The following is a 57,671-nucleotide window of genomic DNA, read 5'->3' on the forward strand; positions in this document are numbered from 1 at the left end:
TCCATCAGGGTCAAGTGGTCTGGCTCAAAGATTTTGGCTTTGTACAATTATTTAAGACTCAGTTAAAAGAACAGCAGAGGTTTTATATTGTGCATCAAGATGAAGATGATTTATTGTCCTTTGAGGGCTTTCATGAATTACATTCAAGTCATTGGAAAATAGAGCAATATCACCGGGTGATTAAACAGGTTTGTCATATTGAAAAGTTTCAAGTAAGACGATCTAAACTGATTTTGAATCATATTTTTTCAGCCTTGATGGCCTACGTTGAGATACAAAAGAACCAGTTTGAGCGGATCTTTGAAAATGTATATCGTTGGCAGAAGAAATTATTTAGACCAGTTATCAAAAACTTCATTGATGACTTTATTCTCGATAAAAATCATCTGCTACCACAGAGAATCTATAAATAATAGTGCGTAAGTCCTAAGTCTTTTAAAATGTAGACAGTTAGTTTAAGTAGAGAAAAATCTGGTTTTTATCTCAGCAAAATTTTGATTTTTTAAGTCCTCAATATAGGTTTTTGTTCCTGAATGAGGCCGATTTTTGCAGCAAGTCGTTTAGGAATGAATTGATTTTTTGCTTTCCGTGCTTGAGCTCCAAATAGCACTAACAGAATTTATCCAAGATCCTGCTACCCAGTTGCTTGAGTTTTTTTGTACAATAGGCGCATATATTATTGAGTGAATCATATGAGCACCCAAACACCTCCCAAAAAAAAGCCTCTGGTTAATTTACCTTTCCCGATCAAACAAGCGGAGCAAAATGCTGCGGAAGAAGTTCTGGAAGATTTAAGACCAAGACCGCAGCGTTATGCTGACCGTACCTGGATGCCGCCACGCGGTACGCGTCGTTCAATGGGTAAACGTTAATTGGTCGAACTCAAAAAGCTATGATGAGTCATGGCTTTTTTTGTGTAAATTTTTAGATATTCAGCAATTAATATTTCATCTATTTCCTTATTTCTCGAGCAGATAAAACCCTGGCCAGATTTTTCTCATTTCTCATTTCTCATTTGCATGATCTTGATCGAATACATGCAGCATCTCAAAAAGCTCATCGCTAAGCAGAATAAAATAATTAGTTGATCTATTGATCTTGCATATCTTATGTCCATAAAAAAAGCCAATTCAGAAATTGGCTTTTAGAGAGATAAGTTATTAGCGAATGCTTTTACGTGCTTTATTTTCCGGTTTTGGTGGGGCAATTTCTCGCTGTTCTTGCCAGACATCAATAAAGTCTTTTTCATTAATATTATACAGCTCAAGTAGCGCTAAAATTACACCCCCAAACAGCATGGCACCTTCCGAATGACTCTGAAAATCGACCAGTTTGGTATTTAGATTATGCAGGATATCTTCAATTTCGAAGACCCGTTCCCGCCCATTGCTGTCGGTCGGATAGATCTGGGTATTTAAAATAATCCTCGCCAGACTTTTTTCATTTTCGGTCAATGGCAATTCTTCAATCAGCTCATCAGTCGCAGGATTTAAAATGACTGAATCGCGAAAAATCGTATGTAGGAAGTTTGCGCTTAATTTGGGTAGAGGCTTTTCCACAAAAGGGCGGAAAGATTGCGGGAAAATGACATTGCGTGAAATGCCTTTAAACATCGGTGCAATTTCTTCGACTTTATAACCTGCGATCCCGCATCCTAAAGACGTAATAAAATATTTATTTTTAGAATGGTTTTTGGTGTAAATCTTGAAGTCATCAATATAGTGCTGGATTTGTGACAACGGCATTTGCTGCAAATGCTCGTTCATGGTGGGAATCGCATAGCTTTGACCCGACCAGCCACGACCGACGCCCATCACTGCACCAAAATGCTCAAGCGCTGTTCTCGCTGCACCTGCACCATGCTGTCCCGCCAGATTGCTGCCAAAAACAAACACGGTATTTTCCGGAAGGGATTTAACAATACTTTCATCGTGATAGTGGTAAGTCATAATTGTCTATTCGAGGCCATCCTGATCTTCATGTTGCCTTTGATCGGGGTTGGGGTCAAGTAAAAAGCAGGGATGGCCTGAATGTTGAAAGACTGACTAAATATGAGAATTCTCAACATATTTCTCGACTGTCATCATCTGTTGGATTTCGGTATTTTGGCTATGGAATCTGCTCCGGAAAGTCTGAAATCTGCTAAAATTCCTGATCCGCATTCGAGTTGAGACATGTAGCTGTGACTGATAAGCAACCCTTTGAATTAGTAACCAGTTATCAACCCGCAGGTGATCAGCCACAGGCCATTGAAAAGCTGGTCAAGGGTATTGAACAGGGCTTTCATGATCAGCTTTTACTGGGCGTTACCGGGTCGGGTAAGACTTATACCATGGCCAATGTGATTGCACAGACCCAGCGTCCGACTATTGTCATGGCACATAACAAAACGCTGGCTGCACAGCTTTATGGCGAATTTAAAGCATTTTTCCCGAATAACGCCGTCGAGTATTTTGTCAGTTATTATGATTATTATCAGCCGGAAGCTTATGTGCCATCTTCAGATACTTTTATCGAGAAAGATGCCGCAATTAATGACCATATTGACCAGATGCGTCTTTCCGCGACCCGATCATTATTAGAACGTCGTGATGCAATTATTGTCGCATCAGTTTCTGCAATTTATGGTTTGGGTGATCCGAATGCCTACATGAGCATGTTGCTGCATGTGGTGGAAGGCGATCGCATTGGTCGTGATGACATTATTCGCCGTCTGGTCGAAATGCAGTATTCGCGCAATGAACTGGAATTCCTGCGCGGTACTTATCGTATTCGTGGCGAAATTATCGATATTTTCCCGGCAGAATCGGATCAGGATGCCATCCGGATTGAACTGTTTGATGATGAAGTTGACTCCATTCGCTGGTTTGATCCCTTGACTGGGAAAATGGTTCGCAAAGTCCCGCGGGTGACGATTTATCCCAAAAGTCACTATGTCACGCCCAAAGACAATTTATCCCGCGCGATTGAAACCATTCGGGAAGAACTCAAAGAACGACTGGTGTTCTTTCGTGAAAATGACAAATTGCTGGAAGCGCAGCGGATTGAACAGCGTACCCGTTATGATCTGGAAATGATGCAGCAGTTGGGCTATACCAATGGCATCGAAAACTACTCGCGTCATTTGTCTGGACGTCCTTCAGGTGAGGCGCCACCCACCTTGTTCGATTATATTCCCGATGATGCCTTGCTGATTATTGATGAATCGCATGTGACTGTGCCGCAGATCGGCGCGATGTACAAGGGCGACCGTTCGCGTAAGGAAAATCTGGTGAATTACGGCTTCCGTTTGCCAAGCGCGCTAGATAACCGCCCGATGAAATTTGAAGAATGGGAACGCATTGTTCCGACCACCGTTTATGTCAGCGCCACGCCAGCTCGCTATGAACTGGAAAAATCGCAGCAGATTGTCGAGCAGGTGGTACGTCCGACCGGTCTGATCGATCCTGAAATTGAAATTCGTCCGGTACTGACGCAAGTCGATGATGTACTTTCAGAAATTAATCTGCGCAAAGATATCAACGAGCGGGTATTGGTCACCACCTTGACCAAGCGCATGGCCGAAGACCTGACCTCTTATTTGAAAGAGTACGGGATTAAGGTCGCTTATTTACACTCGGATATCGATACTGTTGAGCGCGTCAAGATTATTCATGAACTGCGTACTGGTGTACACGATGTACTGGTCGGAATTAATCTGCTGCGTGAAGGTCTGGACATGCCGGAAGTGTCGCTGGTTGCGATTCTGGATGCCGATAAAGAAGGTTTCCTGCGTTCTGAGCGTTCTCTCATTCAGACTATCGGGCGTGCTGCGCGTAACCTGAAAGGGAGGGCGATTTTGTATGCAGATCGAATAACTGACTCAATGCAAAAAGCCATTGATGAGACAGATCGACGTCGCGCCAAGCAGATTCAGTTTAATGAAGAGCATGGTATTACTCCGCGTAGCGCAGTCCGTCAGGTAATCAAGGAAATTGATACCGGTGAAATATTGGATGATGATTCAATTGAATTGAAAGCTTCTGATCAGGCGCGCGCGATCAGTGCAGATGAACGACATATCATGGCAGACCCGAAAATGTTTGCGAAGCATATTAACAAGCTTGAAAAGGAAATGCTGAAAGCCTCTAAAGAGTTACAGTTTGAGCAGGCTGCACGTCTGCGTGATGAAATTTTGCGCTTAAAAGCCCAGATGTTTGATTGATTTTTTTTACATGAAGTTTTATTTCGATGACCTAAAGTCAATCATAAACCAAACATAATGTAACAAATCAAGTGCTTGGATAAGGCTATTGTAAGAACAGAAAATTTTTAAATAAATATTTTGTGAACATATAATAGGTATTTTTATGACAACTCAAAATTCTTCAGGTAATGGATTGAAGCTGGCAAAAATTGCTGTGGGTAGTGCGGTTCTTCTTGGTTTGGGCGCGGCGACGATGGCCTATGCGCAAAATGAGCCATTAGCCACTGTTGAAAAAGTAGAACTGGACCGTTATTTGGGGACTTGGTATGAAGTGGCGCGCAAGCCTTTGTCTTTTCAAAATAAATGCGATCGTGATGTCACTGCAACCTATACCTTAAATGAAAATGGCAATATTGTGGTCGATAACCGCTGTATGAAAAAAGATGGTCAGCCCACCCAATCCTTGGGTGAGGCATTTGTGCAAGATCCACCGCAAAATACCAAATTAAAAGTCAGTTTCCTGCCCGAATTTATTCGCTGGATTCCGGTCGGGCGTGGCGATTATTGGGTCTTAAAACTGGATGAGAATTATCAAACCGTTCTGGTCGGTGAGCCTAAACGTAAATACATGTGGATACTGTCACGTAATCCGCAATTAGATAAAAATGTTGTAAACGAATATTTGCAATATGCACAGTCTGTGGGTTATGACCTGAGTGATGTGATTCATACCAAACAAACGCAAAGATAGAAATATCTTCTTAATCGAAACCATGCTTAGGCATGGTTTTTTATTTTTATGAGCAAAAATATATTTCAAAGTAGGGTAGTGATTTCACTTTAAATAGATGAAGCATCAAGCTTTCTAGTGTACTAATCGTTATAATGCCGGCGAATGAAAGTAGAGTTTGACTATGTATAAAGGCATTGCGTTATCTGTATTGGCCTCGGTGGTTTTCGGGGTGCTCTATGTATTTACGCCTTTCTTGCAGCCTTTAGATAGTGAACAGACCTTTGCCTGGCGCATGCTGGCCACGATTCCGTTTTTAACTGCCTTTATGTGGTGGTCGGGTGATCTGCAACATATCAGCAGTATCTTTAAGCGGGTTTTGCAGCAACCTGCCTTGTTGATCTGGCTGCTGATCAGCTCCCTGTTATGTACCACACAATTATGGCTGTTCTTGTGGGGCCCTATCAATGGTCGTGGCCTAGAAGTCTCACTCGGCTATTTTTTGTTGCCTCTGGTGATGGTGCTGGTCGGCTGTATGCTCTATAAAGAAAAATTGTCATCATTCCAGATGGTCGCTGTCGCTTTGGCGGTATTGGGTGTGGGGCATGAGATCTGGCGAATTGGTTCAATTGCATGGGAAACGGTCTATGTGGCTTTGGCCTATCCTTTGTATTTCTTCATGCGGCGTAAATTTGCTACGGATCATCTGGGGGGCTTCTGGTGGGATCTATTTCTGATTTTGCCCGCTGCATTTTATCTGGGTTTTATTTATAGCGACTCGATGCAGCTCATGTTAAATCATTCTCATTTAATCTGGGCAGTATTGGTATTGGGTTTTTTGAGCGCACTGGGACTCGGTAGCTATATTCTCGCCAGCCGATATTTACCCTTTGTGATCTTTGGATTGTTGAGTTATCTGGAACCTGTGCTGTTGGCCTTTGCCTCGATGGCTTTGGGGGAGCGTGTGGAAGCTGGCGAGTGGCTGACTTATATTCCAATTTGGCTTGCCGTATTGGTGCTGGTGATTGAAGGAATTCTGCATCTATTTAAGCAGCGTAAACAGCAATTAGCGCTTAAAAAAAATCTGGCAAACTATCAGGATCGACTAGACTCTTAAAATTAAAAAGAGATCGAATGAATAAACAACATTTAACAAATTTCTGCTCCGTACGGGAAAACGCATGCTTTTAAAATTTTTGAATGCAAAATCATTTAGCTAATTGCAACTATTTCCCAGATTTATAGTGAATATACGTTAAAAACCACTCGTCTCGGTGAGCTTTTGATTCAAAGTTGCCTCCAATTCCATTACAATTATCGGGTTTTGAAATTTATGCCTAGATTTACAATTAATTAGAGGACGTATCTGTGAGCAAAGACACTATCGTTGCCCTACATGCAGAGCACCAAGGTCGCTGGAAAAACCGTGAAGAACTTGCGGAACGCATGATTGCCCTTGTTGGTCAGTTATATCGTGAAAAAAATATTGTAGCTACAGTTTATGGTCGCTCTTTAATTAACCGTTCTGTGATTCAGATCTTGAAAGCACACCGCCGTACTCGCGTACTCGATGTTGAACTTTCGGTTGTAAATACATTCCCAATTCTTGAAGCATTGGCGAAAGTTGAGAACATCGGTTCTGCTGAAGTTGATCTAGGTAAACTTGCTGTTGAATTTAAAGAAAAAGGCGGCGACATCGATGCATTTGTTGCAGACGCTGTTAAATCTCTAGAAGGTAATGCTGCTGCTGTAGAACATAAAGACGTAGTTCTTTATGGTTTCGGTCGTATCGGTCGTATCCTGGCACGTTTGATGATTGGTCAATCAGGTCTGGGTCGCGGTCTTAGCCTGAAAGCAATCGTGGTTCGTAAATCATCTGATGGTGATTTGGAAAAACGTGCATCTCTACTGCGTCGTGACTCGATTCATGGCCCATTTGCAGGCACGATTTCTGTAGATGAAGAAAACGAAGCAATTATTGCAAACGGTAACTTCATTAAAGTGATCTATGCGTCTAATCCTTCTGAAGTGGATTACACAGCATATGGTATTAACAATGCACTTGTAATCGACAACACTGGTAAATGGCGTGATGCTGAAGGTCTTGCTCAACACCTGAAATGCCCGGGCGCTGCTCGTGTTATTTTGACTGCACCTGGTAAAGGTGACATGAAGAATGTGGTTTACGGTGTGAACCAGGCGGACATCCTTGCTGAAGATAGCATCATCTCTGCTGCAAGCTGTACGACTAACGCAATTACTCCAACACTGAAAGTATTGCATGATAAATACACCGTGTTAAATGGTCATGTTGAAACAGTTCACTCGTTCACAAACGACCAGAACTTGATCGATAACTACCATAAAGCGGACCGTCGTGGCCGTGCTGCAACATTGAACATGGTTATTACTGAAACTGGCGCAGCGAAAGCAGTTGCTAAAGCGCTGCCAGCACTTCAAGGTAAATTGACAGGTAATTCTGTACGTGTTCCTACGCCAAACGTATCACTTGCAATTCTTAACCTGACTTTAGGTCAAGACGTTGATCGTGATGAAGTAAACGAATATATTCGTCAGATTTCAATCGGTTCGATCCTTCAAGGTCAAATCGGTTATACCAACTCGACTGAAGTGGTCTCTTCTGACTTTATTGGTTCACGCACTGCAGGTGTATTTGACGCGCAAGCAACAATCACTTCAGGCAACCGTTTAACTGCTTATGTTTGGTACGATAACGAAGTGGGTTATAGCTGCCAGGTATTACGTATTGCTGAACAAATGGGCGGCGTAAGCTATCCTAAAGTTCCTGCAGAAACAAATGCATAATTTGTTGATGTAGTTTAAAAAAGAGTCTCTATGGAGGCTCTTTTTTTATACTTATTTTTTATTGAAGTCGGGTGGATTCGATTCAATCACGAAATGTAAATCAGCTTGCTGACGAAATATTAATCTGTTAGCTTACAAAGAGTAAGTATATTAAAATCAGTAAGTAATAAAATCCCGAGATAGATTTATGACAAATTATGCAATTAGTCCGTTACTAGGGCAGGTTTTATCAACTGAATGTCCATCACGTGAAATATTGGAACATCTTGCCAATAAATGGTCGGTCTTGGTGTTGCGTTGCCTGAGTGAAGGTGTGCATCGTTTTAGTGAACTGAAACAACGGATTGAAGGGGTGAGTGAAAAGATGCTCTCCCAGACTTTAAAAGTGCTGGAACAAGATGGTTTTGTGCTCAGAACGGTTTATCCGGTTGTGCCACCAAAAGTAGAATATCAGTTGACCATTACCGGTTCACAAGCTGCAGATAAAGTGATGCAAATGATTCACTGGATTGAACGTGGTTTACCAGAAATTTTAGAAAATAAACAACGTGTTGCCAAATAGAAGCTAAATTGCTTTTGGGGTAGCAAGAGATGAAAAAGTCAGAAAATCTGTTGGCTACTTTACTGGCAGTGTATGCAATCATTTTAGTTTTATGCATTGCGATTTATGCAATCTTCAAACTTTTAGATGTTGATATTGCTTTAGCGACCAATCTCTTGCTTTGGTCAGCAACGATCTTTGCACCGCTTGCAATATTAATGACCTATACCAGTTGGCGAGAGCAGAAAGGGGTAGAAGTAATTGCTAATTATTGTAAAGGACTAGTTATTCAACTTGTTGAGCTTGAGCATCTTAGTAATCAAATATGTAATTATTTAATTTATAAACCTGATCGAAATGAAAGTATAAAAATATTGAATAAAAAATTTATATCTATATTTAATGAGCAAGAAGATGCTTTTAAATTTTTAGGTAAAGCAATATCTGATGGAGAATTAAAAGACCAAATTAGGAGATTTCAAAATCAATGTTTGCTTAACTATGTAAGATATAACGCACTGGTTGGTAGTGAAAATTTGGAACATATCGCGAATATTACACCTCAATTAGGTAGTATTCATCGAGAACAAAATTCTAATCTTAGAACAGAGTTAATGAAGTATGTACTTTACCAAAAGGAATAAACCGATCGATTTATTCCTTTGTGAATCAAGCATTTTGCATTTTCTTAAAATCCAAGCGATCAATCAGTAAAATTCCAATCGAGAAAATAAAGCCAAGGATCACGCAACCGATCCATTCAAACTGCTCCCAGGCATAGACTGCACCAAGCGAACCTAAAGCGGCACCACTAAAGTAAATCGTCATATAGACTGCATTAATACGTGAACGCGATTTAAGATCAATCCGATAAACCAGATTCTGATTCAAAACATGGAAGGCTGTCAGACCAAAGTAGGCCATCAGCACACCAATCGCATAGATTACAATATTGTGCTGGGCAAAATATAAGGGCAGTGTAGAGCCGAACATCAGGACAATGCATAGCTTGGCGACCAGATTTTCTCTACCTTGTCCTACGGTTTTGCCTGACCAGCTTGATGAATAAATCCCGATCACGCCCAGTAAGCCAAATAACCCAATTTCGAAATCGGTGAAATAATAAGGTGCATTGCCTAATACAAAAGTCATCGAGGTAAAGATCATCGATAAAATTCCAAAACCCAAGGCACCCGCACAGGCACGCCGGATTAAATGTGGATTCTGACCTGCAAGGCTAAACAAAGAGCGGTAAATGTCACCAATAGTTAAGCCTGCCTGAGCTTGAGTATCGGGTAGTTTTTTCCACATGAGTGCTGCAAAGAGCAAGGTGATCACACCGCTGGATAAATACACACCTTCCCAAGACCAGTAAGTGGAAACAAAGCCGGCAAAGGTACGTGATAGAATAATTCCCATCACCAACCCACTCATCAGCTTACCCACTGTAGCAGCGCTGGATTCAGGTGGGCTAATGGTCGATGCAAAAGGAATTAAGACCTGCGCCGAGATTGCGCCAAAGGTGGCACACAAGGTAAACAGATACAGCATTGATAAAGTTGTACTGAATGAAAGCAATATCTGCGAAATGGCTGCAAAGACCATTAAGCTAACGATCAGTTTGCGTTTATTCAGAAAGTCTCCCAAAGGAACCAAAAGCATTAAGCCGAGAACATAACCAATCTGTGCAATCACCACGGAAAAACCGGCCTGACTGGTACTAATGCCCAGACTTTTCTCGATTGAATAGATCAGAGGCTGGTTAAAATAGGCAGAGCCTGCACATAAGCCACATGCCATTGCCATCAATAATACAAATTGTGATGACAATGGACTGACAGATTTCCTTTCTGAATTGCTCATAGGCCCAACTCTTTTAACATTGCCTGCACTATAGGTAGTTGCACGACAAAGCAGAAATAATTAAAAACAATCAAGTGATCATTAAAAAGTATATTAAAACAAAAGCATAGAGCTTAGTTTTGAAACTTATCAAAAATTAATGGCTGCTCAATAACATGACAGGATTAAATAAGCGATCTTCATGGAATAGCATATAAATATAGTCGAGAAATTCTTTAAAATATGGCAGAATATGGGGTTTTAAAGTTTTTAGAGGATTGGCAATATGCGCTTTGTTGATGAAGCAGTCATTACCGTAGAGGCTGGCGACGGTGGCAATGGCGTAGCCAGTTTTCGCCGTGAAAAATTCGTGCCATTTGGTGGTCCAGATGGTGGTGATGGTGGTCGTGGTGGCAGTATTTATATACAGGCTGACGACAACACCAGTACGCTAGTTGATTATCGTTATACACGTAAATTCCGTGCAGAACGAGCAAAAAATGGCCGTGGGGCGAACTGTGCTGGTCGTGGCGGTGAAGACACCGTATTAAAAGTTCCAGTTGGAACAACAATTGTAGACGTCGAGTCTGGCGACATTATTGGTGACTTGATCGAAGATGGTCAACGCGTGAAAGTGGCAGCAGGCGGTGACGGTGGTCTAGGAAATACTCACTTTAAATCATCGACCAACCGTTCACCACGTAAGTGTACGCATGGTCAAAAAGGCGAATTCCGTGAAATCCGTCTGGAGCTTAAAGTTCTGGCAGATGTGGGCTTGCTGGGTATGCCAAATGCGGGTAAATCAACCTTCATTCGTGCAGTATCGGCGGCAAAACCAAAAGTGGCAGATTATCCATTTACCACCATGGTGCCAAACCTGGGTGTGGTCGATGCCGACAGTCACCGTTCATTCGTGATGGCCGATATTCCGGGTCTGATTGAAGGCGCATCTGAAGGTGCAGGTCTAGGGATTCGCTTCCTGAAGCATCTGGCACGTACCCGTATCTTGTTACACATCGTTGATGTACAACCGATTGATGGTTCAGATCCGGCGCATAATGCCAAAGCAATTTTGAAAGAGTTAGAAAATTTCTCCCCAACACTTTCAAAACTGCCGATCGTATTGGTGCTGAATAAAGTCGACCAATTGGCTGAAGAAACACGTGAAGAATGGTGTACTCATATTCTTGAAGAATTGCAGTGGGAAGGCCCGGTTTTTGAAACTTCTGGCTTAACCGCTGAAGGTACCAAAGACGTGGTTTACTACCTGATGGATCAGATTGAAGAGCAGCGTGAACGCGAAGCTGAAGATCAAGAATATGCAGCAGAAATGAAAGCATTCCGTGATCAGCTTGAAGCTGAAACACGTGAACAAACCATCGCTGCAAAAGAAGCGTATCGTGAGATGCGTCGTCAGCAACGTCTTGCCGGTATTCTGGGCGACGACGAAGATGATGAAGATGGCGATGATGATAGTGATGTGGAAGTGTACTACGTACGCTAATCTCTGAGAGAAGAGTCTGAGGACAAGATGATAGAAGTGGTAGATGGGCAGCGTCAGCTCAAGGGTTGTAAACGAATCGTTGTTAAAATCGGATCATCTTTACTCACAGCAAACGGACAAGGTTTAGATTTAGATGCCATCTCGCACTGGGCGGGACAAATCGCAGATCTACACAATGCAGGACACGAGATTATTCTGGTGTCTTCCGGTGCTGTGGCTGAAGGTATGGTGCGAATGAAACTTGAGAATCGACCCACCGATCTACCCAGTCTTCAGGCTTGTGCTGCCATTGGTCAGATGGGCCTGATTCATACCTGGTCAAGCGTACTGGAGAAACACCAGATTCGAACGGCGCAGGTATTGTTGACCCATGATGATCTGGCAGATCGTCGCCGCTATCTCAATTCATGTGATGCTTTGCAGAACCTGATTGACTGGCGCGTGATTCCAGTGATTAATGAAAATGATACCGTTTCTACCGATGAAATCCGCTTTGGTGATAACGACACGCTGGCTGCCATGGTGGCAGGTCAGGTGCATGCAGATCTTCTGATTATCTTAACGGATCAGGAAGGTATGTTTGACTCAGATCCACGCTCGAATCCAGATGCCAAACTATTCCATACGGTACGTGCGATGGATGAGAGCCTGTTTGATATGGCCGGTGGTGGTGGTAAATTTGGTCGCGGCGGCATGCTGACCAAAGTTCGTGCTGCACGACTGGCGGCAAAGTCCGGTTGTCCGACCTTAATTGCAAGCGGTGATAGTGATGCTGTGCTATCTCGTCTGATGTCTGGTGAATTGTTAGGAACCTTGTTTGTGACTGACAAAGATCGGATGACCGCGCATCAGCAATGGTTGGCAGCACACCTGCAAACGGCAGGTCGTTTGGTGATTGATGATGGTGCGGTAAAGGCCATTAAAGACAATCATCGTAGCTTGTTGCCTGTCGGCGTCAAAGCGGTTGAAGGACATTTTGAGCGCGGTGATGTGGTGGAATGTGTGGATACACAAGGTCACCGAATTGCAGTCGGTCGTGTTAACTTTAGTTCGCGTTCGGCAGATATTGTACGTGGTCTGGCTTCTGATAAAGTGCATCAGGTTCTAGGTGAAGCACGTTCACTCGAGATGATTCACCGCAATCATATGGCAATATATTAGCAAAAACCTACCATAACCTAACATAACGTGAAGGCTTGATTCTGTAAGGGATTGAGCCTTTTTCTTGTGTGGTGCAATAACATGCAATAAACTACGATGGGAGGTTAAACGGAGGTTAAATGGGAGGTTAAAAAAATTAATCGCCATAAATTCTAAAGCCTCTTAATTGTATGAATTATTGAGGAAATAATAATGCTGTCTAAATTGCAAATTGATGCTATCAAGCCAACCTCCAAGCTACAGAAAATCAATGATAGTGAGATGCTGTACTTATTCGTATCTCCAACAGGTCGCAAAACTTGGAAAGTGCTTTATACGCTGGACGGTAAAAAGAACACAATCACACTGGGAGAGTATCCAAAGGTACTCAATGCTAAAGATGCACGTTTAAGACGTGACGAGATAAAAAAACAAATATCCGAGGGCATCCACCCGACAGAACAAAAACGACAGGACAAGATAAAAGATTTATCAGAAATGAGTTTTGCCGACCTGATCCAGCTTTATGCTGAAAAAGTCACACCACACAAAAGGGGCGGACGTGTGGAAACCGTTATTTTGAGTAGCTATATAAAATCATTTCCCCGATTGATGAAGAAACCAGTAAACCAACTGGGGCAGCTAGACATGATTCAATTTAGGGATGAGCGATTAAAAAAGGTAAAGAGTGCGACAGTAGCTAGGGATTTAGGCTTATTGAGTGCTGTATTTAAGTATGCACGACAAGAACTAAGAATTATGACCAGCTCCCCATTGGATGATGTGGCCAAGCCGAAACAGTCAGTGAGTAGAAACAGACGTATTTCACAAGATGAGATAGAAAGAATCTTGGATGCTTTTAAATATGATGGACGTTCTCAGCCAATCACTAAGAAACAGCAGACGGCGTGGGCATTTCTTTTTGCAATTGAAACAGCAATGAGGGCAAGCGAGATAACAGGCTTAAAGTGGGCGGACGTTTACGACAAGCATGTCGAGCTGGAGCTTACAAAGAACGGCGCAGCTAGAAAAGTGCCTTTATCCAAGCGAGCTATTGAGCTTTTGAGTTATATGCGAGGGATAGACGAAACCGATGTATGCACTCTTAAAAATAAGGTGGCAGATGGTGAAGTGGGCAGAGGTGGATTGTCAGCATACTTTACCCAGGTGGTGAAAGGTAAATTAAAAATTAATGATTTAACTTTCCACGATACCCGACATGAGGCCATTTCACGCATGGTTAAAAATGCCAAGCTCCCAGTAGAGGTACTGGCAAAAATTACAGGCCATAAAACCATAAGTATTTTAATTAATACCTACTACAACCCCGACATTGAAGAACTAGCCAATCATCTACATAAGGAAGATGACCCCGATATTATTTTGTTTAAGAAGTCCGTGTGAGTACGACAAGCTAGGACGTTCAATAACTAGCAATTACTTAATTATTTGATATATTGATTCAGCTAGGTATAGGCAGGCCAGCCGACAAGCAAGTACCCAACTTGTTTACCTAGCTACCTTTGGGGTGCTGTGGGAGGCAAAATAAGAATGGCAACATTAAGAGAATTGCATGATTTAAGGGGAAACCCTGATTTTTCACACTGGAACACTGTCAAATTATTTTCGGTTGCTGAGGCCAGTCTATTAACGGCAGGGCTAGAACCTTGTGAATATAACCATTTGGTTGATTATGAGTTGCGTCAAAAACTACTTAGTGAAAAGCCTATAAATTGGCAACATGCTTTGATGCTGGTAAGGTCAATTATTGAAGCTATATGTACTCATGAAATAAAATCCCCATTTATAAAAATTGACCGCAGCGACTACAACAACCAATGGGATGAAGTTATTGAGCAGGCTAAGGTAAGCATTGATGATACAAGCTCAATTATAGCAAGTGAAACAAAAATCCATAGGGATGAGCTGCATAAATGGCTAACGAGAAATGGATATTTTTCACAACCACGCCAAGCCAATATTGAAGCAGTAGAAAAGAATCAGCCACAACAGGCAAATGAAAAAGAAATCCTATTATTACCTGAACCAACGTACACAACGCCAGCACTTGAAGCAGTAAAGGCGGTCGTTAAGCATTGGTGGAAAGATTTTGACCCTGATAGCGAACAGCCACACCCAGCACCCCAACAAAAGCATGTAAAAGCATGGATTGCAGAAAATCATCCTGAAATGGATAGTGATTATATTCAAACAGCAATAGACAAAATTTGCCGTCACCCCATTGCGAAAAATGGAGGAAACAGAAAAACCAACCTGTAAATAAAACCAAAGGCATTACCCCAATAAAATAATAAAAATCATAATCTTATTTTGGGGTGATGGCAGTTTTTTTATATTGCCATTACTCCTTTGATGCTTCCTGACCCCAATATTTATTTGTTTTTATTCACCCATCAAGCCGATGCAATGAACTGCAAAGGCTTTCTATTTCAACTTATGAATAGGATGGGTGCTTTATGTCATCACTTTACACAGAACAATATGCACGGATTAAACAGTTAGCCAGTGCGCCATCTACCCCCGAAAAAATCTACACAGTAAAGACAGGCGAAAATGCAGGCATGAAACGCAAAGTTAATGCCAAGCCTGAGCGTGTCGGATTACTCCCAGTCAGTGAAAAAACAATATGGACTTGGGTCAAGCAGGGGAAATTTCCACAGCCTTTGAAGATTAGTGGCAACGTCACTGTATGGCGTATGTCTGAGGTGCAGGCATGGATTGAAGAACAAGCCAACATTGCAACGATGGAGGCTTAATCAATGAATAACACCCAATTAAAACAAGTTTTAAGCCATCTCAAGCAAGGGCGAAGCATTACCCAAATTGATGCAATCCGCCTTTTTAACTGCTATCGCCTGAGTGCAATTATCGAAAAGTTACGCCGTCAAGGCTATGACATTGTGACTTATAACGAGCGCAATACTAACAATGCAGGCACACATGCACGTTATGAGCTTAAAGAGGTGGCAGCATGAACCCATCTATTTTTAATTTTAATGAACACGGCGTTCGGATTGTCTTAGATGAGAATAAAGAGCCGTGGTTTTGTTATGTCGATGTATATAAATCTTTGGGCATAAGCCGTACATCACGGCTATTTCGTGAATTGGATGCAAAGGGTGTGGCGGATTACCACACCCCTACCAGTGGCGGTATTCAAAAACTCAAGTTTATTAATGAGCCGAATTTATATCGAATTATCTTCCGATCCAATAAGCCTCAAGCATTGAGCTTTCAAAACTGGGTATTTCAAGAAGTGCTACCAACTATCAGAAAGACTGGCAGTTATTCGCCAACAGCAAGATTGACCGCTCATGAGGAATTTAATCGTATCTGTATGGATGAAAAACTATCCGAAGGTAGAGGCTCATTTCATAGTTATGGATTTCACCGACGTAAACGAGAGAAGCGTTTAAACGCTATCCGCATACAAACATGCATGAATAATTTACAGCTTACTTTTGAAGGGGTAGACCATGAATAAACACGCACCCCCTGAGTTTCTCAAAACCTTCGACCACTACAAAGCAATGCGCGAGCAGTACGGAGAACACCACCCCATCACTGAGCAGGCACTCATGCTAACAATGCACTACACGCCTGAGCATATCAAAGAAGAAATGCACCAAAAGGCGAAGGAATTAAACCTATTGCCACCACCAAGCGGTTATACGGATGACGGCGAACCTATGTACCAGTTAGAGGACATTGCAAAGCATTTCGGCATTAGCTTTGAAGAAGCAGAGCAGCAGTTATTACAAATGATGAGTAACCGCCAGCAGGTCGGATTATCAAATGACGGCGTTTTGATTGATTCAAATATCCATATCAACCGTGTGCAGTGAGGTGAAGGCATGAAAGACATTGTACTGGCTTCATATCGCACTAACACCGAGGCAGATATTGAGGCGGATTTAATCGTAAACAATGAGGCTTGTAGTTTTATCGAACTAATCACCGTAGGCGGTGGAGTTCAGGCCATTGATGACGGTATGAAGCAACTTATGCAAACCCCTCAAGCCACTGGCGTTGTGGTGCTGCATGGGGAGAGCTTACAGCAGCTTATTGATGCTTACTTGAAAGGAGCAGAAGCATGAAAAACAAATTATTCGATATTGCTAACATGCCCAAGTATGGTTATATTAATCGGGCTTTGGGCAAAATCTCAAAGTTAGCTTTGGTCGGCTATGAATATACAGCGCATACAGTCCGCTTAATGGACTTTTTTTGTATGTGTATTTTCTCTATGCGTTCGCATGTTATGGCGAAGTTGGAGGGGGACACTTTCGAGTGTGCCAGTTACCTGTATTACTGGTCGACCAACCCCTTTCAGCTTTGCCACCCTCACTTGGTCGTGAATGGCAAGGCTTCTGAATTAAATACAGGAGCGCATTCTCATGCCTAAATCTATCTCAAATAAAACAGCTCAAGACTTTTTAGAAAATTCCCAAGTGATTCTTGAATCACTGGAAGGTACATTGCTTCGCTTATATGTGAGCTATGACCAGCACGATATATCCGATGACAAAGCAAAGGCAATGTTTGAAGTATGCGAAACGCTGGCAAGTGCTGCCTTAGAGGATATTGAAAGCGCGAGCGCAAAAACAATACTAGACATCTCAATGATTGTTAATCTTGCTACTGGCATCTTATACACGCTTGAAGAATTGTCACGTTTAGACTTAGCCAAAGGCTATACAGCAGCAGCTATAAACGGATTAACCCTAGCTTGTAGCTCATTAAATGAATTATTAGAAGTTGCGGTAGATTACACGATGAAAGGGGGTGCAGCATGAACAAGCAGACCTCACAAATAGCATGGCACTACACCACTGGTACTAAGTTTAAGCAGATTGTAGAAAGTGGCTACCTAGACCCTAAAAAGACAGTTACACCACCGAACGAAAAACCTATTTTATGGTTTTCTAAGCACCAGTATTTTGAGCCAACAGCACAGAAAGCCAAAAGACTGCCAACAGGTCAAATCGAAAACTTAGGCATGATGGGAACGCATGAAATGGGTGGAGGTTTAATCCGTTTCGGCTATCCAGTTGCAAAGCTAACTGAATATAAAAAGCTATGCAGACAAGCAGGCATTGCCATGCTCGATGTATTGTCACTTGAACGAGTTGGATTGTCGCAAGGGGCAAAACCTACCGACTGGATGGGAACTCTAAAGAAAATTGATATTCAGGATTGCATCATAGAAGTGTTTAGCGGTGATGCTTGGGTGAATGTGAAAGGGGGTAGCCACAATGCTTGATTATGACCACCCCAAAGAACTAATAACACCCGATGACATTTTAAACGAATGCACACAGCTTGTATCGTTTAATGATGCTTATTCATCACATCCATTAATACAGCGTTTTGGCAGTCCTGAGCAGCCGATCTATGTTGATGATGGCAATGTAACTATAAACGGCGTTAGTTATGAACAGCCTTTGATTGTGCCTGTCTATGATGGGCAAATGGAGCTTGTTCAATGTGCTGTCATGCAAGATGGGCAGCGTGTGGCTGTCATGCCTGATGGATTGGCTAGAGGTTTTGCAAGGTATGGCGATTTTGACCATGCCCAGCCTGTCATTATCACGTACAGCCTAGAGGCATTCTTTAAGGTCGCACAGACTGGCTACGCCGTTGTATTGGTGCTACTGCCTACCCTATGCAGCAACCATAAAACAGAACTCAAGCCGTTTGATTTTGAACAAATACAGTTCGTTATTAATCAGCTATCACAGGCAGGTTATAAGCAGCTTTATTTACCTGTCAGAATTGAACACATGCACCTTGAGCCATTTCAAAAGCTGGAGCAGAACACGGCTGTTAGGCTGCTATGCCAGTATTTAAAAATTGGTGTAAGTCAGTTCCAGACCGAATTAGCACAGGATGAAAGTGTAAGTGATGTACTGGATTTTCTTGATTTAGCTATAGAGGCTTTACCTGAAAAGACCAATCTACCCAAAGGCCATTTAGCCAAGCCGTTCAAGATGGATGACAATTCATTTTTGCACATCATGGATAGTGGCTTATATCTGATAAAGGAAAAAAGGGACGATGACGGCGAAGTTAAACAGACACGCACGTTTATTTCTCATTCTGCAATCATACTAGGTGAAGCGCGAAGCCTAAATAATGACAACTGGAAGCGCGTTATTAGATTTCAGGATAAAGACAATACCCAACATACGATATTAGTCCCTTATGAGCATTTCATGGGTGAAGCGCAAGAAGCATTAAAGATTATTGCCAATCATGGCCTCATGCCACCGCGTCAAGCCTATAAGAAAAATGTATTTATCAATTACATTCAGGACTACCCGATTGAGCATCGTTTTAGGTGTGTAGACCGTGCAGGATGGTACGGAAATAGCTTCGTTACCACTAACCACACCTACGGCGACAGCAATGAAGAAGAACTGTTATTTCATAGCGATATGAAAGACCCATACAGCACATTGGGCAGTTTTGAAGGATGGCAAGAACTAAGCCGATTAATTGAGCCTCATTCATTGGCTGTATTGGCATTCTCATGTGCATTCTCAGGCCAGCTTGTAACGCCGTTAGCTATTGAAAGCGGTGGATTTCATATCTACGGCACATCCACAGACGGAAAAAGCACCATCACCAAAGCATCATGCAGCGTATGGGGCAAGCCTAAAGACGTATCGAAATCATGGCGGACTACGGACAACGCTTTAGAGAATGATGCCGAGTTAAGAAATGACGGTTTTTTGAATCTTGATGAATTGCGACAAGCTACCCCTAAAGCCGTGTCAGATAGCCTTTATATGATTACAGGCGAACAAGGCAAGGCGCGAAGCACCAAAGCAGGCAAGAATAGAGATTCTAAACAATTCGCACTTATGTATACCTCTACTGGAGAAATCACACTAGAAGAACATTTGCGCCGTGGCAATATCGAGCTTGATGCAGGCTTGTTACTTCGTTTTGCTCATTTGTCCAGTGATGCAGGCAAAGGATACGGCGTATTTGAATGTATCAACTACGGCAGCAATTCAAGTGACTTGGGCAACCGCATTAATGAGCTTGCCGCGAAGCATTGCGGACATGCTGGCATTAAATGGCTTGAGTACCTGACTACCGATAAAGATGCAGTGATGCAAAAAGCACAGGAGTTATTAGACAGCTTTATTGAGCAGCACACCCAAGCCAAGAACGGACAGGCTAACCGTGTTTTACGCCGTTTTGCATTGGTGGCGGTGGCTGGAGAGCTGGCAACACTGGCAGGTATTACAGGCTGGCAACAAGGACGCGCATTTGAAGCCGTAGCGCAATGTTTTAATACTTGGCTGAATAGTCTAGGCGGTGGCGAGAATATGGAGGAAACAAAGATTTTGGAGCATATCAAAGCCTTTTTTGAATCCAATGGGACGAGCCGTTTTGAAGACTTAACCGTAATCAGACAGGCAGACGGCGAAGTAATCCGCCCACGCATTCATAACCGTGTCGGCTACTACGATCCGGAAAGTAAAGTTTACCTAGTATCTACAATCATGTTTAAAAAGGAAATGTGTATAGGTATGAACGAAACTAACGCCAAAAAAGTTTTAAAGGCGAATGGGTGGCTTGAATGTGAGGATGGTCGTTATACAAAGCGCATTAGCAACAAGCTACCTGATGGAGCGCGACCAACAATGATGCACTTCAAAGTTGATGCTATACAAAACTTTAATAGCGAAAACTGAAAACTATTAATTATCACTGTGACAACTGTGACATAGAGTATTAATAGTTAATTAAATTATTGTTATATATATACTTTATTGTGTCACAGTTTTGATTATAAGCTATTTTTTGTAGTGTGACATGACTGTGACAGGTGTGACATAGATTTGGATTTAGGCAGCTTGTCACACTTTCTTGTCACAGTGTCACAATTTAAATTAGCTTTAATATTCTGTGATTGTGACATATTTTTTATCCTTAAATTAATATAAATCATAGGTTTAAATATTCATGTCACAGTTGTCACACTTGTCACAGTAAAAAATACACATATAGGATGCTGACACATGATGACCAAAAAGCAATTCATGACCCTTGTTGAACAGCGATATGGATATGACGCGAATAACTGGCAATCCATTAAAGATAAAACGCCTCCTTTATTTTCTAAAGTTTTTACGATGGGAAAAGATGAAGAAGGGCATTTCACCCATATCAATAATGAATTTCTTGATGGTGATGAAGAAATGTTAATGGATTTAGGTGTGACCCACTGGCAGCCAGCTAAGTAATTTTGAATAAGGATTTAAACCAATGCCAAATTTAAATAGAGTAACTGTAATGGGCGTTCTAGGCCGTGACCCTGAAACAAAGCAATTTCCCAACGGTGGCAGCGTTACGACATTCAGCGTTGCAACATCCGAGTTTTGGAAAGACAAGACCACTGGAGAGCGCAAAGAGGCTACAGAATGGCACAGAATCACCACTAACAACCGTTTAGCCGAGATTGCTAGTAAGTACCTCAAGAAAGGCGGAAAGGTTTATGTCGAGGGCAGCTTGCGTACACGGAAGTGGAAAGACAATAAAGGAGCGGATCGGGAAGTAACCGAGATTCGAGCCGATGAGCTGCAATTGCTTTAATCGAATAGCTCCCTAAATATGGGGAGCTTTTTTTATGCCTTAGATTCGATTAGATCGGCACAGTCTAATTAGATCAAAAGTATCTCTTTCATAGGGTTTGTTTCGCAAAATCATTTCTTTCATAGGATTGTTTCGCAAATTGAAGAAATTGATTGATTACATGCCCTATTTTTATAGAGTGCAAGTGCTGATGGGGGGAGTTCATAACTTATGGATTGACCCAAAGCGGAGACCACTCCAAACCGCACCAGCAAAAAAAATCCTGTTTGAGTTAAAAAGTTAAAATAATGTTAAAGCAGATACAATCAATATCATTATTTTAGAGCCTAAATAATTAGGGAAATTAGTGTGCTTTATGTCAAAAGGTAGCGTGGAAAATTACAGCTTTATAAGCATTAAGCAGCTTAATCTAAAAAGTTTATTCAGTGCTGACCACCTGAAAAAGTATAAAAATATCAGCATCACCGCAAGCAACGACTACGGTAGTTTTAACCTGGGCTTAACTCATTCACCTTGCAACTACGGCGGTGTAAGATTTTGGTTTTTATGCTCATGCGGTAAACGCTGTACCAAACTATATTTTAGATGCAGTACGTACGCTTGCAGACAATGCCAGCAACTCAACTACATATCACAACAATGGAATAAGTCAGATATACCTCTACTACGCGTCAGACGGCTAAGGAGTCGCTTGCAATGGTCACAAGACGTTAGAGATTGGCCTATCTATCAAAAGCCGAAGAACATGCACTGTAGAACATTTGCTGCACTCGTAAGGGAACTGGAAAAAAGAGAACAGGAACGGCTACAAATGCTTGTTGTTTATCTTAGTGGGCTTGGTATTCGGTGACTGTTCAATTCAGTATTTTGAATGTCAAGTTTTGTCAGGTTCAAAGCGTTTGAATGTCAACAACATTGCATCTTTGAATATTAGGTTTTATTAGGTTCAATATTATGACGGCGCAAAATTGCGTTGTGTTTCGGAACAAATACGCGCGCGCGCGCGAGGGATGGGCGGAAATGTGGTTTTAAGGCTCAAAATCCCAATAGAATTACAGCGTGATTATTGGAGCGGTTCACTGCTACGAATGCCTTGAAGATAGAATGTCCCCCCACCATCTAAAATCCTCAACTTCGGCAATGCACACGCGCCTGGATGCACGTATCTACAATCGAAAGTATTTTGTGATTTTTATAACTTGCTCACATTTGAAACGCGACCGAGCTACTTAATCAGCCACTTGGACGGCTAACTTAATTCGACATTTGAAATGCGGATTTAAAATCTGAAATTCTACTGACCAGCTCAAAGATGGTTAGTGAGTAACTGAGCTACTTAAAGTCACTCAGTCAATATGCTCAAAATATCGGGCTACCTGAGCCACTAAATAGAGGAGCAGCTTTAAATACTCTATTTCGCTCCACCAAAAAGAGGAAGCGAAAAAAATAATTTATTGCTCAAAAATAGGGGGTACAGAACACGATTGGAGGTTAAATGGGAGGTTAAATATTTTTACCTTGTAAAATACTATAATTAAAACAGTTAGTTATACACTTTATATATCGCAATCATATGGCGATTTACTAAGTCATTCAGATTTAAATTTCAATCATAAAAAATCCCGCTTTCGAGCGGGATTTTTTATGACATCTTAATGCGATTTATTTAATCCAGCCCATCCGGATTAATGGCGCAAACAGTGACTGATGAATAGTTAAAATAAACTGCATGAGTTTATCCTGATATTTCCACCACAATGGTAATCCAGCTAAATTTACTGTTATTGCAATCAGGAATGCACCCAGCATATCCATCGGAAAATGCACACCGACATAAACACGTGACCAAGCTACTAGCCAAGCTGTCCAGATTAGAATTCTTCCCAAATCACGTTGTGATGAAAAATAACAAGATAGGGCAATCCCACTAAAAATACTCATATGATTGCTGGGAAAAGAACCTGTAGGTGCATGTTCGATCAGGGTGCGACCAATATCTATTACAAACGGACGTGGGGTATTCAGGATCGCGGACAATACCTCGCTGATCGACAAGGTAATTGCTGTAAAAATAAATGCCTTGATAATGCCAGTTTTTACTTCATAACTGCCACGGAACCAGGCAATAGCAAAAATCAGCAGAAAGAGATAAACCAGATCATGCGCAATCAGGGAGGCATATTGGATCATCCAGATCGAGGCGTGTTCAGGTACATTTAGGATATGAAACAGGTAAAGATTCAGTTGGTCAAGAGACATGAGCAGAGAGGATTGGTACAAATGTCCGTTACTCTAAACCGGTCAAACCTCAATTCCTACCTGAGTTTGTATGAATTTGTAGCCTTGATTATTAAAGAATATTCAAATGATAGAAAACCACCCAAAAGGGTGGTTCTTAAAAATCCGAATAATATGATGAAATCTTATTTAAACTGAATCGCACCATTGGCACTCACCGTCATTTGCGATTCACCCGCAGCAACTTCCTGCTCTGGAACAGCCATATCCGCCGATGCAGCTTTCATCATGGCCATACGCGGTACAGGTTGTGGTGAATAGTTATTGGTATTCAGATTTAAGTTTACCAGTTGATAACTCGGTTTGTTCCAGGCTTGAGTCAGTGCCTGTGCGCGTTGCTGGAAGTTTTTAGAGGCTTCAATCATCAGCTCATTTTCGACTTTTTTGCGCTTTTCGTCTGAAACTTTGAAGTTAATCGACTGGGTCTGGAAGTGCTGTTGTAATTCAGCAATCAGTTGAGACGCTGCTTTAAAATCTTTCGATTCCAGACGAATCTGGGCACGTCCACGCCATTCTTTCAATTTGCGGTTATCATTGTCATAAATAGGGTAAGTGCTTTGTGCGCCCGTCTCGATTTTCACAGTTGGATATTTGCGCGCTGTGGTAATGGCCTGATTCATTAGCTGGTTAATTTGTGTAGCCAATTCAGCTGGCTGTTTGTTGGATTTTTCAATATAAAGCACGGCATGCATTTCATCATTTGAGATTTCACGACTGGCCTCTGCTGAAAGATTCACAACATTGTAATTCAGCGATTCAGCCGGAGCTGCAAATGCGCCTGTGGCCAAGGTAGATGCAAGGATAAAACTGGTAAGTGCTAAGAGACGCATGAAATTGTCCTGTTTTTCTTAAAATTGGCCATCTAAGCCGTTGTTAAAATATTAAATCTCAATTGTGATCTTTTTACGAAATATTTGTGGTAAGAGTGTTAAATTTTCTTTCATTTTACACTCTTACTTGATTTATGTTTATCGTTAATAATTAAGTGCTTAATGGTGGATTTTAAGCTTTTTTGCCTGAATGTTAGCTGTGCTACAAAAAAGCATAAAAGAACCCGCTTTTCTTTCTGCTGTCACACTGTAAGATGATCATTCAGGTTATAGGTTGGTGTGATGTTTTTTTTCGATAAAGATTAGGACAAAATGCGACTGAAAGTTGTTTATTTTCCTGAAAAATTCGGTATCATCCGCCTCCTAGTTATTTAAATACAAACTGCTAGCTAGAACCTCTTTATAAAGCGCCGAGTCAAAGGACCAAACGTCACCAGACTTATTTCTTTCACCCATATCAGAGATGGTAATTCGATATGAGCGTTACTTCTGTAAACCCTGCCACCAATTCCACAAACGAATACTACTTGACTCGCCAAAGTCAGATGGAATCGAATGTGCGTAGTTATCCACGTAAATTACCGTTAGCGATAGCGAAAGCACAAGGTTGCTGGGTTACCGATGTTGAAGGTACTGAGTACCTTGATTGTTTAGCTGGGGCAGGGACGTTGGCATTGGGCCATAATCATCCTGCAGTCATTCAAAGTATCCAGGATACAATTGCAAGCGGCTTGCCATTGCATACACTGGATTTAACTACGCCTTTAAAAGATGCTTTTACTGAAGCACTTCTTTCTTATCTTCCAGGTGGTCAAGAAGAATACTGCTTGCAGTTCTGTGGCCCATCCGGTGCAGATGCAACAGAAGCAGCCATCAAACTTGCGAAAACCTTTACCGGTCGTAGCTCGGTGATCAGCTTCTCTGGTGGCTATCACGGTATGACGCATGGTGCATTGGCCATGACCGGTAACCTGTCTGCGAAAAACGCAGTTAACGGTTTGATGCCAGGCGTTCAATTCATGCCGTATCCGCATGAATACCGTTGCCCATTGGGTCTTGGTGGTGAAGCGGGTGTTGACGCTTTAACGTATTTCTTTGAAAACTTCATTGAAGATGTAGAAAGCGGCGTGACTAAACCGGCAGCTGTGATTCTTGAAGCAATTCAAGGGGAAGGCGGTGTGGTAACTGCACCTGTGAAATGGTTGAAGAAAATCCGTGAAGTGACTGAAAAGCACAACATCGTGTTGATTCTTGATGAAGTTCAAGCGGGCTTTGCACGTTCAGGTAAAATGTTTGCCTTTGAACATGCGGGCATCGAACCTGATGTGGTGGTGATGTCTAAAGCTGTTGGTGGTAGCTTGCCGCTCGCAGTACTCGGTATTAAACGTAAGTTTGATGCTTGGCAGCCAGCAGGTCATACCGGTACGTTCCGTGGTAACCAGTTGGCAATGGGTACAGGTCTTGCAACGATCAATACCATTAAAGAACAAAACCTGGCGCAAAATGCCCAAGAACGCGGTGATTTCCTGCAAGCTGAGATTAAAAAATTAGCTGCCGAATTCCCATGTATTGGTAACGTGCGCGGTCGCGGTTTGATGATTGGTGTTGAAATTGTGGACGAGCGCCAAAAGGCAGATCACATGGGTTCTTTACCTGCTGATGGTCAATTGGCAGCAGCGATCCAGACGGCGTGTTTCAACAATAAATTATTGCTTGAGAAAGGTGGTCGTAACGGTACGGTAATTCGTTTACTTTGCCCATTGATCATCACGCATGACGAATGTGTTGAAGTGATTGCTCGCTTTAAGAAAGCAGTTGCTGAAGCTCTTGTTGCAGTTCGAGGCGCATAATTCATGGTAGATTTTGCAGAACATCGTAAAGCTTTACTTTGTAATGATGCTGCATCCATCGCTGACTACCAGTCAGCCATGGATCAAGCGACCAAAGCGGTTGCAGCATGGTTGCAAAATGACAAAATGTACACGGGTGGCAGCATTAACGAGCTGCGCAGCGCGATTACGTTTAATCCTTCTAAACAGGGGTTGGGTGTAGAGAAATCTTTAGAGCGTATGGTTGAGTTATTCCTCAACAAGAGCTTAAAAGTACATCATCCGCATTCACTTGCGCATCTTCACTGCCCAACCATGGTGACCAGTCAGATTGCGGAAGTGCTGATTAACGCAACCAACCAGTCAATGGACTCATGGGATCAAAGCCCGGCCGGTTCACTGATGGAAGTTCAGTTAATCGACTGGTTACGTCAAAAAGTAGGTTATGGTGCAGGTCAGGCAGGCGTATTCACCTCTGGTGGTACACAGTCTAACCTGATGGGCGTACTGCTGGCACGTGATGCTTGCATCGCGAAAAACTGGAAAGACGAAAACGGTAAGCCGTGGTCGGTTCAGCGTGATGGTATTCCTGCGGATGCGATGCGTAATGTCAAAGTCATCTGTTCTGAAAATGCACATTTCTCTGTGCAAAAGAACATGGCGATGATGGGCATGGGTTTCCAGTCAGTGGTGACCGTTCCTGTGGACGAAAATGCGCGCATGGACATGGACGCACTGGAAAAAACCATGGCGCACCTTCAAAACGAAGGCAAAATCGTGGCATGTGTGGTGGCAACTGCGGGTACAACCGATGCAGGTGCAATCGATCCACTGAAGAAAGTCCGTGAAATCACCAACCAATATGGCGCGTGGATGCACATCGATGCAGCTTGGGGTGGTGCTTTAATTCTGTCTAACGATCATCGCGATATGTTAGATGGTATCGAGCTGTCTGATTCGATTACGCTCGATTTCCATAAGCATTATTTCCAGACCATTTCGTGTGGCGCGTTCTTGCTGAAAGACGAAGCAAACTATCGTTTCATGCATTATGAAGCGGAGTACTTGAACTCTGCCTATGATGAAGAACATGGTGTGCCGAACCTGGTATCGAAGTCACTACAAACCACGCGTCGTTTTGATGCCTTGAAATTGTGGATGACGGTGGAAGCATTAGGTGAAGAGCTTTATGGTTCGATGATCGATCACGGTGTTGGTTTGACGCGTGATGTGGCAGATTATATTAAAGTGACTGACGGTCTGGAGCTTCTGCTTGAGCCACAATTCGCTTCTGTGCTGTTCCGTGTGGTTCCAGCGGGCTATCCGGTTGAACTTTTAGATACACTGAACCAGAACGTGGCAGATGAGCTGTTTGCACGTGGTGAAGCGAATATTGGTGTGACGAAAGTCGCTCAGGTTCAATCCTTGAAAATGACGACTTTAAGCCCGGTTGCAACGCTGGATAACGTGAAGAACTTGCTGGCACTGGTGCTTGCAGAAGCGGATCGTATCAAAGATTCAATTGCTGATGGTACTTATACGCCACCCATTGCATAAGTGATGGTGGTGTGAAAAAAGGAGATCGAAATGATCTCCTTTTTTTATTTTTGAGTCATAGAATGATCAATTCTATAGGTAGATTCATCAGAAAAATACCGAGTATATGTACTTATTTTAAGCTGTTATAAAATCGTCATCTAATTATGTAACGCTAGGGAGCAGGATTTATCCTGAGTTCAGGTTTATAAAAATTGTTACATGTCATTGGTCTAAAATTTTTTATTGAAGTGAATGACAAAAAGAACTTAATCATTGAAATCCATAAAAATTTAATCAAGAAAAAACTGCTAGATTAAAAATCACTAAATCGTAATAAAGCTGTAACTTATCTGTCATATTCTAAAATCAAAATGCAGGTATCGAAAGAAGTACAAAACTGAATAAAAAGTGGCGTACTCCAAATTGTATAAATGAGAGAGATACTAGAATGCGCTTTACAAATATAGCTTTAGCATTAGCATTAACAGGGGCAGCTGCTGTAACGACTGCACATGCAGCTCGTGACACGATTCAAATTGCAGGTTCTTCAACTGTACTTCCATATGCCAGTATCGTGGCGGAAGAATTCGGTAATACTTTTCCACAGTTTAAAACACCAGTTGTCGGTTCTGGCGGTTCGTCAGGCGGTTTGAAGCAGTTCTGTAATGGCGTGGGTGATAACACCATTGATATCGCGAATTCTTCGCGTCAAATCAAATCTACCGAGCTGGCTGAATGTAAAAAGAACGGCGTTAACCAAGTATTAGAAATCAAAATCGGTTATGACGGTATCGTATTTGCTTCAAATGCCAATAAAGCGGCTTATAAGTTGCGTCCACAGCATGTCTTTGCTGCACTTGCTGCACAACTTCCATCAAATGGCAAAATGGTCGCCAATCCGTATACACGCTGGAACCAAATTGACAAAGCACTTCCGAATGAGCCGATCACGCTGGTGATTCCTGCTTCGAATCATGGCACGCGCGAAGTGTTCCAGGAGAAAATGGTGGATGCAGGTTGTGAATCGTATGCTGCAATTAAGTCTCTAGACAAAGATGCCAAGAAAAAAGCCTGTACCACATTCCGTAAAGATGGCCGTGTAGTTGAAATTGCAGGCGACTATACCGAAACACTGGCACGTTTGAAAACTTCTCCAAGTGCAGTCGGGGTGTTTGGTCTGGGCTTCTATGACCAGAACCGTGACCGCTTACGTGTTGCAACTGTGAACAATGTAGCACCTTCTGAAAAAACGATTTTGAATGGTGCTTATCCGGTATCACGTCCATTGTTCTTCTACGTGAAAGGCGAACACTTGAAATCGATCAAAGGCTTACCACAGTTCACTGAATACTTCCTGAACAAGAAGGTATCAGGTAAGGGCTCTAAGCTGGAAAAAGCAGGTCTGATTTCAATGTCTGATAAAGAACGCGCAGCAGTCCTGGCAAATTTCAAGGCTGGTAAAGCGGTCATTGTAAAATAATCGATGATTTTGAAATCGCTGGTGGTAGGGTCAACCTACCATCGGCTTTTTGCGATAAACAAGTTTTTTCAAACCATGAAAATTGAGAAAACAGTGGAGAATACATGAATCTGCTACTTATAGGTGTGTTATTGGCCATTATGGCCATAGCCTATCAAATCGGATTAAGTAAAAGCCGTAACTTAGCAGGTAAGGGAAGCAATTCTGCAAACTTACACTCGCGTCCCGGATATTATGGTGCACTGGTGGCACTGTGGTGTGGTATCCCTGCGTTTTTAATTTTGATTGTTTGGAATATGGTTGAGCCAAGTTTTCTGGAGCAAGTGGTACTCAACCATTTGCCGCAGGATATTTCGGCCAATCTGGATCCGGCGAGTCTGGGCGTTGTTGTTGATCGTGTTCAGGCACTTGCCTCAGGTTTCGGTGTCAGTGATACACCTGCAGCCTATGAACTGGCCGCAGCAGAACAGTTAGCTAAATTTTCGACCATTGGGACTTTTGCCAAGTTGGCAGTGGTGATTTCGGCTGCACTGGCAGGTCTGGTCTGGGCCAAAAAACGTATTAGCCAGGAATTCCGCGCACGTAACCAAGTCGAGAAAATGATGAATATCGGCTTGGCATTGTGTTCGGGCGTGGCAATTCTGACCACGCTCGGGATTGTCATGTCGATGTTTGGTGAGGCGATGCGCTTCTTCAGCTTCGTCAGTCCACTGGATTTCTTCTTTGGTACCGAATGGAACCCGGGGTTTAGCACTTCTGGCAGTGCCGAGGGCAGTTACGGTTTATTGCCACTGCTGTGGGGTACGCTCATGGTCAGTGCGATCGCACTTTTGGTCGCGGTACCGGTCGGTCTGATGATTGCGATCTATCTGGCAGAATATGCATCACCGCGCTTCCGCTCTTGGGCAAAACCGACCATTGAAGTGTTGGCGGGTATTCCTACGATTGTTTATGGTGTCTTTGCCTTGATGATCATCGGTCCATTTCTTAAAGCCATGGGTGCCATGGTCGGACTCGAAATTAATGCCACCAGTGCGCTGACCGCGGGTCTGGTGATGGGCATCATGATTATTCCATTCGTATCTTCTCTATCCGATGACATTATTACCCAGGTGCCACGTGCCTTACGTGATGGTTCTCTGGGGCTAGGTGCAACCAAATCTGAAACGATCCGTCAGGTGGTTTTACCTGCAGCTTTGCCGGGTATTATTGGTGCTTTCCTGTTGGCAGCATCCCGTGCGATTGGTGAAACCATGATCGTGGTACTTGCAGCGGGGAACAGTCCGCAGCTGCATGCCAATCCACTTGAAGCCGTATCTACGGTCACCATTACCATCGTCAATCAATTAACAGGTGATACCGACTTTGCCAGTCCGCAAGCACTGGTGGCCTTTGCCCTGGGACTGACCTTATTTGTGATTACCCTAGGTTTGAACATTGTTGCACTGATCATCGTGCGTAAATATCGTGAGCAATACGACTAATGAGTACTTCAAATACAACGCCTGTGGATCAGCGTGTTGATCCATCCGTCGCTGCCGAGCTGCGTGAAAAGCGTAAGAAGACCATTCAAAGCTCTTTGGGGCGACGTCATCGTAAAGAAAAAACATTCCGTCTATTTGGTTTCTCTGCGGTATTGGCCGGTCTGTTCTTTGTGGTATTGCTCTTCGGCAGTATTTTATCCAAAGGTTTGCCTGCCTTCTGGCAAAGCAGCATGAGTTTGCCGATTCATTTCGATCCGGCCATTGTAGAGATTGGTCCAAAACCCAAGCCAGCTGCGGGAGAGTCTCCGGCGCAGTTTGAAGAGCGTATGATTGCCTGGCAAATGGATGTCGGCATGGTGGACTGGGATGCACTGATCATCAACGGCATGATCGCCAGAGACAGCAAGCTGGAAAGTCAGCGTGATGAACTGGGTTATTTATATACCAGTTCTGAGGCTTATCGCTTACGTGACATGGTCATGAATGATCCAAGTCTGGTCGGTCAAAGCACAGAGGTTAAAATTCTGGCAGATGCCAATGTCGATGTCTGGCTGGCGGGTAATATTGATCGTTCGTTACCAGCAGAACAGCAACAACTCAGTCCTGAAGTACGCCAGGTGGCGGACGAGATGAAAGCCTCAGGTGTAATCGAAAACAGTTTCAATACTAATATTTTTACCAGCCCTGACTCGCGTAGTTCACCGGCAACGTCAGGTCTGGCAGGCGCTTTCATGGGCTCACTGTTCATGATGATGATCGTGATCTTTATCTCGATTCCAATTGGGGTGGCATCTGCGATCTATCTGGAAGAGTTTGCGCCGAAAAACTGGATTACCGATATTGTCGAAGTCAACATCAACAACCTGGCAGCAGTGCCATCGATTGTGTTTGGTTTGCTGGGTGCCGCGATCTTTATTGGCTGGATGCATTTACCGCTATCGGCCCCTCTGGTCGGTGGTCTGGTGCTGAGTCTGATGACTTTGCCAACTGTCATCATCACTACACGTGCATCGCTTAAAGCGGTTCCACCTTCGATTCGTCAGGCAGCGTTGGGCTTGGGTGCTTCACGACTGCAAACGGTTTTCCATCATGTCTTGCCATTGGCTTTGCCGGGTATTTTAACCGGTGCCATTATCGGGGTCGCGCAAGCATTAGGGGAAACTGCACCATTGTTATTAATCGGGATGAGTGCTTTCGTTGCCAGCGTTCCAGCCACACCATTTGATCAGTCTACAGCGTTACCTGTGCAGATTTTCTTATGGCAGGGCAATGAGTTACGTAACTTCTTTGAAGGACGTACCGCAGCAGCAATTATTGTACTTCTGGCCATGATGATCAGCTTGAACAGTCTGGCCATCTGGTTACGTAAAAAGTTTGAAGTCCGTTGGTAATAGGGGCAGAATCATGAACACAACTGTTATTCAAAACTCCTTAAAAAAGGATCAATCCGTGAATCCACAACAGACACAATTCACTAATGATGAGGCTACACAAAAGCCAGCAACATCGTTTGTCTCCCAATTCGATACGCAAAGTAGCAGCAAAAAAGATGAAAAGTCGACAAATGTGAAACTGAGTACATCTGATGTGCATGTGTACTATGGTGAAGCGGAAGCGATTAAAGGCATTGACCTGAACATTTATGAAAATGAAGTGATTGCTTTTATTGGGCCATCAGGCTGTGGTAAGTCAACCTTTCTGCGTACCCTAAACCGCATGAATGACACCATTGACAGTTGTCGTGTGACCGGTAAAGTCATGCTGGACAATCAGGACATTTATGATCCAAACCTGGATGTGGTCTTGCTACGTGCTCAAGTCGGTATGGTATTTCAGAAGCCCAACCCATTTCCAAAGTCTATTTTTGACAACGTTTCTTACGGCCCGAAATTACATGGTCTTGCACGTGATAAATACGATCTTGAAGAAATTGTCGAAGGCAGTTTGCGTAAAGCCGGTTTGTGGGAAGAAGTAAAAGACCGTTTGAATCAGCCGGGAACAGGTTTGTCAGGTGGTCAGCAGCAACGTTTATGTATCGCGCGTACCATCGCAGTTTCGCCTGAAGTGATTCTGATGGATGAACCATGTTCTGCGCTGGATCCAATTGCAACAGCAAAAGTAGAAGAGCTGATTTCTGAGCTTTCAACTCAATATACCATTGCGATTGTAACCCACTCCATGCAACAGGCAGCGCGTGTATCTGACCGTACTGCGTATTTCCATCTGGGTGATTTAATTGAGGTGAATGCGACCGAAAAAGTCTTTACCCAACCAGATCATCAATTGACTGAAGCTTATATTACAGGGCGTTTTGGTTAATACGATTTTAAAAATAAATCTTTTAAAACAGAATCTTAGGATTCTGTTTTTTTTTGTTATGTTCTATAAGTTTTTTAAAATTTATAATGACAATGCAACAGACCCTTGAATTTAAAGAAAAAGCTAAACTGACGCAAATCGCGATGAAAGATATGTTCTATGTGCTTTTTGGAACGGCTTATATGCATCAATATTTTGATTTAGTGATGGTGCTGTTCAGTATCATATTAGCCTTGATTGTCCCTTATGAAGGCTTGTTCATTACTTCACAAAGTCAGGGAATGACCAACTATCATCGTTGGCTCTATGACGTGTTTGTGATCGTGAATACTTTCTTGGGCTTTGTGATTTTTTATATGTTAAAGCATCAAAAATATAATATTGAAGTTAAACAAAAATGGCGTGTTTATATTACAGCACATGCTCAATTTAAATTTCATCGTTATCTAAAAGTACAAGAGAAGGGCAAGAAACCATTAATGCATACGCGTTTTGGTGAATACTTCTTTGTGCTTATTACGATCATTTTTTTTATTGCGGTATATTCATTGATGACCCCTTCGGGGACAAGTCATCGAGGTTTTATTATATTAACCTGGTGGCCAATGAATGCTTTGATTATAGCTGTAATCTATACACTTTTATTTATTTGGTATTTTCGTTTGTTCGCGATCCATGAAATTATGAATCAATATAAATTATTGATCCGTCGTGGACATGCTTGGCAACAAGATCAATAAATGCTGTTGAAAAAATCAGAATTGACCTAATCTAAGGATATAAGCCGAATTAAATAGAGAATAGATTTTTTATGTTATTTCATAGTCCGAAACTGCCCGCTGAAATCCGTGTCAGTCATTTAAATGCGCGTATCAATGAACAACGAAAAAAAATAGCGCAAACGACTGGCTCTAAACTGGAGCTTTTGCAGTTGTCACAACAGCTGTCAAAAGAAGCACGTGCACGCAAGAAAACCAATCAAAAAATCTATGTCTTGGACTTTAAAGGCGATATGGCCGCTTCTGCGGTCGAAAGTTTACGTGAAGAAATTACCCTGATTTTATCCACGGCTAAAGCGGGCCGTGACCGTGTTGTGGTGCGTTTAGAAAGCCCGGGTGGTATGGTGCATGGCTATGGTCTGGCCGCTGCTCAACTGGTACGTTTACGTGATGCCGGTTTTCACTTGACCATCTGTGTCGATAAAGTAGCGGCCAGTGGCGGTTATATGATGGCGTGTATCGCAAATGAAGTTGTGTCTGCACCATTTGCGATTGTCGGTTCGATTGGGGTGGTGGCTCAAGTGCCTAACTTTAACCGTCTGCTGAAAGACAATAAAATCGACTTTGAACTCTATACCGCAGGTCAGTACAAACGTACCGTGACCATGTTTGGTGAAAACACCGAAGAAGGGAAGGCCAAGTTTGAAGAAGAGTTACAGCAAACGCATGCCTTGTTCAAACATTTTGTAGAAAAATACCGTCCGCAGCTGAATGTGGAAAAAGTGGCAACCGGTGAGCATTGGTATGGTCGTGATGCACTGGATTTAAATCTGGTAGATAAACTGCAAACTTCAGATGAATATTTACTGCACTTGCTGACGCAACATGATGTTTATTCGATCCAGACCCGCAAGAAACCAACCTTGGGTGAAAAGCTGGGTTTACAGGCAGCGCAAATTGCGGATTCATTGATTCCAACCGTAATGAATAAGGTCATGGAAGGCTTAAGCAAAGCCAATGCAAATCTGGTACAAATGCGCGATCCTAAACTCTAATTCAGTTAAAATTGAATATGTATTAAAGCTCACTCCGGTGAGCTTTTTTATGCCTTAAGTTATTGTTAGTATGCTATAAAAGATCTAATTCAATGCGTCTTTTACTGGCATGCTCACCCTTATTCTTGTTTTAGGTTTTCTGACTATTGCGATCTGTCCGATAGCATGTGCATTGTACGCTGAAGCAAAGTTACAAAATGAAGATCGAAAAAAAATTTTATTTTGGCTGGGTTTTATTCCGGGCACATGTCTCTTTATTCTATATGCTGTGTTAAAGCCAGATGATCCGCCTGTTATTCCATCGAAGGCATGTGGTGTGGTGCAGTCTTATCAGGTGCATAAAACTCGAGGTGGTAAGGAGTTTGAAGGTGTGATTATTCGCTTTGATGGTGCTCAATATAGTCGCCATTTACTCTTCGATCAGCATCTAGAGAAAATGCCGAAAGCTCAAAAGGTCTGCTTTGAATATTTAGATAAGTTCAAATATCCACATTTGTCAGAATCTAAGTTTGTTCAATGGATTGAACCGACTGAAATGCAAAACATCCCTACAGCTAATCGGATAAAATAAAGCATATTTTATTGTTAGAGCAGAAACATGGCTATAGCTGAAGCATATCTTGCAACACAAAACTGTTATTTTAATTACGAGTTTGAAGAATTGAACTTGGATGATTTCCCAGAAGAATTTTCTATTTCTCTACGTGGGATGATGTATAGACATGAAATTCAATATCCTGATGCAAGCTATTTTATTTATTACAGCGAAATGTTGACGGGTAATGAATTGCAAAAAATGAAAGATGACTGGATGCAATATTGCCCACTTTCATAAGTGAAAAATATGAATGTAATGAAATAGTTGATCACAAACCTTAATTCAATAAAATTTTGATTTTAAAAGCTCATTTCGGTGGGCTTTTTTGTAAGAGCATGAGACTACCCGTAAATATCGCGCCTAATGTGGCAAGCAAGATGTCTTTATGCGCATCCCAGCTATCACCTTGCTGTCCATTATAGTTCTCCGCTTCTTCGGGAGATAAGCCAATCGCGATCAACCATTCCAGCCATTCATAGATCATGCTACTGGCCACCACAAACTGAATCACCAGCAGGAAAATGACCACAGGTTTTTGCTGCGGCAACCAGACGTGAAACAGGCGATAGAAAATGGGGTAAAGGAGTAATCCGTAGGCCAGATGAACAAAACGGTCAAACATATTGCGTGACCAATGCATGACTTCATTCAGATGAAAGCCAAAAATCTGCTCAATCCACTGGTTATAAGGCACATAGGAATACAGATAGTGTGCAGCAATCACATGAACAAACAGGAAAAGGATATATAAATTAAAACTTAAAAAATTCAGCCCAATTTTATACAGACAGACCAGCAGCATGCTGATCATGAAAACCGTGCCGGCCTGATGCAAGAGATAAGCTTCCATTTCTAAAGGACGAATACTGGCAAGCAGAATCGCCAGAATTAAAATACCCAGGCTTACATAATGCTTGGCGGAAAGTCGCTGCTCAATCATGTCGTTATGATGAAATATCGTTTTTAGAATAAAATACATTATAAATAAAAAGGCGAAGCCTGAGCTTCGCCTTTTGGTCTTATTTTAAATTAGATTTTAGCAATCAACTCAGCCACTTGTTTGGCCTGTTCAGCAGCATTACCTGTATAAGATGCAGGTGTCATTTCAGCTAAACGTGCACGATCAGCAGCTGGAACCGCTTCTAACTCGTTACCGTTTACGAAATCAACCATCATGTCGCGAGTCATGGCCTGACCACGAGTCAGGGCTTTTAATTTTTCGTATGGTTTTTCAACGTTGTAACGACGCATTACTGTTTGAATTGGTTCAGCCAATACTTCTTGCGCATTGTCCAGGTCTTCATTGATACGTGCAGCATTGAGTTCAAGTTTGCCGATCCCTTTAGCACATGCTTCGAAAGCAATTAAACTTTGTGCAAAACCAACACCCATGTTACGCAGCACAGTAGAGTCAGTCAGGTCACGCTGCCAGCGAGAAATTGGCAGTTTTTCCCCAAGGTGTGCAAGTACAGCATTGGCAAGACCCAAGTTACCTTCAGAGTTTTCGAAGTCAATCGGGTTTACTTTATGCGGCATGGTTGAAGAACCGACTTCGCCATCTTTTAGCTTTTGCTTGAAGAAACCAAGCGAGATATAACCCCAAACATCACGGTTAAAATCGATCAGAATAGTGTTGAAACGACGCAGGGCATCAAACAGTTCAGCCATGTAGTCATGTGGCTCGATTTGCGTGGTGTACGGGTTGAAATCTAGACCCAAAGATTCTACAAATGCTTGTGAATGTGCCGGCCAGTTGATGTCTGGGTAAGCAGAATAGTGCGCATTGTAGTTACCTACTGCACCATTGATTTTGCCTAGAAGTTCAACATTTTTGAACTGTTTGATTTGACGTGCAAGGCGGTAAGCCACGTTCGCCATTTCTTTACCCAACGTCGTTGGGCTTGCAGTTTGACCATGCGTACGAGACAACATTGGCTGGTCAGCATGCTTTTCAGAAAGTGCAACAACTGAATCAATGATTTGCTGCATAGATGCAACCAGTACATCACGACCGCTTTTCAGCATCAAGGCATGTGACAGGTTGTTAATATCTTCAGAAGTACATGCAAAGTGAATGAATTCACCGGCATTTTTCAATTCATCGATATTGGCAATTTTTTCTTTCAGGAAATATTCAACCGCTTTAACGTCGTGGTTGGTGGTGCGTTCGATCTCTTTGATGCGATTGGCATCATCTTCAGAGAAATTGCTTACAATCGCATCAAGCGCTGCATTAGTTTCGCCTGAAAACGCCGGAACTTCAGTAATTTCCGGGTGGTTCGCAAGCGCCTGTAACCAACGCACTTCAACAGTCACACGAGCATGGATTAAACCAAACTCAGAAAGAAAGGGACGTAGAGCATCACATTTGCTCGCGTAACGTCCATCTAGTGGAGAAAGTGCAGTTAAAGCGTTCATATCGATTCCTTAGATTTTGGAATTAAACGTAAAACGAAACACGTGCAGTATCAGTTAAACCACCTGAAACTGTAAACGCGCCAGATTCTGAATATCTTTTAGCAACTTGCGTTTGCCAAATACCATGCCCCAGGAGCTGCCACCAAGCTGACGCCACAGGTGCGCCATTTGCAAACCGGTAAAGAGGGAAGCACGGATGCGGTTGGTATGTCCGGCATCTTTAAAGGCTTCGGCATTGCCACGAACCATGATGCGCGGATTGATTGATCCCGCAGTATCGACATAGGTTTGAGCCAGATTGGCAATGATGCTGGGGTGCAGGTAATTGTTATCGAAGAAGGAAAGCTGTCTGAGAATTTTCTGTTGGGACTGTTCAATAATTTCAACAAATTTGGGATTGCTATAGACCTTCTTTTCTAATTGAAGAAGTGCCATGGCATAGCTCATTGGAAGTTTGGTGCTGGAAAGTTTTGGAATTCTGGATTTTGGTGAAGTATTGAAGGGTTGAATAATGCTGCTTTCTAATGTTTTTAAGCCTAAGGAAATATCGGCCAGTTGATTAAAAAAGTCTAGGGTCTGGGCATTTTCGTTATTGCCGGGACGAATATTGAGACTGGCTTTAATCAACTGTTCAAAATAAAAGTTACCGTTTTCACCAATACTTTGCTGACCACTCAATGCGGTCATATGGGTCAGCTGGGTGGCCTGAAACACACCCGCTAACGCCAAAGCGCGATTTTGACGAGTATTCAACGTTGTGGCTGGTTGAAATGGTAACTCCGTCATGCCGAATTCATCCTTTTATAAAATCAGGTTTAGGTGCATTGGTATGATGAATCACACCACCGCCTAAACAAACTTCACCTGAATAAAACACCACACTTTGACCTGGGGTCACTGCACGTTGTGGTTCATCAAACTCCACACGTACACCATTGGGTGATTCTGAATCTTGGTACACCGTACAGGCTTGATCAGTCTGACGGTAACGGGTTTTGGCCGTGCAACGGAAACCTGTTTCAGGAATATCCTGCTCGCCGGCCACCCAGTCAATTGCTTCACTCCAAAGCATGGTGCTTTGCATCAGTGGGTGCTCATGGCCTTGACCCACCACCAGACGATTGCCTTCGATATCTTTATGTAATACGAACCAGGCACCTTCCGCGACGCCTTTCATTCCGCCAATACCGATGCCGCCGCGTTGACCGAGCGTATAGTACATTAAGCCGTGATGATCACCAACCTCTTTACCGTCTTCCAGCACGATTTTTCCGGGTTGTGCCGGTAAATATTGCTTCAAGAAGTCATTAAATCGGCGCTCACCAATAAAGCAGATCCCGGTCGAGTCTTTTTTCTTCGCCGTAGCAAGATCTAATTCTTCAGCGATTTTGCGGACTTGCGGCTTTTCAATTTCACCGACAGGGAATAATGTCTTGTTAATTTCACGACCATGTACGGCATGCAGGAAATAGGTTTGATCCTTATTCTGATCAACACCACGTAAGAGTGGTGCGTATTCTTCACCGCGTGAATTGGTCATGGTTGCACCGCGACGACAGTAATGACCTGTGGCAATAAAGTCTGCACCCAAGTTCACCGCATGATCTAGAAAAGCGCGGAATTTAATTTCTTTATTACATAAAATGTCTGGGTTTGGGGTACGGCCAGCCGCATATTCTGCTAAAAAATGCTCGAATACACGATCCCAATATTCCATGGCAAAGTTTGCGGTATGCAGTTTAATCCCGATTTTGTCGCAGACGGCCTGAGCATCGGCAAGGTCATCCATCGCCGTGCAATATTCTGTGCCGTCATCTTCTTCCCAGTTTTTCATGAAAAGGCCTTCAACCTGATAACCTTGTTGAAGTAAAAGCGCAGCAGAAACAGATGAATCTACACCACCTGACATTCCGACGATGACACGTTGTTGCATAGGATTAGGCATCCAAATTTGAAATTAAGGGAGAGTTTTGGTGCTCGTAAATGAGCGATAAAGGATATTTTTGACCTGACAGGGCATCTTGAATGGCTTTAATCACCAAGGGGCTGCGCGCACGAGCCGACTCTTGCAGTTCATCTAAGCTCATCCAGACTGCACCGACAATGTCTGTATCTAAAGTGGCATTTGGGTCGTAGTCAATCGATTTGGCTAAAAAGCAGAAGCGGAAATAAGTACGATCCGGGAACATCGGCGGGGTGTAGGTATACATCCCTAATAGATGGGTTACTTCAACCGTATGTCCGGTTTCTTCCATGGTTTCGCGAATTGCAGCCTCGACAATGCTTTCACCGCATTCTACATGACCTGCTGGCTGATTAAATACTGTGTGTGTCACACCTTCTGTATGTTCTTCTACAAACAGGAATTTTCCGTCTTTTTCAATGACGGTCGCGACAGTGACGTGAGCAGTCCAAGCGGTCATAAAGCAGCACCATGGAAAATGATGCACTATTGTATAAAATTTTGCGGTGTGTGGCTATGAGGGGCGGGGATTTCTTTGATTGTTTAAATCATCGGGATTGGAGGTTTTAAGCTTAATCAAATCCTGCTATGTGAAAAAGTCCTATTGATAGGTTTTGATTTTCTTTTATCAAAAAGTGAATGAGCTTGAAAAGTGTACTATAAAGCAGAGAATTTAAAGCAAAAATTTATCAATAAAAAGCCTGTTTTCAGGGCAATATCTAGCTCAAAATCACTACATCAACGCATAAGATCAAGAGATGTAAAGAGGTTGCTCTTAACGGATTTAAGTAAAAAACAGGAAAAGCTTAACATCTTTATTGTTTTAGGGTATCTAATGATTGTTTTGATCAAGCATAATTTCAGACAATTCAACATAAAACAAATCCATGAAATTATAGAATATTTTTTAAGCGTTATGAATGTAAACTTAATAATATATTATTGAGTATAATATAAAAACAAAAACAAAAACAAAAACAACGACTAGGACACATTTTTTTTAAATTATACTTATTTTTCGGAGATTTTAATAAAAAATATTAATTAATTAATATTTATTGTATAATTTTTGTGATGTTGAGGTAATTTGTTTTCTCCTGATTTACATTGGGATTTGTGGCTACCTAATAAGCGGCTTTGAATATATTCATTCGAGACTTTTATGCTGTTAAATTTCTATCGCTTTTTAATTTGTTTACTTATACTTATAGGTGTTGGGCTTGTAGGTTTGGGGGTTAGTGTTCATGATAATTTTTTCTTGGGAGTGGCTTGTTTATTTTTTATAGCAGCAGCCCTTACTTTTCTTGAGTACAAGAATAAAAATATTGATCCATTTAGAAAGTTTTAAACAGACTATTTGATCAATTCTGTTCTGTTTAAGTCGATACATTGAATAAAAGCATCGGCTTAAACAGAAACTCTGTATCTGACTTTATATTTTATTTGTAATTCCCCGAAACCTTCACATAATTTTGTGCCGAATACGGTAAAAATTCTTTTTCTTTATCCGTGAGTGGACGTACTTTCTTTACCGGGCTACCTACATACAAATAACCGCTTTCTAGAACCTTATTGGGTGGAACAAGCGAACCCGCGCCAATCATTACATCATCTTCAACAATCACATCATCCAGAATAATCGTACCAATACCGACCAAAACACGATTGCCAATGGTACAACCATGTAGTTTGACATGATGGCCAATGGTGACATCTTCACCAATAATTAAAGGCGAACCTTCAGGCTTATCGGCTTTCTTATGGCTGACATGCAACATCGAGTGATCTTGTACATTTGAGTTTTTACCAATCCGAATATGATTCACATCACCCCGAATTACGGCAAAAGGCCATACCGAAACATTTTCAGCCAAAACCACATCGCCGACCACAATTCCCATCGGATCGACATAACAGGAAGCATCAATCTGTGGGGTCATATCTAAATAAGAACGAATATTTTGGCTCATAACGATCTGTCCGATAAATGATGAAGGATCATGTGCATAGTATAAAATAAAAAGCACCCATCTGAATGAGTGCTTTGGTCTTAGTCCAAGACTGAAATGGTCTATTTAGACTTAGAACAAGTTGCTAAAGAACTGTTTGATATGGTCGAGCATACGCGCGAAGAAACCCGCTTCTTCCACTGCATTCAAAGCCACAAGAGGTTTTTCTGAAATGACTTTACCATCCAGAGTCGCAACATATTTACCGACAACTTGCCCCGGTTGTAATGGTGCAGTCAGTTTCGGTTGAACCACCAGCTGGGTTTTAATCGCATTGGCCTGACCTTTAGGCATGGTCACATTAAAGTTTTCAGCAAGTCCGATTTGAACTTCATCTTCCTTACCAAACCAGACTTTGGCTTTAGCAAGTACCTGTTTAGCTGGTTGAACATTTTTGGTTTCGAAGTTCGCATAACCCCAAGCCAGCAATTCACGTGTCTGCGTTGCACGTTCCTGCATGGTAGGTGCACCAAAAATAACTGAAATCAAGCGAGTAGGGCCACGTTTAGACGACGTGGTCAAGCAATACCCTGCTTCATTGGTATGACCTGTTTTTAAGCCATCTACACTTGGGTCGGTATACAGCAGGGCATTACGGTTACCTTGCTTGATGCCATTAAAGGTAAATTCTTTTTCAGCATAAATCGGATAATACTTGGAACTGTCTTTAATGATGTGCTGTGCCAGCGTTGCCATATCTTTGGCAGTCGAATAATGACCTTCAGCAGGCATACCGGTTGAATTGATAAAGCTGGTATTGGTCATGCCAATACGTTTGGCTTCCTGATTCATCATATGTGCAAAGGTACCCTCGTTCCCTGCAATATGTTCAGCCATGGCCTTAGATGCATCATTACCCGATTGAATAATAATTCCGCGCAGCATTTCAAGTGCAGTGGCCGTACCATTTAAAGGCACATACATACATGATTCCGCGCTACTACCGCGACACCATGCTGACTCATTCATGCGAACCTGTTCATCTTCAGTGAGTTCACCGCTCAATAGTTTTTGTTCGATGATGTAGCTGGTCATCATCTTGGTCATTGAAGCAGGGGCTAATTTTTCATTTTCATTTTTTGAAGCGAGAAGTTGCCCTGTCTCATAGTCCATTAGCACGTAGGATTTATTATTCAATTCTGGTGGTGCAGATAGGACAGTTGCTGCAAAGCTAAAACTAGGAACTAATAATAATGCAGCAAGGGCAGTTTTTTGGGTCATTTCTAGTGGGTTCCTATATCTTGATGTAAGCACGAAGAGCCTAGCATTTTAGGATAAAGCTAGGCGGACTTCTATGGGAAACCCGGTCTTATTTCAAAAGTATTGTAAGTAATCGGCAGAAAAGCAGCTTAATTGTTATAGGTGGTTAATTCATTACAAATCACCTGATTTTTTTTCTTGCCAGCTTTCTTGGCATCAGATTGTGCTTCAGCCAGAATACTGCGGAAATCGTTCTGTTGAACCATCTGGTTTAAGCTTGCAACCGGATTGCGCTGACCTGGCATATATTCAGTTACCAGCTTGGTATAGCCCTGATTGAACTGTGACTTGTCCTTAACCATGCTCGGGCAGATTTCTGAAAGAACATAAATCGCAGCCAGTTCCTGCTTGGTCACTTGCTGGGTTGGTGTGACATTGATATTTTCATTGGCTGCAAATGCAGAGGTGCCTAAAAGAGTCGCGGCAGAAGCTGCACAAAGTGTCATGGCTTGAAGTAATGGATATTTCATTAAAAAACTCAAAAAATAGATTTAGAACAATAATTTGCCTAGCTTAAACTTATTTTTGAAATTGAAAAGTGGGAAAATGTAGCGAAGCTGTAGAATTATGAAGAAATCTGTAAGAGAAAATAAGACGATGTTTACACCGTCTTATTTGAAGATTTATCTAGCTTAGCCCTGGTAATCCAGAATCTCTTCGCATACGGTTTTTTGTTCGTCAGTACTGGTTTGTTTGGCACCCTGACGGGCTTCTTCCAGTAAAGATTTATATTCGCTATCTGCCTGTAGTTTTTGATAGCTCATGCCTTTATCTGAGTAGTCTGCAAGATAAGACTGGATGAGAGTCTGAATAATGCTGTCTAATTTTGCATTTTGGCCAATCATAGCCGGGCAAACCTCAGCCATGACTTGTGCCGATGCGATGTCTTCTTTCACAATGGTATTGTTTTCGTCAACAGTCAGCTCGCTCGCCATAACTGAAGGAGAAACAGATACTGCCAGGCTTAAAGCGAAAGCACTAAATAAAGAGAATTTTTTAATCATCTTGAGCCACATATTTTAAAGATGGATGTCGAGCAGTAAATATATATAATTCCAGCACTAATACAATTAAATGTCCTAACCAGTCATTTTTTAGCGCGACGAGATTTTTCAGTGAATATTTTAGTTTCAAATGATGATGGTGTGTTTGCACCGGGTATTCAGGCATTGGCACAGGCTCTAAAACCTTTGGGGAGGATTGTTATTGTAGCGCCAGAAAGTGAGCGCAGTGGTTACTCCAGTGCTTTGACTCTGGACCGACCTTTAAGCCTGATTCAGATTTCTCCCGATGTCTGGGCTGTCAATGGTACTCCGGCAGATTGTGTTTATCTGGCTATGAACGGCCTGTTTGACTTTGAATTTGATCTGGTGGTCAGCGGTATTAATAGTGGTGCCAATCTGGGGGATGATGTCTTGTATTCCGGTACAGTCGGGGCAGCCTTTGAAGGTCGCTTAAGTAAACATCCTGCTATTGCGGTGTCATTGAGTGGGCCGAATGTACGCAGCTATCAACACCCTCAGGATTATCAGCTGGCTGCCAACTGGGTACATGATTTTATTGCACGCGGTTTGCCGGTTCTTCCTGAGCGTCATATTTTTAATATCAATATTCCGGATATGGCTGAATTACAGGGTGAAAAAGTGACTTATCAAGGCCGCCGCCGTCAGTCGAAGCCCATCACCAGTCATGTTGACCCACGTGGTCGTCAGGTGTACTGGATTGGACTGTCTGGAGAAGCAGTAGCAGAACCCAAGCAAGGGTTGAGCGAGATTGACTCGGACTTCTTTGCTGTGGCCAATGGCTATGTCAGCATTACTCCGATTCAGATGGATGCCACCAACTATGAGGTTTTGCGGAATCTTCAAACACAATTGGCAGAAAATGCGTTCTCAGTGTTATAACTTTGTGAAAAACTCGCGATTGCAAGTATATTGCAGTAAAACTTTGCTAATCTTAACGGGATTTTGCAACCGTATAGATCTTAGAGAGGAAGATAATGTTCTTGGTGTTACCGAAATGTGTTGTTGCTTCGCCTGCAGCCCTGATTAAAACCCTAGTTTTATCAACCGTTGTTATTTCTACAGGAGTAATCACCGGTTGTGCAACCAAACCTCAAGTAAATAATGCGACGCGTTATGCGACAGCTCCTGATTTCTATACGGTACGTTCAGGAGATACATTGAGTGGGATCGCAGCACGTTATGGACTGAACTATATCAGTGTTGCCGAGATGAATGATATTGCTGCACCTTACCGGATTTATGTGGGACAGTCGATCCGCCTGAAAAATAATACCGTACGTCGCAGTACCAGCACGCAGGCAGTGACTCAGGCAGCCCCTATCCAGCGTCAAACGATTGCAGTACCAACACCGGCACCAGTTACACCAGCGACCACCGTGCAGACTACACCGCGTGTGAGCACGCCGGCGCCAATGACACCCGTCTCTACTGCCGCGGGTTTAGGTTGGGTAAAACCGTCTAATGGCCCAGTTTTGCAGCAGTATAATCTGGCATCTAATATCAAGGGCACACGCTATAGCGGCAATGTCGGTGATCCGGTGTTTGCAGCAGCAGACGGGCAGGTGGTTTATGCCGCAGATGGCCTGAAAGAATATGGCAATCTGGTGTTGGTGAAGCATATTAATGGCTATATTACGGCTTATGCCCATAACAGCAAACTGGATGTAAAAAGCGGACAGAATGTAAAAGCGGGGCAAAAAATTGCAGAAATGGGTTCAACTGGTACAACGCGAACCATGCTTGAATTTCAGGTGCGCTTAGACGGCAAACCGATTAATCCAACTACAGTTTTACCAAACAATTAAATAAATAATGCAAAACGTGAATTTCGCCGTATAATACAATAAGTTGCTTTTATCAAATGATGAGGCATCTCATAAGTTTAGAGGGAAATTTATGTTAGATCAACTTCGAGCAATGGGTGTTTTTGCTTGTGTTGTAGAAAAAAACTCGTTTAGCGGTGCTGCCCGTGAATTAGGGATTACGACCAGCGCCGTGAGTCAACAAATTCGCTCATTAGAACATGATATGGAAGTGGTACTTTTAAATCGTTCAACGAGAAAGTTAAGTTTGACGGAAGCGGGACAAGCTTTTTTCTACAGTTGCCAGGAAATGCTATCTGCTGCAGAGCGCGGTAAAGTCCGAATCAATGAATTACGCGATGATCTTGTGGGTGAACTGCGCATTGTCGCTTTGCCAGAATTGTGCGCGAATCATGTGATTCCTGCACTTTCTCACTGGATGTCCGCACATCGTGGCCTGGCAGTACATCTGGAAACCAATAATCATGAGGTTGATTTGTTCGATGGGCGTATCGATATCGCCTTAAGATTTGAACAGAAAAATGATGAGCACAATCTTCAGGTGGTGCCATTGATGCAGATTGAGCAAATTCTGGTGGCGACACCGAGTTATATTAATCAGAGCACCATTATTTCACGTCCTGATGATCTTAAAAATCATGATGTGCTGCCTTTGACCCATATCAAAAATCATCAGTATTTCCAGTTTCAAAATGTCAATACTGCAGAAAAAGCCGATTTTGAATTGAAATCCCGTTTCAGTACCAATAATGGTCTGGTGGCAAAATCGATGTGCTTGCAGGGCAATGGGATTGCCAAGATTTTATATCTCGATGCGAAAAAAGACTTACTGAATGGCACTTTGGTTGAAGTTTTGCCTGAATGGCGACTTCCACCGATTACACTATATGCAGTCATGCCGAAACGTGAGCAACAACCGACAAAAATTCTTCGTTGCCTAGATACATTGAAACAATATTTTGACCAGATTTCTGGTGGGCGTATTTTACAAGCCGCATCATAAGATACAGAATATAAAAAAGCCGCTTTCAAGCGGCTTTTTTGTTTTTAAGCGCAGGGTTTAGGCCAAAAAAGCGTTGATCATTTTCACTAAACGCTCAATCAGCTGATCAGCCTGTTCCTGAGTAATGTTCAGGGTAGGTAATAGACGTACCACATTACCGGCAGTCACATTGATGATGGTTTTGTATTCATCACGTGCAATTGCGACCAGCTCAGCACATTCTTTCGGTAATTCAATTCCGATCATCAGACCGAAACCACGCACGCTCACATTTTGATCGGCCAGTTTGTTGCGTAGCTGATCCACGATATAAGCGCCTTTTTCCGCAGCATTGGCGACGATATTTTCTTTTTGCATAATATCGAGAATGGTGTAGACCACACGTGAACCCAAAGCTGTACCACTATAAGTCGAACCATGATTACCGGCAGTTAGTACACCTACACCACGACCTTGAGTCATGACGGCGCCAATCGGGAAACCATTACCCAAGCCTTTGGCTGTGGTCAGTACATCAGGAATAATGCTGGTGTGCTGATAAGCAAAATATTTGCCCGTACGGCCATTCCCGGTTTGCACTTCGTCTAGCATCATCAACCAGTTGTGCTGGTTACAGATTTGACGAATCTCTTCAAGATAGCTGAAACCTTGAGGTGCGGTATTTACACCACCTTCACCCTGAATGGGCTCAACTAAAATGGCTACGATATCCGGATGATGAAGCGCTGCCTCTTCAATCGCTTCGAGATCACCAAAAGGTACACGAATAAAACCTTCGACCAGCGGGCCAAAGCCTTCCTGAACTTTTTTATTGCCTGTTGCAGAAAGGGTGGCCATGGTACGGCCATGGAAAGAACGATCCGCCACAATAATTTTGGGTGAAGCAATGCCTTGCATATGACCGAATTTACGTGCAATTTTGATTGCACCTTCATTTGATTCTGCGCCACTGTTGGAGAAGAATACTTCTTCCATACCCGCGACTTCGGCCAGTTTTTGTGCTGCCGCAGTTTGCCAAGGCACTTCAAACAGGTTGCTGGTATGAATCAAGGTCGCAGCCTGATCAGCAATTGCTTCGGCAATGACTGGATGCGCATGACCCAGACCACATACTGCAATTCCGGTTAATGCATCTAAATACTCTGTACCATCTTCGGTATAAAGATATGCACCTCGTCCTCGGACAAAGCTGATCGGTTGACGGCCAAATACAGGCATCAAGTGAGAAGGTTGATCAGTTTGTACCGGTGCGAGGGTAATATTATTCATGACTAACTCTTAACTGTTAGGTGGAAAGAAAAACTTATATAAGCAAAAACCCGCTCAGATTTAAAGGGTAATTGTAAATAAAATTGGAATTATTGCTTTAGACATACTGTTTTGTCTGGATTTGGGTATAATGCCAGACAGATGAGTTGAGGATTTATCAATGACTGAACAAGCACGCGATACCGAAGCGTTAATTCGTGACCAAATTGCTAAACATGCAGTACTTCTTTATATGAAAGGCACACCGCAATTTCCACAATGTGGTTTTTCTGCACGTGCAGTAGAAGCACTCAGTCAGATTGGTCGTCCGTTTGCTTATGTAAACATTCTGGAAAATCAGGACATTCGTGCGATGTTACCACAAATCGCCAACTGGCCGACATTTCCACAGCTTTGGATCAATGGTGAATTGATCGGTGGGAGCGATATCATGCTCGACATGTTCCAAAAAGGCGAATTAAAGCCTTTGGTTGAACAGTACAGCCCGGCGGCTGATGCTTAATTAAATTAAGATTTAAATCAAGCCAGATGTTAAAAAAGCGCTTCATTGAGAAGCGCTTTTTTATTGCTATTTTAAAGATAGAGCAACGACCGGATTAATCTTCTGTTGCTGCATTTGGCTTTTGAGCTATTGCATGACCTGCTTCAAGTTCAGTGTGTGGCTCAACAATTTGCTTCTTGTCTTTTTTCTTCTTCTTTTTTTTCTTTTTCTTCGGTAATTCGACCAGCTCACCACCATCTTCAATCGCTTGCCAGTAATCCAGCTGTGCCATCACCGCGGCATAGATTGAATTTTTGCTATAGCGACCTTTTTTATCCAAGGTGCCGACCGGACGCGCCATCAGGATTTCCAGCGCCTGATCAATGGTATCAATCGCATGAATATGGAACTGACCTTCTTCGACAGCAATGGTGACATCTTTACGCAGCATCAGATGCTGCATATTCTGACGTGGAATAATCACGCCTTGTTTGCCGGTCAGACCTTGCAGCTTGCAGGCATCAAAGAAACCTTCAATTTTGGCATTGACACCGCCCACTGGCTGTACTTGTCCCAACTGGTTCATAGAGCCGGTAATGGCCCAGGATTGATCAATCGGTAACTGGCTAATCGCAGAGAGCAGGGCAGACAGTTCTGCGACTGTGGCACTGTCACCATCGACCTGACCATAGCTTTGTTCAAAGGCCAGCGCAGCAGAGAAGTGCAGGGTCTGTTCACGACCAAAATGTGCTTTCAGGAAAGACGACATCAATAACACGCCTTTGGCATGCAAGGAGCCACCGAGTTCCACACTGCGCTCAATGTCGAGAATGTCACCACCCCCTTGATACACCGAAGCAGTCAGGCGTGAAGGAAGGCCAAATTCGACATCGGCATAATGAATTACCGACAAAGCATTAATCTGTCCCAGACGATGGCCACGGGTTTCGATTAGCTGTGTACCACGGGTCAGATCCTGCCAGTACAACTCACGTAAATAGCCTAAGCGATATTTGCGATGATCGAGTGCGGTATTGATATGTTTTTCCGAGACCATCTTGTCACCGGCCTGAAAGGCATGATGATGCGCTTCACGAATCAGGTCACCCAAGGTCAGGGCATGTAATGATAGTGAGCTTTGGTCTTCGGCCTGACGGCTGGAATCTGTGAGCAGTGCAGCCAAAGCAGAACGGTCAAAAGGCAATAATTTATCCGATTGCACATAGTCGGCAATCAGCTGCATATAGGCCTGCTCGTTGTCGTCATTACGTTGTAATGTATCGGTAAAATCAGCACGGATTTTAAAGATGCTGCCCAGCTCCGGTTCAAGCTCTAAAATTTCATAATAAATTTCAGGCTCGGCCAGCAAGATCACTTTAATGTTCAATGGAATCGATGCCGGTTCAATTGAAATACTGCCGGTCAGCGTGATCATATGCTCAAGCGAAGACAGTTTTAAATGCCCGGATTTAAGCGCACGCTTCAAGCCTTGCCATGCATAAGGCTGTTCCAGCAATTGTTCCGCTTCCAGCATCAGAAAGCCGCCATTGGCTTTATGCAACGTTCCGGGACGAATCAGGGTGAAGTCCGTGGTGATCGTGCCATTTTGGGTTAGCTGTTCCACATGACCAAGTAAATTGTAATGTGTTGGAAAATCTTCAAAGATGACTGGCGCACCGCTATTCGGCTTGTGGGTAATAATCACGTTGGCCTGATAACGTGCCGGTACGCGGCTGAATAGTGCCGGGGTGAAATCATCCTCTTCCTGTTCCAGCACGATTTCGACATTATTGATAATATCTTCGGCATAATATTTTAGATAATGTTCCAAGCCTTGCACATGTTTGAACTTGGATAAAATCTGTTCTACACGTGGCACCACCACCTGTTTGGCAATATCACGATTCAGAATCTGAACTCGGTCGCGTGCATCATCTTCCAGATCACCCAGATGCAAACCCAGACGCTCCAGTTTTTTGTCCATATAGCGCATATTGGTCGCCAATTCGGCCCGATCCTGATTGTTCAGCGCATTCAGATCTTCCTGAGTCATTTCCTGTAATTTGTCATCAATCAGATGTACGGGAACAAAACAGTGTTCATCGTGTCGCGAGATCAGTTTCAGATCGAGTTCTGCACCTTCTTTGGTGAGTTCGATCAGCGCCTGTTGCTGTTCATCGCCAGTTTCCTGGCGAATCATTTCAATGCGGTTGTGATAGGTTTCCGCAGTAAAACGGCGTTCGAGCTGTTTCAGAATGGTTTGCCAGCTTTGATTTAGCATGGCCTGAAATTTTGGACCCTGACCGGCAGGCAGCTCCAAAGCTATTGGCTGGCGCTGGTTTTGAAAGTTGTTGACATAAACCCAATCATTGGGTGTTTCCATGGTTTTGGCATGCTGTTGCAGCAGGCGCTTCACCATAGTGCGTTTGCCCAGGCCAGCCGTACCCACGGCAAAAATATTATAGCCTGAATAAGGTAAGGCAATCCCGGCCTCTACCGAAGCCCGTGCGCGGTCTTGCCCCAAGAAATTATTCAGGGGCTTGATCCGTTTGGTCGACGCCGGAATTTTTTCTAGGTTTGGAATGTGCGTCAGTTGGGTGGATTTTAAGCGGGTATGCTCAAGGGTGTTGTGAATTTCGCTTTGTTCAAATGCCGAGATAAGTAAATCTGAGCGGATATTTTCTGGTGTTGTCGTATTGTTGCTGGCGATAGAAGAATTAATTTGATCGAGTCTCTGGGTCACTGTTGAAATCCAAAACGAAATATTACGTTGATAAGCGTTAAGGTATACAGATTTGCTTGGAAAATTCAAGCGAACATGTGGCTTTTTCCAGAAAATAAAAAACCAGAAATGTGATAAATATATAAATCTTGTTGAAAGATGCGCTATTACAGGATTGAATAGCAGCAATTGGTTTTTCCGCGGAAAATAATAAAGCAATGACAACACAAACGACGGGTTGGAAATCCGCATTTACAGCATTTTTAGATCGACGTGCCTTGATCATGCTGTTCTTGGGATTTTCGGCCGGTGTCCCGATTCTTCTGATTTTTTCCAGTCTGTCTTTATGGTTAGGTGAGGCCGGAATCAGCAAAAGTGCAGTCACTTTTTTTAGCTGGGCAGCATTGGGCTACTCGTTTAAATTCGTCTGGGCGCCGCTCATTGATGAACTGCCAGTGCCTTTTCTGACCAAGGCTCTGGGACGCCGTCGAGCCTGGTTGCTGATTGCACAGATTCTGATTGTCTGCGCCATTTCCATTATGGCTTTTTCTGATCCGGCTTTGGGCGTAACTCATTTACAGCAAATGGCGCTGGGTGCAGTCCTGTTAGGCTTTTCTGCTGCAACGCAGGATATTGTGATTGATGCCTACCGGATTGAACTGGCGGAAACCCAGATGCAGACCGTCTTGGCCGCGACCTATAATGCCGGTTATCGGATCGGGATGATCGTGGCGGGTGCTGGCGCCTTGTTTCTGGCCGCTTATTTGGGCACAGCCAAAGGCAACTATATCTATGATGCCTGGAAATGGACCTATCTGGCCATGGCCGCGGTAATGCTGGTCGGAATTGTCACCACGCTTTGCATTCGGGAACCGCAGGTTGACCGTGTGCCTAAACATTATCTGCGCAGTGATTATTTCCGTTTAGTCGCAGTGTTTTTTGTCGCAGTGATCAGCTTTGTACTGAGCTATATCTATTCAGGCAATCTGGTCGCCAGTATTACCGAACAGTTCACCATTCAAGATACTTTTGCCTTGTTCTGCTTTGAAGCCTTACGCTTTATTGGTTCTGGTGCGATTGCCTTTGCCATTGGTGCAAGCTTGGTGAAAATGGGTGCAGTCAACAAGCAGATGGCCTATGAAACCTGGGTTAATCCGGTTGCAGACTTCTTTAGGCGCTATGGCTTAAAACTGGCATTGGTGCTGTTGTTATTGATCGGTTTTTATCGGGTTTCCGATATCATCGCCGGGGTGATTTCCAATGTCTTTTATCAGGACCTGAATTTCAGTAAAGAGCAAATCGCTGAGGCGGTCAAAGTTTATGGCGTTATTTTCTCTTTGATCGGTGGATTTCTGGGTGGGTTGTTGGCCCAGAAAATGAATATCATGAAACTGATGTTTGTCGGTGCCGTGCTGGCCTGTTTGACCAATCTCATTTTTATTGGGCTGGTCAAGTCAGGTGAACAACTGGCCGCTGTTGAAGTTAGGGTGGCTAATCAGGTTTATCAGGCAGATACAGATGAAGTTGGTTACTGGAAGCTGGAGCTACCGAGTGCCGTGCTGGCGCAAAGCAAGCAGTTACAAGTATCGGCTGCTTATCTGGATGGAGATGTTACTGATCAGGCCCCGGTACAAGTCAGTATGCCGTATTTAACTGAAAAACCGGGCAGCACCCAGTTACAGATCCTGCCGATTACGAGTGATAATACGCTTACAGCTGCTGAACAGGACAAGACCATTGTGGTGCGTGGCCAGTATGTCGGTAAAGCACTGCCAGAAAATCAAAAGATCGTGTTGCAGATTAACGACCAGAATATTGATGCGAAACTGGAAAGTGAGGGCATATTTACTGCCGCGATTCCTGCGCAGCAACTGATTCACTCACCCGCACATATTGTCAGTGCAGTCTTGATGCAAGATGGCCAGGCGCTTCAGCAAACCACACATGTTTATCAGGTCAATGATCAGCTCATCCCTGGCCAGAATCTGGATGTCGATATTCAGCCTTTGGCGGTGATAGATGGCAGTAGTTCCGACATGATCGAAGTCAGTGGTAAGGTCATCAAACCTTATAGCGACAAGTGGCTTTATTTTGCCATTATTGTCGATAATCTGGCTGCCGGACTTGCGGGTGCTGCATTTATTGCATTCTTGTCGAGCCTGACCAGTGTGTCATTTACCGCAGTTCAATATGCGATTTTTAGCTCACTCATGACCCTGACTCCCAAGATTTTAGGCGGATATTCGGGTACTATAGTGACCAATATTGGTTATCCGAAATTCTTCCTCATGACCACGTTAATTGGGATTCCGATCCTGATTCTGGTGGTTTGGGTCGCAAAACTGCTCGGTGAACACCAACAACAATCTGTACAGAAGGATGATTAATATGCGCATGCTGCATACCATGTTACGTGTAGGCAATTTAGAACAATCGCTCAAGTTCTATACTGAAGTACTTGGCATGACTTTGCTTCGTAAACGTGATTACGAAGAGGGCCGTTTTACCCTGGCTTTTGTCGGTTATGGCGATGAAGAAAATCACACCGTACTTGAATTGACGCATAACTGGGATACAGACAGCTATGAGCTGGGCAATGCCTATGGTCATATCGCGATTGCAGTCGATGATGCTTATAAGGCGTGTGAAGAGATCAAGGCACGTGGTGGTAATGTCGTGCGTGAAGCTGGTCCAATGAAAGGCGGTGTGACTGTCATTGCATTTGTAGAAGACCCAGATGGCTATAAAATCGAGCTGATCCAGCAAGATCAAGATGCACGTAATAACTAAGTGGGATGTAGCGTGATAGATGAAATGTATTCACGTATAGATGAAAATATTACATCAACCTGAGTGCATAGCATGGGCCCGGCATCTGTTAAGATAGCCGGGCATTTTTTTATCGAACAATAAAACTTTAAGGGAAGAACAGCAGATGCTTAAATTGTTGGCATTGGACCGCTTTACGATATTGCTATTTGTCATGGTGCTGTTGGCCAGTGTAGTGCCTGTCTCCGGACAGGCCGCTGAAGTTTTTGGCTGGATCACGACAGGCGCGATTGCCATTCTATTTTTCCTACACGGTGCCAAGCTGTCCCGCGAAGCGGTGGTGGAGGGGATCATGCACTGGAAATTACATACTTTGGTCTTTGCACTGACTTTTGCCTTGTTTCCTATTCTAGGTTTGCTGGCCAAGCCGATTTTATTGCCAATGCTCGGGCAGGAGCTGTACTGGGGCTTCCTGTTTATGTGCTTCCTGCCATCCACCGTTCAGTCTTCGATTGCTTTTACTTCCGTCGCACATGGGAATGTGGCCGGTGCTGTCTGTAGTGCTTCTTTTTCCAATATTATCGGCATGTTTATCACCCCGGTATTGGTCGCATTTTTCATTTTAGGTCAATCTGAGCACGGGTTTGACCCAACCGCTTCGATTATCCAGATTACGCTGTTGTTATTGGTACCTTTTATCTTGGGGCAAATTTTACGTCCCTGGATTTATCCAAAAATGATGAAAATGCCAAAAATCGTCAAGGTCTTTGATCAAGGCTCAATTTTACTGGTGGTCTATGGTGCTTTTAGTAGCGCCGTAGTAGCGGGACTTTGGAATGAAGTCAGTCTCAGTACATTATTGCTGTTATTGCTAGCCTGTTCGGTGCTTTTGACCCTGGTGATGCTGTTGTCGCTGTATATCCCACGCTGGCTGGGTTTTAGTCGCGCTGACCAGAAAACGGTATTTTTCTGTGGTTCTAAAAAAACCCTGGCCAGTGGCGTGCCGATGGCACAAATTCTATTTATTGGCCAGCCACTGGGCATGATTGTCTTGCCGATCATGATTTTTCATCAGATTCAATTGATGGTTTGCGGGATTATTGCCAATGTGTGGGCCAAAGAGGCTGAGTCAGAAGCAGAAGAATAATTCGCATATTGAATTTGTTTCACGTATAATAATGCCCACTTGTTGTGCTTAGCTCTGACGGTATCCGTCTCGGTGGGCCAAAAGAATGGTCTGTTGTGGTGTTGATCTGCATGAACTTTGTTCCTGCTTCCTCATTTGAGAGTGATCAATAGCGATGACAGCTAAACCTTCTTGAATCTAATGGAGTAATCGACCATGCGCGCCGATATTCACCCAAAATATGAAACTTTAGTTGCGACTTGTTCATGTGGTAACGTAATCGAAACTCGTTCAGCTGCTGGTAAAGAAACACTTTACCTAGACGTATGTTCAGCTTGCCACCCATTCTATACTGGTAAGCAAAAGAACGTTGACACTGGCGGTCGTATCGACAAGTTCAAACAACGTTTTGCTGGTATGTCACGTTCTGTTAAACGTTAATACCCAAAATGAAAAAACGGGCCTCAAGCCCGTTTTTTTGTGCCTGCCATTTGGAAAATAACCGCATGGCAGGCATATAACTATTTAATGCTCTTGTACATCAATCAGGTGATCGAGTTTTTTCTGGAAATAATCCCCTTGAATAAAGCGGGCATCAACATTCCAGGCATTGGCGAACAGTGTCATATCATTTAATTCGCGGACCAGAATATTCAGCGGTTTGATATCATTATAGCTGGTGATTTTTTCCTGCAGCTGCTCGACTTCAGTCTCGTTATTCAGCATCTGGGTCAAGCTGGAATGCAAGCTGACACCATCTATTTCCAGCTCACGCAGCAAATTCGGACTATACATCGATTGACCAAAATCACGCAGCGCAATCAGCGCGCCATGTTCATGCAGAACACGTAGATATTTCTGCGCATCCTGTTGATTCAGCAGAATATCTTCTTCAGAGAATTGCAGGATCAGCGGATGTCGGACTTTGCTGCGAATAATCGTAATCAGCTTGGAAATAAATTCCGGGAAGCTACGGTCTTTAAAGAGTACCGCACGGTTCAAATTCACGATTAAGGTCGCATCCGGATACTGGGTAATAAAGTTGTGCAACTGTTTACTGGCTTCAACCAGAATCCAGCGATCCAGTTTAATCGACAGCTCATCATCTTCATGCAGTTCAAGGAGTGTAGAAATATCCTGCCATTTATTCTCATAAATGAAGCCGCTGGTCACTTCATAAGTATAAAGGCGGGTATCTTCTTTATCATACAACTGCTGATATTTTAAATGGATTTCACCACGATCCAGACATTCACTCAAAGCTTTCAGGATATGAGGTGTCGCCGCAGGAATAGAGCTGACTGCTGGACTGATCGCCGCAACTGTTGGGCTTTCGATTGGTGTTTCAGCCACACTAAAATCGATCTGCGGCATTTCTAGAGATGGCTGGTTGCTCAGTGAAGCAGGAATATCCAGTACAAATTCAGGTGCTACTTCTGCTTGAGGTAAAGACGTAGAGAAGGCTCGTGCAATCAGTTCATTGCAGTGCGCTTCATCATTTAAACCCTGTTCCAGAACCACATAACCCATGCGTAAATTGAGCGGGAACGAATTTTGTCCCACTGTCACTAATTGTGGCTTGCTGAGTGCATTTAATCCGATCAGTTTGGATTCAAGAATTGCTTTGGAATCTGCCTGGAACAGACCGACAAGGACGTCATATTCCAGCTTGAATAATGGAACATGGGTTTGTTCTTTGAGGAATTCTTTAACAGCTTTGAAATATCCACTAAACGTCGTCCACTCAGACTGTAGAACTTCTGGTTCATAGGAACTTAAAGAGAAAGTTACTATGGCATTTACAGGTGCGGACTGTTTGGTTATTTCACGTTTAAGGAGCTGGAAAGTACTCGGTTTTCCGGCCGGCTTCTCGGTATTGCCTGCTTGAGCCTGAGTATCAATAGTAATTTGTAGTGCATCTTCTTCAGCGCTGGATGGCAAGAATTCCAGTTTTAATGGCTTAGATGCGGCGACACGCGGATTAAGAGAGTGGATTTCAACCCGGCCTAAATCGACCTGGCCTTGAGAAATCTTTTTGAAACGTGTTTTAAAGTCGTTTAGATCAGAAGGTTGTAATAGATCTAGCAGCGGCAGGCCAATAATCTCGTCTTCACTTTGTAAGCCAAACAGTTTCAGATAGTCTGCATTGGCCTGAATATGAATCCCTTCTTGAATGGTTGCGATGGCACGGTTACTATCTTCGACTAAGGATTGTGTCTGACTTTGTGCTGCTTCCAGTTCATTGAGCAAAT

The 57,671-nt window shown here is 43.0% G+C and carries 56 protein-coding genes and 1 pseudogene (1 of these 57 running past the window's edge); 41 read left to right on the plus strand and 16 right to left on the minus strand.

Annotation, left to right across the window (positions count from 1 at the left end):
- A partial coding sequence (locus FTU42_RS04465; protein WP_180083085.1) for a transposase occupies positions 1-413 on the plus strand: 413 nt, incomplete at its 5' end.
- A gap of 279 nt (positions 414-692) precedes the next feature.
- Positions 693-872: a hypothetical protein gene (locus FTU42_RS04470; RefSeq protein ID WP_004646507.1), complete on the plus strand. Its 180-nt coding sequence runs from the start codon at positions 693-695 to the stop codon at positions 870-872.
- 288 nt (positions 873-1,160) lie between these two features.
- Here FTU42_RS04470 and FTU42_RS04475 read toward each other — a convergent pair whose 3' ends face one another.
- Entirely contained in the window at positions 1,161-1,949 is a 789-nt protein-coding gene (locus FTU42_RS04475; RefSeq protein ID WP_005171774.1) for a hypothetical protein, read from the minus strand.
- Between the two features lie 233 nt (positions 1,950-2,182).
- On the opposite strand from FTU42_RS04475, the gene uvrB reads away from it, so the two are divergent.
- The 6 genes from uvrB (at position 2,183) to FTU42_RS14855 (ending at position 8,927) form a co-directional block, all read left to right on the plus strand.
- Positions 2,183-4,204, plus strand: coding sequence for an excinuclease ABC subunit UvrB (gene uvrB, locus FTU42_RS04480; RefSeq protein WP_005096439.1), 2,022 nt, complete (start codon positions 2,183-2,185; stop codon positions 4,202-4,204).
- A 145-nt stretch (positions 4,205-4,349) separates the two neighbouring features.
- On the plus strand, positions 4,350-4,937 hold the full coding sequence (locus FTU42_RS04485; RefSeq protein ID WP_100355227.1) for a lipocalin family protein: 588 nt from the start codon (positions 4,350-4,352) through the stop codon (positions 4,935-4,937).
- Positions 4,938-5,100: 163 nt separating this feature from the next.
- Positions 5,101-6,033, plus strand: a complete 933-nt coding sequence (gene rarD / locus FTU42_RS04490; protein WP_074383018.1) for an EamA family transporter RarD — start codon at positions 5,101-5,103, stop codon at positions 6,031-6,033.
- 251 nt (positions 6,034-6,284) lie between these two features.
- A complete protein-coding gene (locus FTU42_RS04495) occupies positions 6,285-7,742 on the plus strand; it encodes a glyceraldehyde-3-phosphate dehydrogenase (protein WP_005096443.1) in 1,458 nt (485 codons plus the stop codon).
- Positions 7,743-7,929: 187 nt separating this feature from the next.
- Entirely contained in the window at positions 7,930-8,304 is a 375-nt protein-coding gene (locus tag FTU42_RS04500) for a helix-turn-helix domain-containing protein (RefSeq protein WP_005171768.1), read from the plus strand.
- Between the two features lie 29 nt (positions 8,305-8,333).
- Positions 8,334-8,927: a hypothetical protein gene (locus FTU42_RS14855; protein WP_005096445.1), complete on the plus strand. Its 594-nt coding sequence runs from the start codon at positions 8,334-8,336 to the stop codon at positions 8,925-8,927.
- Positions 8,928-8,952: 25 nt separating this feature from the next.
- Here FTU42_RS14855 and FTU42_RS04510 read toward each other — a convergent pair whose 3' ends face one another.
- Positions 8,953-10,146 carry an MFS transporter gene (locus FTU42_RS04510; RefSeq protein WP_180075208.1) on the minus strand — a complete coding sequence of 398 codons (1,194 nt, stop codon included), beginning with the start codon at positions 10,144-10,146 and terminating at the stop codon, positions 8,953-8,955.
- 265 nt (positions 10,147-10,411) lie between these two features.
- On the opposite strand from FTU42_RS04510, the gene cgtA reads away from it, so the two are divergent.
- From cgtA to ssb, 15 genes and pseudogenes are all read left to right on the plus strand, one after another.
- Complete coding sequence (cgtA, locus tag FTU42_RS04515; protein WP_180000441.1) at positions 10,412-11,629, plus strand: Obg family GTPase CgtA; 1,218 nt, start codon at positions 10,412-10,414, stop codon at positions 11,627-11,629.
- Between the two features lie 27 nt (positions 11,630-11,656).
- Entirely contained in the window at positions 11,657-12,790 is a 1,134-nt protein-coding gene (gene proB / locus FTU42_RS04520) for a glutamate 5-kinase (protein ID WP_074383013.1), read from the plus strand.
- 192 nt (positions 12,791-12,982) lie between these two features.
- The gene (locus tag FTU42_RS04525) at positions 12,983-14,173 is read left to right on the plus strand and encodes a site-specific integrase (protein ID WP_180083086.1); all 1,191 of its coding nucleotides are present in this window, start codon (positions 12,983-12,985) and stop codon (positions 14,171-14,173) included.
- Positions 14,174-14,320: 147 nt separating this feature from the next.
- The gene (locus tag FTU42_RS04530; RefSeq protein WP_180083087.1) at positions 14,321-15,049 is read left to right on the plus strand and encodes a hypothetical protein; all 729 of its coding nucleotides are present in this window, start codon (positions 14,321-14,323) and stop codon (positions 15,047-15,049) included.
- Positions 15,050-15,246: 197 nt separating this feature from the next.
- On the plus strand, positions 15,247-15,546 hold the full coding sequence (locus FTU42_RS04535; RefSeq protein WP_180083088.1) for an AlpA family transcriptional regulator: 300 nt from the start codon (positions 15,247-15,249) through the stop codon (positions 15,544-15,546).
- Positions 15,547-15,549: 3 nt separating this feature from the next.
- The gene (locus FTU42_RS04540; RefSeq protein WP_180083089.1) at positions 15,550-15,765 is read left to right on the plus strand and encodes a helix-turn-helix domain-containing protein; all 216 of its coding nucleotides are present in this window, start codon (positions 15,550-15,552) and stop codon (positions 15,763-15,765) included.
- The gene (locus FTU42_RS04545; protein ID WP_180083090.1) at positions 15,762-16,274 is read left to right on the plus strand and encodes a BRO family protein; all 513 of its coding nucleotides are present in this window, start codon (positions 15,762-15,764) and stop codon (positions 16,272-16,274) included. Before FTU42_RS04540 ends, FTU42_RS04545 begins: the two co-directional genes overlap by 4 nt.
- A complete protein-coding gene (locus tag FTU42_RS04550; protein ID WP_180083091.1) occupies positions 16,267-16,635 on the plus strand; it encodes a hypothetical protein in 369 nt (122 codons plus the stop codon). Before FTU42_RS04545 ends, FTU42_RS04550 begins: the two co-directional genes overlap by 8 nt.
- Before the next feature lie 9 nt (positions 16,636-16,644).
- Positions 16,645-16,887: a hypothetical protein gene (locus tag FTU42_RS04555; protein ID WP_180083092.1), complete on the plus strand. Its 243-nt coding sequence runs from the start codon at positions 16,645-16,647 to the stop codon at positions 16,885-16,887.
- Entirely contained in the window at positions 16,884-17,195 is a 312-nt protein-coding gene (locus FTU42_RS04560) for a hypothetical protein (RefSeq protein WP_180083093.1), read from the plus strand. The genes FTU42_RS04555 and FTU42_RS04560 overlap by 4 nt, the downstream gene beginning before the upstream one ends.
- On the plus strand, positions 17,188-17,586 hold the full coding sequence (locus tag FTU42_RS04565; RefSeq protein ID WP_180083094.1) for a hypothetical protein: 399 nt from the start codon (positions 17,188-17,190) through the stop codon (positions 17,584-17,586). Before FTU42_RS04560 ends, FTU42_RS04565 begins: the two co-directional genes overlap by 8 nt.
- Positions 17,583-18,053 carry a hypothetical protein gene (locus FTU42_RS04570; RefSeq protein WP_180083095.1) on the plus strand — a complete coding sequence of 157 codons (471 nt, stop codon included), beginning with the start codon at positions 17,583-17,585 and terminating at the stop codon, positions 18,051-18,053. Before FTU42_RS04565 ends, FTU42_RS04570 begins: the two co-directional genes overlap by 4 nt.
- Positions 18,046-20,499 carry a DUF927 domain-containing protein gene (locus FTU42_RS04575; RefSeq protein WP_180083096.1) on the plus strand — a complete coding sequence of 818 codons (2,454 nt, stop codon included), beginning with the start codon at positions 18,046-18,048 and terminating at the stop codon, positions 20,497-20,499. The genes FTU42_RS04570 and FTU42_RS04575 overlap by 8 nt, the downstream gene beginning before the upstream one ends.
- Positions 20,500-20,826: 327 nt before the next feature.
- The gene (locus FTU42_RS04580) at positions 20,827-21,051 is read left to right on the plus strand and encodes a hypothetical protein (protein ID WP_180081614.1); all 225 of its coding nucleotides are present in this window, start codon (positions 20,827-20,829) and stop codon (positions 21,049-21,051) included.
- A 22-nt stretch (positions 21,052-21,073) separates the two neighbouring features.
- Positions 21,074-21,397 (plus strand): annotated as a pseudogene (gene ssb / locus FTU42_RS04585) (single-stranded DNA-binding protein); the annotation flags it as partial.
- 1,665 nt (positions 21,398-23,062) lie between these two features.
- Here the strand turns inward: ssb and FTU42_RS04590 are convergent.
- Together FTU42_RS04590 and FTU42_RS04595 are read right to left on the minus strand one after the other, a co-directional pair.
- A complete protein-coding gene (locus FTU42_RS04590) occupies positions 23,063-23,659 on the minus strand; it encodes a phosphatase PAP2 family protein (RefSeq protein WP_005096450.1) in 597 nt (198 codons plus the stop codon).
- A 164-nt stretch (positions 23,660-23,823) separates the two neighbouring features.
- Complete coding sequence (locus tag FTU42_RS04595) at positions 23,824-24,528, minus strand: SIMPL domain-containing protein (RefSeq protein ID WP_005096452.1); 705 nt, start codon at positions 24,526-24,528, stop codon at positions 23,824-23,826.
- A gap of 476 nt (positions 24,529-25,004) precedes the next feature.
- Between FTU42_RS04595 and FTU42_RS04600 the strand changes: the two genes are divergently transcribed.
- The 10 genes from FTU42_RS04600 to FTU42_RS04645 all read left to right on the plus strand — a co-directional run bounded on the left by FTU42_RS04600 (position 25,005) and on the right by FTU42_RS04645 (position 35,788).
- Positions 25,005-26,378 carry a diaminobutyrate--2-oxoglutarate transaminase gene (locus tag FTU42_RS04600; RefSeq protein WP_005096454.1) on the plus strand — a complete coding sequence of 458 codons (1,374 nt, stop codon included), beginning with the start codon at positions 25,005-25,007 and terminating at the stop codon, positions 26,376-26,378.
- A 3-nt stretch (positions 26,379-26,381) separates the two neighbouring features.
- Positions 26,382-27,914: an aspartate aminotransferase family protein gene (locus FTU42_RS04605; RefSeq protein WP_180075209.1), complete on the plus strand. Its 1,533-nt coding sequence runs from the start codon at positions 26,382-26,384 to the stop codon at positions 27,912-27,914.
- 430 nt (positions 27,915-28,344) lie between these two features.
- Complete coding sequence (locus tag FTU42_RS04610) at positions 28,345-29,376, plus strand: substrate-binding domain-containing protein (RefSeq protein WP_005171700.1); 1,032 nt, start codon at positions 28,345-28,347, stop codon at positions 29,374-29,376.
- A 104-nt stretch (positions 29,377-29,480) separates the two neighbouring features.
- Entirely contained in the window at positions 29,481-30,860 is a 1,380-nt protein-coding gene (pstC, locus tag FTU42_RS04615) for a phosphate ABC transporter permease subunit PstC (protein ID WP_074383000.1), read from the plus strand.
- Positions 30,860-32,251: a phosphate ABC transporter permease PstA gene (gene pstA / locus FTU42_RS04620; RefSeq protein WP_005096458.1), complete on the plus strand. Its 1,392-nt coding sequence runs from the start codon at positions 30,860-30,862 to the stop codon at positions 32,249-32,251. The genes pstC and pstA overlap by 1 nt, the downstream gene beginning before the upstream one ends.
- 13 nt (positions 32,252-32,264) lie before the next feature.
- Entirely contained in the window at positions 32,265-33,179 is a 915-nt protein-coding gene (gene pstB / locus FTU42_RS04625) for a phosphate ABC transporter ATP-binding protein PstB (RefSeq protein ID WP_005171697.1), read from the plus strand.
- Between the two features lie 86 nt (positions 33,180-33,265).
- A complete protein-coding gene (locus tag FTU42_RS04630) occupies positions 33,266-33,919 on the plus strand; it encodes a hypothetical protein (protein ID WP_257224478.1) in 654 nt (217 codons plus the stop codon).
- Positions 33,920-33,990: 71 nt separating this feature from the next.
- A complete protein-coding gene (gene sohB / locus FTU42_RS04635; protein ID WP_100328738.1) occupies positions 33,991-34,953 on the plus strand; it encodes a protease SohB in 963 nt (320 codons plus the stop codon).
- Positions 34,954-35,062: 109 nt separating this feature from the next.
- The gene (locus FTU42_RS04640; RefSeq protein WP_180075210.1) at positions 35,063-35,524 is read left to right on the plus strand and encodes a hypothetical protein; all 462 of its coding nucleotides are present in this window, start codon (positions 35,063-35,065) and stop codon (positions 35,522-35,524) included.
- Positions 35,525-35,551: 27 nt separating this feature from the next.
- Complete coding sequence (locus tag FTU42_RS04645) at positions 35,552-35,788, plus strand: hypothetical protein (RefSeq protein WP_005096465.1); 237 nt, start codon at positions 35,552-35,554, stop codon at positions 35,786-35,788.
- A 70-nt stretch (positions 35,789-35,858) separates the two neighbouring features.
- Here FTU42_RS04645 and FTU42_RS04650 read toward each other — a convergent pair whose 3' ends face one another.
- The 9 genes from FTU42_RS04650 to FTU42_RS04690 all read right to left on the minus strand — a co-directional run bounded on the left by FTU42_RS04650 (position 35,859) and on the right by FTU42_RS04690 (position 44,205).
- A complete protein-coding gene (locus FTU42_RS04650; protein ID WP_180075211.1) occupies positions 35,859-36,491 on the minus strand; it encodes a DUF2238 domain-containing protein in 633 nt (210 codons plus the stop codon).
- Between the two features lie 89 nt (positions 36,492-36,580).
- On the minus strand, positions 36,581-37,969 hold the full coding sequence (purB, locus tag FTU42_RS04655) for an adenylosuccinate lyase (RefSeq protein ID WP_004730090.1): 1,389 nt from the start codon (positions 37,967-37,969) through the stop codon (positions 36,581-36,583).
- A gap of 54 nt (positions 37,970-38,023) precedes the next feature.
- Complete coding sequence (gene hflD / locus FTU42_RS04660; RefSeq protein WP_005096468.1) at positions 38,024-38,755, minus strand: high frequency lysogenization protein HflD; 732 nt, start codon at positions 38,753-38,755, stop codon at positions 38,024-38,026.
- A gap of 7 nt (positions 38,756-38,762) precedes the next feature.
- The gene (mnmA, locus tag FTU42_RS04665; RefSeq protein ID WP_005096469.1) at positions 38,763-39,902 is read right to left on the minus strand and encodes a tRNA 2-thiouridine(34) synthase MnmA; all 1,140 of its coding nucleotides are present in this window, start codon (positions 39,900-39,902) and stop codon (positions 38,763-38,765) included.
- 4 nt (positions 39,903-39,906) lie between these two features.
- A complete protein-coding gene (locus FTU42_RS04670; RefSeq protein WP_074382996.1) occupies positions 39,907-40,392 on the minus strand; it encodes an NUDIX hydrolase in 486 nt (161 codons plus the stop codon).
- A gap of 979 nt (positions 40,393-41,371) precedes the next feature.
- Entirely contained in the window at positions 41,372-41,902 is a 531-nt protein-coding gene (locus FTU42_RS04675; protein WP_180072117.1) for a gamma carbonic anhydrase family protein, read from the minus strand.
- Between the two features lie 111 nt (positions 41,903-42,013).
- Positions 42,014-43,162 (minus strand): D-alanyl-D-alanine carboxypeptidase PBP5/6, encoded by a 1,149-nt coding sequence (dacC, locus tag FTU42_RS04680; RefSeq protein WP_005096478.1) that lies wholly within the window; start codon positions 43,160-43,162, stop codon positions 42,014-42,016.
- 128 nt (positions 43,163-43,290) lie between these two features.
- Positions 43,291-43,671 (minus strand): MCR_0457 family protein, encoded by a 381-nt coding sequence (locus FTU42_RS04685; RefSeq protein ID WP_005096480.1) that lies wholly within the window; start codon positions 43,669-43,671, stop codon positions 43,291-43,293.
- Between the two features lie 162 nt (positions 43,672-43,833).
- Positions 43,834-44,205: an MCR_0457 family protein gene (locus FTU42_RS04690; protein WP_005096482.1), complete on the minus strand. Its 372-nt coding sequence runs from the start codon at positions 44,203-44,205 to the stop codon at positions 43,834-43,836.
- A 111-nt stretch (positions 44,206-44,316) separates the two neighbouring features.
- Between FTU42_RS04690 and surE the strand changes: the two genes are divergently transcribed.
- From surE to FTU42_RS04705, 3 genes are all read left to right on the plus strand, one after another.
- Positions 44,317-45,105: a 5'/3'-nucleotidase SurE gene (gene surE, locus FTU42_RS04695; RefSeq protein WP_180083098.1), complete on the plus strand. Its 789-nt coding sequence runs from the start codon at positions 44,317-44,319 to the stop codon at positions 45,103-45,105.
- A gap of 95 nt (positions 45,106-45,200) precedes the next feature.
- Positions 45,201-46,031, plus strand: coding sequence for a peptidoglycan DD-metalloendopeptidase family protein (locus FTU42_RS04700; RefSeq protein WP_005096485.1), 831 nt, complete (start codon positions 45,201-45,203; stop codon positions 46,029-46,031).
- A 91-nt stretch (positions 46,032-46,122) separates the two neighbouring features.
- Complete coding sequence (locus FTU42_RS04705; protein WP_005096486.1) at positions 46,123-47,052, plus strand: LysR family transcriptional regulator; 930 nt, start codon at positions 46,123-46,125, stop codon at positions 47,050-47,052.
- A gap of 57 nt (positions 47,053-47,109) precedes the next feature.
- On the opposite strand, the gene FTU42_RS04710 is transcribed toward FTU42_RS04705, so the two are convergent.
- Positions 47,110-48,321 (minus strand): aspartate aminotransferase family protein, encoded by a 1,212-nt coding sequence (locus FTU42_RS04710; RefSeq protein WP_074382993.1) that lies wholly within the window; start codon positions 48,319-48,321, stop codon positions 47,110-47,112.
- Positions 48,322-48,481: 160 nt separating this feature from the next.
- Between FTU42_RS04710 and grxD the strand changes: the two genes are divergently transcribed.
- Complete coding sequence (grxD, locus tag FTU42_RS04715) at positions 48,482-48,823, plus strand: Grx4 family monothiol glutaredoxin (protein WP_004279738.1); 342 nt, start codon at positions 48,482-48,484, stop codon at positions 48,821-48,823.
- A 94-nt stretch (positions 48,824-48,917) separates the two neighbouring features.
- On the opposite strand, the gene FTU42_RS04720 is transcribed toward grxD, so the two are convergent.
- The gene (locus tag FTU42_RS04720) at positions 48,918-51,545 is read right to left on the minus strand and encodes a Lon protease family protein (RefSeq protein WP_005096488.1); all 2,628 of its coding nucleotides are present in this window, start codon (positions 51,543-51,545) and stop codon (positions 48,918-48,920) included.
- A gap of 197 nt (positions 51,546-51,742) precedes the next feature.
- Here FTU42_RS04720 and FTU42_RS04725 point away from each other — a divergent pair, with 197 nt between their 5' ends.
- The 4 genes from FTU42_RS04725 to rpmE all read left to right on the plus strand — a co-directional run bounded on the left by FTU42_RS04725 (position 51,743) and on the right by rpmE (position 55,860).
- Entirely contained in the window at positions 51,743-53,911 is a 2,169-nt protein-coding gene (locus FTU42_RS04725) for an MFS transporter (protein ID WP_180075213.1), read from the plus strand.
- Between the two features lies 1 nt (position 53,912).
- Entirely contained in the window at positions 53,913-54,314 is a 402-nt protein-coding gene (gene gloA / locus FTU42_RS04730) for a lactoylglutathione lyase (protein WP_005096493.1), read from the plus strand.
- A gap of 145 nt (positions 54,315-54,459) precedes the next feature.
- Positions 54,460-55,440: a bile acid:sodium symporter family protein gene (locus tag FTU42_RS04735; protein ID WP_005171651.1), complete on the plus strand. Its 981-nt coding sequence runs from the start codon at positions 54,460-54,462 to the stop codon at positions 55,438-55,440.
- Positions 55,441-55,635: 195 nt separating this feature from the next.
- Positions 55,636-55,860, plus strand: coding sequence for a 50S ribosomal protein L31 (gene rpmE / locus FTU42_RS04740; protein WP_005096496.1), 225 nt, complete (start codon positions 55,636-55,638; stop codon positions 55,858-55,860).
- Positions 55,861-55,944: 84 nt separating this feature from the next.
- Here rpmE and FTU42_RS04745 read toward each other — a convergent pair whose 3' ends face one another.
- A protein-coding gene (locus tag FTU42_RS04745) for an EAL domain-containing protein (protein ID WP_180083099.1) crosses the window boundary here: on the minus strand, positions 55,945-57,671 show its 3' portion. The gene runs 439 nt beyond the window's last position; 1,727 of the gene's 2,166 nt are visible here — the last part of the coding sequence; the start codon falls outside the window, past its right edge; it ends in the stop codon at positions 55,945-55,947.

Source organism: Acinetobacter sp. YH12102 (assembly GCF_013419125.1).
GTDB classification, from domain to species: domain Bacteria; phylum Pseudomonadota; class Gammaproteobacteria; order Pseudomonadales; family Moraxellaceae; genus Acinetobacter; species Acinetobacter pseudolwoffii.

Bases quoted from the DNA above. Each gene is read 5' to 3' on its own strand.
- hflD (WP_005096468.1), bottom strand. From the start codon at position 38,755: ATGACGGAGTTACCATTTCAACCAGCCACAACGTTGAATACTCGTCAA.
- mnmA (WP_005096469.1), bottom strand. From the start codon at position 39,902: ATGCAACAACGTGTCATCGTCGGAATGTCAGGTGGTGTAGATTCATCT.
- proB (WP_074383013.1), top strand. From the start codon at position 11,657: ATGATAGAAGTGGTAGATGGGCAGCGTCAGCTCAAGGGTTGTAAACGA.
- FTU42_RS04525 (WP_180083086.1), top strand. From the start codon at position 12,983: ATGCTGTCTAAATTGCAAATTGATGCTATCAAGCCAACCTCCAAGCTA.
- purB (WP_004730090.1), bottom strand. From the start codon at position 37,969: ATGAACGCTTTAACTGCACTTTCTCCACTAGATGGACGTTACGCGAGC.
- dacC (WP_005096478.1), bottom strand. From the start codon at position 43,162: ATGACCCAAAAAACTGCCCTTGCTGCATTATTATTAGTTCCTAGTTTT.
- FTU42_RS04575 (WP_180083096.1), top strand. From the start codon at position 18,046: ATGCTTGATTATGACCACCCCAAAGAACTAATAACACCCGATGACATT.
- sohB (WP_100328738.1), top strand. From the start codon at position 33,991: ATGTTATTTCATAGTCCGAAACTGCCCGCTGAAATCCGTGTCAGTCAT.
- FTU42_RS04570 (WP_180083095.1), top strand. From the start codon at position 17,583: ATGAACAAGCAGACCTCACAAATAGCATGGCACTACACCACTGGTACT.
- FTU42_RS04735 (WP_005171651.1), top strand. From the start codon at position 54,460: ATGCTTAAATTGTTGGCATTGGACCGCTTTACGATATTGCTATTTGTC.
- FTU42_RS04705 (WP_005096486.1), top strand. From the start codon at position 46,123: ATGTTAGATCAACTTCGAGCAATGGGTGTTTTTGCTTGTGTTGTAGAA.
- FTU42_RS04630 (WP_257224478.1), top strand. From the start codon at position 33,266: ATGACAATGCAACAGACCCTTGAATTTAAAGAAAAAGCTAAACTGACG.
- FTU42_RS04690 (WP_005096482.1), bottom strand. From the start codon at position 44,205: ATGATTAAAAAATTCTCTTTATTTAGTGCTTTCGCTTTAAGCCTGGCA.
- FTU42_RS04675 (WP_180072117.1), bottom strand. From the start codon at position 41,902: ATGAGCCAAAATATTCGTTCTTATTTAGATATGACCCCACAGATTGAT.
- FTU42_RS04640 (WP_180075210.1), top strand. From the start codon at position 35,063: ATGCTCACCCTTATTCTTGTTTTAGGTTTTCTGACTATTGCGATCTGT.
- FTU42_RS04605 (WP_180075209.1), top strand. From the start codon at position 26,382: ATGGTAGATTTTGCAGAACATCGTAAAGCTTTACTTTGTAATGATGCT.
- FTU42_RS04565 (WP_180083094.1), top strand. From the start codon at position 17,188: ATGCCTAAATCTATCTCAAATAAAACAGCTCAAGACTTTTTAGAAAAT.
- FTU42_RS04685 (WP_005096480.1), bottom strand. From the start codon at position 43,671: ATGAAATATCCATTACTTCAAGCCATGACACTTTGTGCAGCTTCTGCC.
- FTU42_RS04500 (WP_005171768.1), top strand. From the start codon at position 7,930: ATGACAAATTATGCAATTAGTCCGTTACTAGGGCAGGTTTTATCAACT.
- FTU42_RS04610 (WP_005171700.1), top strand. From the start codon at position 28,345: ATGCGCTTTACAAATATAGCTTTAGCATTAGCATTAACAGGGGCAGCT.
- FTU42_RS04590 (WP_005096450.1), bottom strand. From the start codon at position 23,659: ATGTCTCTTGACCAACTGAATCTTTACCTGTTTCATATCCTAAATGTA.
- rpmE (WP_005096496.1), top strand. From the start codon at position 55,636: ATGCGCGCCGATATTCACCCAAAATATGAAACTTTAGTTGCGACTTGT.
- FTU42_RS04580 (WP_180081614.1), top strand. From the start codon at position 20,827: ATGATGACCAAAAAGCAATTCATGACCCTTGTTGAACAGCGATATGGA.
- pstB (WP_005171697.1), top strand. From the start codon at position 32,265: ATGAACACAACTGTTATTCAAAACTCCTTAAAAAAGGATCAATCCGTG.
- pstC (WP_074383000.1), top strand. From the start codon at position 29,481: ATGAATCTGCTACTTATAGGTGTGTTATTGGCCATTATGGCCATAGCC.
- FTU42_RS04595 (WP_005096452.1), bottom strand. From the start codon at position 24,528: ATGCGTCTCTTAGCACTTACCAGTTTTATCCTTGCATCTACCTTGGCC.
- FTU42_RS14855 (WP_005096445.1), top strand. From the start codon at position 8,334: ATGAAAAAGTCAGAAAATCTGTTGGCTACTTTACTGGCAGTGTATGCA.
- FTU42_RS04530 (WP_180083087.1), top strand. From the start codon at position 14,321: ATGGCAACATTAAGAGAATTGCATGATTTAAGGGGAAACCCTGATTTT.
- FTU42_RS04725 (WP_180075213.1), top strand. From the start codon at position 51,743: ATGACAACACAAACGACGGGTTGGAAATCCGCATTTACAGCATTTTTA.
- FTU42_RS04535 (WP_180083088.1), top strand. From the start codon at position 15,247: ATGTCATCACTTTACACAGAACAATATGCACGGATTAAACAGTTAGCC.
- FTU42_RS04710 (WP_074382993.1), bottom strand. From the start codon at position 48,321: ATGAATAATATTACCCTCGCACCGGTACAAACTGATCAACCTTCTCAC.
- FTU42_RS04645 (WP_005096465.1), top strand. From the start codon at position 35,552: ATGGCTATAGCTGAAGCATATCTTGCAACACAAAACTGTTATTTTAAT.
- FTU42_RS04545 (WP_180083090.1), top strand. From the start codon at position 15,762: ATGAACCCATCTATTTTTAATTTTAATGAACACGGCGTTCGGATTGTC.
- pstA (WP_005096458.1), top strand. From the start codon at position 30,860: ATGAGTACTTCAAATACAACGCCTGTGGATCAGCGTGTTGATCCATCC.
- FTU42_RS04540 (WP_180083089.1), top strand. From the start codon at position 15,550: ATGAATAACACCCAATTAAAACAAGTTTTAAGCCATCTCAAGCAAGGG.
- FTU42_RS04700 (WP_005096485.1), top strand. From the start codon at position 45,201: ATGTTCTTGGTGTTACCGAAATGTGTTGTTGCTTCGCCTGCAGCCCTG.
- FTU42_RS04600 (WP_005096454.1), top strand. From the start codon at position 25,005: ATGAGCGTTACTTCTGTAAACCCTGCCACCAATTCCACAAACGAATAC.
- rarD (WP_074383018.1), top strand. From the start codon at position 5,101: ATGTATAAAGGCATTGCGTTATCTGTATTGGCCTCGGTGGTTTTCGGG.
- FTU42_RS04555 (WP_180083092.1), top strand. From the start codon at position 16,645: ATGAAAGACATTGTACTGGCTTCATATCGCACTAACACCGAGGCAGAT.
- grxD (WP_004279738.1), top strand. From the start codon at position 48,482: ATGACTGAACAAGCACGCGATACCGAAGCGTTAATTCGTGACCAAATT.
- FTU42_RS04470 (WP_004646507.1), top strand. From the start codon at position 693: ATGAGCACCCAAACACCTCCCAAAAAAAAGCCTCTGGTTAATTTACCT.
- cgtA (WP_180000441.1), top strand. From the start codon at position 10,412: ATGCGCTTTGTTGATGAAGCAGTCATTACCGTAGAGGCTGGCGACGGT.
- FTU42_RS04475 (WP_005171774.1), bottom strand. From the start codon at position 1,949: ATGACTTACCACTATCACGATGAAAGTATTGTTAAATCCCTTCCGGAA.
- gloA (WP_005096493.1), top strand. From the start codon at position 53,913: ATGCGCATGCTGCATACCATGTTACGTGTAGGCAATTTAGAACAATCG.
- FTU42_RS04670 (WP_074382996.1), bottom strand. From the start codon at position 40,392: ATGACCGCTTGGACTGCTCACGTCACTGTCGCGACCGTCATTGAAAAA.
- FTU42_RS04550 (WP_180083091.1), top strand. From the start codon at position 16,267: ATGAATAAACACGCACCCCCTGAGTTTCTCAAAACCTTCGACCACTAC.
- FTU42_RS04510 (WP_180075208.1), bottom strand. From the start codon at position 10,146: ATGAGCAATTCAGAAAGGAAATCTGTCAGTCCATTGTCATCACAATTT.
- FTU42_RS04485 (WP_100355227.1), top strand. From the start codon at position 4,350: ATGACAACTCAAAATTCTTCAGGTAATGGATTGAAGCTGGCAAAAATT.
- FTU42_RS04560 (WP_180083093.1), top strand. From the start codon at position 16,884: ATGAAAAACAAATTATTCGATATTGCTAACATGCCCAAGTATGGTTAT.
- FTU42_RS04650 (WP_180075211.1), bottom strand. From the start codon at position 36,491: ATGATTGAGCAGCGACTTTCCGCCAAGCATTATGTAAGCCTGGGTATT.